The organism is Acrocarpospora macrocephala, assembly GCF_009687865.1.
In the GTDB taxonomy this organism is placed as follows: Bacteria; Actinomycetota; Actinomycetes; order Streptosporangiales; family Streptosporangiaceae; genus Acrocarpospora; species Acrocarpospora macrocephala.
Genome location: NZ_BLAE01000089.1, coordinates 1 through 41,823, shown reverse-complemented (window position 1 = coordinate 41,823; position 41,823 = coordinate 1). Strand labels below are relative to the sequence as shown.

Annotated in this window: 34 protein-coding genes and 1 pseudogene; 18 read left to right on the top strand and 17 right to left on the bottom strand. The window is 70.5% G+C overall.

Annotated elements, in window-relative coordinates; all coding sequences use genetic code 11:
• Nucleotides 1–461 (bottom strand): hypothetical protein (locus tag Amac_RS47915; protein WP_155361114.1); only part of this gene is annotated, 461 nt, incomplete at its 3' end.
• 681 nt (nucleotides 462–1,142) lie between these two features.
• Between Amac_RS47915 and Amac_RS47910 the strand changes: the two genes are divergently transcribed.
• Nucleotides 1,143–1,469, top strand: a complete 327-nt coding sequence (locus Amac_RS47910; RefSeq protein ID WP_155361113.1) for a hypothetical protein — start codon at nucleotides 1,143–1,145, stop codon at nucleotides 1,467–1,469.
• A gap of 33 nt (nucleotides 1,470–1,502) precedes the next feature.
• On the opposite strand, the gene Amac_RS47905 is transcribed toward Amac_RS47910, so the two are convergent.
• On the bottom strand, nucleotides 1,503–2,780 hold the full coding sequence (locus Amac_RS47905) for a hypothetical protein (RefSeq protein WP_155361112.1): 1,278 nt from the start codon (nucleotides 2,778–2,780) through the stop codon (nucleotides 1,503–1,505).
• A 118-nt stretch (nucleotides 2,781–2,898) separates the two neighbouring features.
• Between Amac_RS47905 and Amac_RS47900 the strand changes: the two genes are divergently transcribed.
• Nucleotides 2,899–3,429: a YbhB/YbcL family Raf kinase inhibitor-like protein gene (locus Amac_RS47900; RefSeq protein ID WP_170323026.1), complete on the top strand. Its 531-nt coding sequence runs from the start codon at nucleotides 2,899–2,901 to the stop codon at nucleotides 3,427–3,429.
• A 62-nt stretch (nucleotides 3,430–3,491) separates the two neighbouring features.
• Nucleotides 3,492–4,403, top strand: coding sequence for a glycosyltransferase (locus Amac_RS47895; RefSeq protein WP_281356415.1), 912 nt, complete (start codon nucleotides 3,492–3,494; stop codon nucleotides 4,401–4,403).
• Between the two features lie 31 nt (nucleotides 4,404–4,434).
• Here Amac_RS47895 and Amac_RS47890 read toward each other — a convergent pair whose 3' ends face one another.
• The 4 genes from Amac_RS47890 to Amac_RS47875 all read right to left on the bottom strand — a co-directional run bounded on the left by Amac_RS47890 (nucleotide 4,435) and on the right by Amac_RS47875 (nucleotide 11,369).
• Entirely contained in the window at nucleotides 4,435–7,509 is a 3,075-nt protein-coding gene (locus Amac_RS47890; RefSeq protein ID WP_155361109.1) for a non-ribosomal peptide synthetase, read from the bottom strand.
• A 25-nt stretch (nucleotides 7,510–7,534) separates the two neighbouring features.
• Entirely contained in the window at nucleotides 7,535–8,782 is a 1,248-nt protein-coding gene (locus Amac_RS47885) for a condensation domain-containing protein (protein ID WP_155361108.1), read from the bottom strand.
• Nucleotides 8,783–8,787: 5 nt separating this feature from the next.
• Nucleotides 8,788–10,269: a condensation domain-containing protein gene (locus tag Amac_RS47880; RefSeq protein WP_155361107.1), complete on the bottom strand. Its 1,482-nt coding sequence runs from the start codon at nucleotides 10,267–10,269 to the stop codon at nucleotides 8,788–8,790.
• Between the two features lie 200 nt (nucleotides 10,270–10,469).
• Entirely contained in the window at nucleotides 10,470–11,369 is a 900-nt protein-coding gene (locus tag Amac_RS47875; RefSeq protein WP_155361106.1) for a hypothetical protein, read from the bottom strand.
• Between the two features lie 618 nt (nucleotides 11,370–11,987).
• Between Amac_RS47875 and Amac_RS47870 the strand changes: the two genes are divergently transcribed.
• The 3 genes from Amac_RS47870 (at nucleotide 11,988) to Amac_RS47860 (ending at nucleotide 15,116) form a co-directional block, all read left to right on the top strand.
• A complete protein-coding gene (locus Amac_RS47870) occupies nucleotides 11,988–12,971 on the top strand; it encodes a tetratricopeptide repeat protein (RefSeq protein WP_155361105.1) in 984 nt (327 codons plus the stop codon).
• Between the two features lie 11 nt (nucleotides 12,972–12,982).
• Nucleotides 12,983–14,197: an MFS transporter gene (locus Amac_RS47865; protein WP_281356414.1), complete on the top strand. Its 1,215-nt coding sequence runs from the start codon at nucleotides 12,983–12,985 to the stop codon at nucleotides 14,195–14,197.
• Nucleotides 14,198–14,285: 88 nt separating this feature from the next.
• On the top strand, nucleotides 14,286–15,116 hold the full coding sequence (locus Amac_RS47860) for an AfsR/SARP family transcriptional regulator (protein WP_155361103.1): 831 nt from the start codon (nucleotides 14,286–14,288) through the stop codon (nucleotides 15,114–15,116).
• A gap of 2 nt (nucleotides 15,117–15,118) precedes the next feature.
• On the opposite strand, the gene Amac_RS47855 is transcribed toward Amac_RS47860, so the two are convergent.
• Complete coding sequence (locus Amac_RS47855) at nucleotides 15,119–16,039, bottom strand: hypothetical protein (RefSeq protein WP_155361102.1); 921 nt, start codon at nucleotides 16,037–16,039, stop codon at nucleotides 15,119–15,121.
• A 338-nt stretch (nucleotides 16,040–16,377) separates the two neighbouring features.
• Between Amac_RS47855 and Amac_RS47850 the strand changes: the two genes are divergently transcribed.
• Nucleotides 16,378–16,650 (top strand): hypothetical protein, encoded by a 273-nt coding sequence (locus Amac_RS47850; RefSeq protein WP_155361101.1) that lies wholly within the window; start codon nucleotides 16,378–16,380, stop codon nucleotides 16,648–16,650.
• Here the strand turns inward: Amac_RS47850 and Amac_RS47845 are convergent, their stop codons facing one another.
• From Amac_RS47845 to Amac_RS47835, 3 genes are all read right to left on the bottom strand, one after another.
• Complete coding sequence (locus Amac_RS47845) at nucleotides 16,651–20,007, bottom strand: ATP-binding protein (RefSeq protein ID WP_170323024.1); 3,357 nt, start codon at nucleotides 20,005–20,007, stop codon at nucleotides 16,651–16,653.
• 102 nt (nucleotides 20,008–20,109) lie between these two features.
• Complete coding sequence (locus tag Amac_RS47840; protein WP_155361099.1) at nucleotides 20,110–21,849, bottom strand: flavin-containing monooxygenase; 1,740 nt, start codon at nucleotides 21,847–21,849, stop codon at nucleotides 20,110–20,112.
• Nucleotides 21,850–21,870: 21 nt separating this feature from the next.
• On the bottom strand, nucleotides 21,871–23,199 hold the full coding sequence (locus Amac_RS47835; RefSeq protein ID WP_155361098.1) for a hypothetical protein: 1,329 nt from the start codon (nucleotides 23,197–23,199) through the stop codon (nucleotides 21,871–21,873).
• A gap of 793 nt (nucleotides 23,200–23,992) precedes the next feature.
• Between Amac_RS47835 and Amac_RS47830 the strand changes: the two genes are divergently transcribed.
• Nucleotides 23,993–24,196, top strand: coding sequence for a cold-shock protein (locus Amac_RS47830; protein ID WP_034275260.1), 204 nt, complete (start codon nucleotides 23,993–23,995; stop codon nucleotides 24,194–24,196).
• A gap of 198 nt (nucleotides 24,197–24,394) precedes the next feature.
• Here Amac_RS47830 and Amac_RS47825 read toward each other — a convergent pair whose 3' ends face one another.
• From Amac_RS47825 to Amac_RS47800, 6 genes are all read right to left on the bottom strand, one after another.
• Nucleotides 24,395–25,159: an HAD family hydrolase gene (locus Amac_RS47825; protein ID WP_155361097.1), complete on the bottom strand. Its 765-nt coding sequence runs from the start codon at nucleotides 25,157–25,159 to the stop codon at nucleotides 24,395–24,397.
• A gap of 3 nt (nucleotides 25,160–25,162) precedes the next feature.
• Entirely contained in the window at nucleotides 25,163–25,309 is a 147-nt protein-coding gene (locus tag Amac_RS47820; RefSeq protein WP_155361096.1) for a CBS domain-containing protein, read from the bottom strand.
• Nucleotides 25,310–25,354: 45 nt separating this feature from the next.
• Nucleotides 25,355–26,056 (bottom strand): CBS domain-containing protein, encoded by a 702-nt coding sequence (locus tag Amac_RS47815; protein ID WP_155361095.1) that lies wholly within the window; start codon nucleotides 26,054–26,056, stop codon nucleotides 25,355–25,357.
• A gap of 105 nt (nucleotides 26,057–26,161) precedes the next feature.
• The gene (locus Amac_RS47810) at nucleotides 26,162–27,190 is read right to left on the bottom strand and encodes an LLM class flavin-dependent oxidoreductase (RefSeq protein WP_218041721.1); all 1,029 of its coding nucleotides are present in this window, start codon (nucleotides 27,188–27,190) and stop codon (nucleotides 26,162–26,164) included.
• A gap of 22 nt (nucleotides 27,191–27,212) precedes the next feature.
• The gene (locus Amac_RS47805) at nucleotides 27,213–27,539 is read right to left on the bottom strand and encodes a TIGR04076 family protein (RefSeq protein ID WP_155361094.1); all 327 of its coding nucleotides are present in this window, start codon (nucleotides 27,537–27,539) and stop codon (nucleotides 27,213–27,215) included.
• Nucleotides 27,540–27,566: 27 nt separating this feature from the next.
• Nucleotides 27,567–28,103, bottom strand: a complete 537-nt coding sequence (locus Amac_RS47800) for a helix-turn-helix domain-containing protein (RefSeq protein ID WP_155361093.1) — start codon at nucleotides 28,101–28,103, stop codon at nucleotides 27,567–27,569.
• A gap of 358 nt (nucleotides 28,104–28,461) precedes the next feature.
• Between Amac_RS47800 and Amac_RS47795 the strand changes: the two genes are divergently transcribed.
• Genes Amac_RS47795 through Amac_RS47755 form a run of 8 tightly spaced genes read left to right on the top strand, consistent with a single transcriptional unit; the run spans nucleotide 28,462 to nucleotide 38,647 of the window.
• Nucleotides 28,462–30,045 carry an ABC transporter substrate-binding protein gene (locus Amac_RS47795; RefSeq protein ID WP_155361092.1) on the top strand — a complete coding sequence of 528 codons (1,584 nt, stop codon included), beginning with the start codon at nucleotides 28,462–28,464 and terminating at the stop codon, nucleotides 30,043–30,045.
• On the top strand, nucleotides 30,032–31,120 hold the full coding sequence (locus Amac_RS47790) for an ABC transporter permease (RefSeq protein ID WP_218041720.1): 1,089 nt from the start codon (nucleotides 30,032–30,034) through the stop codon (nucleotides 31,118–31,120). The genes Amac_RS47795 and Amac_RS47790 overlap by 14 nt, the downstream gene beginning before the upstream one ends.
• Entirely contained in the window at nucleotides 31,117–31,989 is an 873-nt protein-coding gene (locus Amac_RS47785; RefSeq protein ID WP_155361091.1) for an ABC transporter permease, read from the top strand. Before Amac_RS47790 ends, Amac_RS47785 begins: the two co-directional genes overlap by 4 nt.
• Before the next feature lie 2 nt (nucleotides 31,990–31,991).
• Nucleotides 31,992–32,966 (top strand): ABC transporter ATP-binding protein, encoded by a 975-nt coding sequence (locus tag Amac_RS47780; RefSeq protein WP_155361090.1) that lies wholly within the window; start codon nucleotides 31,992–31,994, stop codon nucleotides 32,964–32,966.
• A complete protein-coding gene (locus tag Amac_RS47775; protein WP_155361089.1) occupies nucleotides 32,963–33,961 on the top strand; it encodes an ABC transporter ATP-binding protein in 999 nt (332 codons plus the stop codon). Before Amac_RS47780 ends, Amac_RS47775 begins: the two co-directional genes overlap by 4 nt.
• Nucleotides 33,958–36,375: a DUF885 family protein gene (locus Amac_RS47770; protein WP_170323023.1), complete on the top strand. Its 2,418-nt coding sequence runs from the start codon at nucleotides 33,958–33,960 to the stop codon at nucleotides 36,373–36,375. The genes Amac_RS47775 and Amac_RS47770 overlap by 4 nt, the downstream gene beginning before the upstream one ends.
• A complete protein-coding gene (locus Amac_RS47760; RefSeq protein ID WP_155361088.1) occupies nucleotides 36,372–37,394 on the top strand; it encodes an LLM class flavin-dependent oxidoreductase in 1,023 nt (340 codons plus the stop codon). The genes Amac_RS47770 and Amac_RS47760 overlap by 4 nt, the downstream gene beginning before the upstream one ends.
• On the top strand, nucleotides 37,391–38,647 hold the full coding sequence (locus Amac_RS47755) for an amidohydrolase family protein (protein WP_155361087.1): 1,257 nt from the start codon (nucleotides 37,391–37,393) through the stop codon (nucleotides 38,645–38,647). Before Amac_RS47760 ends, Amac_RS47755 begins: the two co-directional genes overlap by 4 nt.
• 15 nt (nucleotides 38,648–38,662) lie before the next feature.
• On the opposite strand, the gene Amac_RS47750 is transcribed toward Amac_RS47755, so the two are convergent.
• Nucleotides 38,663–39,232, bottom strand: coding sequence for a PadR family transcriptional regulator (locus Amac_RS47750; protein ID WP_155361086.1), 570 nt, complete (start codon nucleotides 39,230–39,232; stop codon nucleotides 38,663–38,665).
• 54 nt (nucleotides 39,233–39,286) lie between these two features.
• On the opposite strand from Amac_RS47750, the pseudogene Amac_RS58245 reads away from it, so the two are divergent.
• A pseudogene (locus tag Amac_RS58245) lies at nucleotides 39,287–39,724 on the top strand (ABC transporter ATP-binding protein); the annotation flags it as partial.
• A gap of 262 nt (nucleotides 39,725–39,986) precedes the next feature.
• A partial coding sequence (locus Amac_RS47740; protein ID WP_155361085.1) for an FtsX-like permease family protein occupies nucleotides 39,987–41,823 on the top strand: 1,837 nt, incomplete at its 3' end.

Genomic DNA, 41,823 nt, shown 5'->3' with positions numbered 1-41,823 from the left:
GTCTCACCCACGCACACCCCGCAGACCTCGGGCAGGTCGGTCACCGCAATCCGGGAGGCGAGCCGCCGGAACTGGGCCACCAGCACCCCCGAACCCACCGGCTCACCAGAGCCCTCCGGCCCCGCCGAGCAGGCACCGCCGGTGCAGCGGCCAGCGTCAGAGGAACGGCCAGCATCAGCGGGGCTGTCGGTGCAGCGGTCGGCGTCAATGGAGCGGTCGGTGTCGGTGCAGCGGCCGGTGTTGGGGGAGCGGCCGTGGAGGAACTGCGGCCATGCGTTCTGCCGCGGTGTGTTCTGCTGCCCTGCCTCGCCGTCTGCGTCGCTGTAGGCGTCGTCGGCGGAACGCTGGGGCGGGACGTAGTCCGGGTCCAGCACCGTGCCCTTCAAGAACGCGGGCAGCTCGCGTCCGCGGGCGCCCCCCGCACGGGAGGGATCCCGCATGTCGAGCAGTGACCCGAGCATGGAAGGCACCCCCTTTTCGCTCCAGCGGATCCGAACAACTACCCTCACGCTATCGGGTGGCTACGACAAAACCTGGCCTTGATCCGCGACAAAACCGCAGGTCACGCACCCCGCGAAAAGATCTACCCAGCACCATTCCCCGGGTTGAGAGAGTTCTCCGATCCTGGGACAGCGGGTGAAGCGCTGCAGGTCACCGGGTGATCGCCTATGGCATGGCGTAGCCGGAAACGCAACAAGGCCCCATAGAACGGCGGTCACCACACACAACCGATCAAGGGTCTCGTTGTCCGTGTAGTCGGCCACGCCGCCGGTCCTGCCCGCCATCCACGCCATCGCCAATCACTCTGACCAGCACGAACAGGTGAGCAAAGGGCGGCGAACCCGTGGACATCACCGATCTCCGCCAGGCCTGGGCACAGATCCCCCATCCCCGATCCCCGGGACCCGCGCGGCGACCTCACCCGCTGATCGGCATCCTCGCGCTGGTCCAGGCGGCGATCGTATCCGGAGCGGTCTGCCAGGCCGCCATCCGGCACGCGATCCCAACAGCCCCGAGCCGGTCCTGGCGCAGCTCGAAGTCCGGCGCGACCGGTGGACCGGCCGCTACCCAAGCCCCGTCCCCTGATACCGTCGACCCCGACCGGCCGCTACCCAAGCCCCATCCCCCGATACGGTCGACCCGTGTGTGACACGACCGCGCAGCTCAACGCAGCACACCTCGACGCCGCCTACCCCACTCACCGCACCGCCCAGCTCACGATCCATACCACGACCCCCAACAAGCTGATCCCCTTGACCGTGGACGGCAAGACCCAACACGGCACCGCGCACCGCCACGCCCCCGCCCAGCATCAGCTCGGCACCACCTCGCCCGCCACGGCCCGACCATCGCTCAACTCGATACCGGCTGGCTCCAAAACCAATGAGATCACCGCCTTCCAGCCGCCACTGAACCAGCTCTCGGACCTGACGAACACGGTCATCGGAGCGAACATGACGCGGATCTGATGCACCCAGCAAGACAGGGAAATGATCGGTGGCTTAGGGAGTGGGGAGAGCGTCGAGCGTGTGGATCAGTTCGGCGCGTCCGCGGTCTAAGGCGCCACGGAGATCTGCTCCTGCCGGTCCCTGCCAGCGGAGGTGGACCACAGTGGTTCCGCGCCTCACCGCTATCGCGATCTGCGCCGCCGAGTCGCGGTAGGTGGCCTGCGGAGGAAGGCGCCGCTTGCGCACCCCGAGGCTTTCCGTCTCACCGGTCCAGCCACCGTGCCCGAACGGTTCGATCGTTCGTGGAATCCGGATGTACGGCCCGTCGGAGTGATCTTCCCACCAGGAGCACGGCAGGAACGTGTCCTTGTCACCGTTGTCGAGTTTGCGCACCATGCGACGGCGAACCTGCTCCGCTGCCTGCTCATCAGGCAGCACAAGCACCTCTTCCCACAAGGTGATGGAGCCGAACAGCCGCCGTTGCACCCTGGGCACGCCGCCAGCCGCGCCGGGCTCGTACGCGGCGTAAGAACAGAGCAGGTCGTACGCCTGCCGCGCCCGTTCCGCATTCTCCGTACGCAGGGCTTCGGCGTCCGGCCACACGGCGAGTCCCGGGCCGTACTCGGAGATCGGCGGGAGGGCCGCGGCCAGCGCGCTCACGGGCGCGTCCGGCGAGGGACGTTCAGGTGCGGCGCGCGCGGGATCGCCACCCACCGCTGCCAGTACGGCCCCGGCCGCGCCGACACCCTGCTCCAGCCGCGCCCGATCCAGGTCCCCATAGTCGTCGGCCAGCCACCACCAGGAAACCTCGGCGAGCAGCCCGCCGCGATGGGCGACCACCGTCGCGAAGGTGACCGGGTCGCCGTTGTCGGAACTGGTGGGTCGGGTCACCGCCAGCTCGACACCGTCCCAGCCCGCGCGCGTGAACGGCCTGGCCGCAACGGGACGGCAGATCGCCGCGGCCTGGCGTACCGTCCCCGTCAGCCTCGCCGCCTCCTCAGCTGAGGCCAGCCAGATCCGGACATTGATGGGCGTGGCGACCTGGGCCACCCGGAGTTCAGCGGTGTAGGCGGGGACGCCCTGCGGTGGCACTTGCCGGTCCGTGCCTTGCTTGGTGTAGCACTCCGGAGCGAGGGGCACATCCAGCGCACGCGCCCTGCTGTCCGCGGAGGCGGGGGATTCGGCCAGATGCCCGTACAGCCGCCCGGCGATCTGTTCCGCCGAATCCGCCGGCGCCTCGGGGGCGGGAAGCGCGGCTACCGGCGCGCTCCACTGACAGCTCATCGCGAGCAGCGCGATCGCCATCACCGGCACCCACTTCATCTGGCTCATGTCCTATTGGACGCCACGGGCATCGGAGGAGTTTCTCGTTCTAAGAGCTTTGTCGATCAGCTGGCGCCGACCTCGCCTGGCATCGCCATTTCAATATCCGGCCGCTTATCCTGTGCGCATGAAGATCGGCAAGCTTGGCGTTGTCGGCGGTGTGTTGTTTCTGGCGAACGTTCTCCCCGGGTGCTCGGCTGAGGGCGGTGCGTCTGCGGGTGCTCTGAAGGTGAGCAGTGCGGCGTTCGCCGAAGGTGCCGCGATCCCTCAGAAACACGCGTGCGCCCGGATGGAAGGTCAGGACGTTTCGCCCCCGCTGACCTGGAGTGGAATACCCGAATCGGCTAGCGAGCTGGCGATTGTGGTGAACGATTCGGACGCTCGCGGCGGGACGTACATTCACTGGATCGTGACCGGCATTCCTGTCTCCGCGACGGGCGCGAGCGAGGGCCAGGCCCCTGGTCAGGTGCTGCCGGGCACCAACAGCACGGCTGCTTATTCGGGCCCTTGTCCGGCCAGCGGCGAACATCACTACCATTTCATCGTGTACGCCCTGAAGAGCCCGATCGAGCCGAACGGCAGCGCAAAAGCGGTGCACGAGCAGATCAAGGCTGCGGCGATCACCTCAGGCGAGACTGTCGGCACCTGGAAACGCTGATTCGAGATGGATCGGTTTTCGGCTGAGGAAACGAAGGGAACGGCTCGTTGAAGTGCAGTGTTGTGATTCCGACGTACAACCGAGTGGAATTGCTTCGGCACACGCTCAACTCGCTCGTCTGGCAGAGCCTGCCGAAGGAGCAGTTCGAGGTGCTGGTCGCCGATGACGGTTCCGACGACTCCACCGCCGAGCTGGTGGAGACGTTCCGGGGGCGTCTCAACCTGCGCTATTTCTTCCAGGAGCGTGACGGTTTTCAGGTCGCGAAGGCCCGCAACCTCGGCATCTCCCATGCCGAGGGCGAGGTGTGCGTCATGCTGGACTGCGGGGTGCTCGCGCATTCTGACCTGCTGCGGGCCCATCTCGACAGCCACGAGGCCGCAGATGTCCCGCTCGCCGTCTGCGGTTACGTCTACTGCTTCCACGTGAACAACGACTTCGCCAAGCTGATGGACCAGGTCATCGACTACGACGACCCCGACATCACCATCGCGAAGCTGAAGGCCAGGAAGTTGTGGCTGGACGTGCGCGAGACCTTCTACGGCAAGTACGGCGACAACATCGCCGACCTGCCCGCGCCCTGGCTGAACTTCTGGACCTGCAACGTGTCGGCGCGCACCGAGCAGCTGCGCTCGGTCGGGATGTTCGACGAGGCGTTCCGGCGCTGGGGCGGCGAGGATCTCGACCTCGGCTACCGCCTGCACCGGGACGGCGCCCGCTTCGTGCTGAACCGGCAGGCCGCGGCCGTGCACTGCCCGCACGAGAAGGACTTCGACGACAACATCGTCCAGGTGACGGAGAACTACAAGTACATGGCGGAGAAGTACAAGACGCCGATCATCGAACTCCTGCTCTCGGTGGGGGACGCCGTCGGGAACCTCGACTTCTTCACGCTCAACGACGTGATCCGGGAGCGCGGCCTGCCGCAGTGCGCCGACTATCTGGCGGCGCAGCAGGGGGCGCACTCAGCGTCTTGACGATGAATGTTTCATCGAATTTCCGGATTTTTCAGGGGCGGTCGAGGAGCCGTTCGGCCTCTTCCTCGGACAGCTCCGACAGTTCCGACAGCAGCCGCTCCTCCAACTCGGCGGCGAGCTCGGCCACCGTGCGATGGGTGAACATCGTCAAGATCGGCAGTTCCACCCCCGCCAGCGCCCGCAGCCGGGCACTGACCCGCACGGCGAGCAGGGAGTGCCCGCCGAGCCGGAAGAAGTCGTCTACCGCGCTGACCCGCTCCAGGCCGAGCAACTCGCACCAGATGTCGGCGACCAGTTCCTCGGCGTCCCCGCTGGGGGCGACGAACCTCGTCTCGGGCGCCTGCGGGGCAGGGAGCGCCCGCCGGTCGAGTTTGCCGTTGGGCGTCAGCGGCAGCGCTTCGAGCCGGATGAACCAGGCGGGCACCAGGTAGGCGGGCAGGCGTTCGGCCAGCTCCGCGCGCACGCCGTCCGGGTCCACCTCGCCGACGAGGTAGGCGACCAGATTCTCCTCGTGTACGGCGGCGACCGCCGCCACCACGCCAGGCACGGCCTCGCAGGCCGCTTCCACTTCGCCCAGCTCGATCCGGTGGCCGCGCAGTTTGACCTGGTTGTCGGCGCGGCCGAGGAATTCCAGGCTGCCGTCGTCATGCCAGCGCACCCGATCGCCGGTCCGGTACAAACGCCCACCCGCCGATCCGAACGGATCGGGGACGAACCGCTCGGCGGTCAGGCCGGGCCGTCCCAGGTAGCCGTGTGCGACCCCCGCACCGCCGATGACCAGTTCGCCGGGTACGCCCTGGCGGACCAGTTCGAGGTGATCACCGACGACGTACACCTGGGTTCCCCGGATGGGGCCGCCGATGCGCACCTCGCCCAGGCTGGCGGGGACGGGCCAGGCGGTTGACCAGATTGTGGTCTCGGTCGGCCCGTAGACGTTGAACAGCCGTCCGGCGGCGGCTCGCAGTCGGTTCGCCAGTTCGCCGCTGAGGGCTTCGCCGCCTACCAGGGCGGTCAGTGCCGGGTCGCGGAGCCCACATTCCAGCAACACGCGCCAGCCGGACGGGGTGGCTTGGACGTGGGTGATTCCGGCCTGCTGGATCAGCCGGACCTGCTGGAAGCCGTCGGCCGCGGTGTCGGCGATCTCCACCCGGCCTCCGGTGGCCAGCGGCAGATAGAGCTCGAGGGCGGAGATGTCGAACGACAGGGAGGTCAGCCCCAGCCAGACGTCCTGGGATGTCGCGCCGACCAGGTCCGCCATCGCGGCGAGCAGGTTCCCGAGCGCGGCATGCGGCACCGCGACCCCCTTGGGGCGGCCGGTCGAACCGGAGGTGTAGAGCACGTACGCGGTGTCGTCGCCGCGCACGCGCGTCCGGCGGAATTCCTGCCCGCGCTCCGGCTCGTCCACCAGCACGGTTCGCACGGCATGGGCGGGCAGGACGGCGGCGGTCTCGCGGCTCGCGAGCACCAGGGAAGCGCCGCAGTCGGCCAGGACGAAGGCCAGCCGTGCGGCCGGGTAGTCGGGATCGAGCGGCACGTACGCGGCGCCGGTCCGCTGCACGGCCAGTAGCGCCACCAGCGCCTCCACCGACCGGGGCAGGCACACCGCCACACGGTCCCCGGGCCGTACCCCCAGCTGGGCGGCCAGCTCGTCGGCGCGGCGGTCGAGCTCGGCGTAGCTCAGCCGCACCGGCCCGCAACTCACCGCGATCGCCTCCGGCCGGAGCACGACCTGCTCGGAGAAGAGGTCGGGAAACAGCCTTCGCTCGGGCGGTGCCACCCGATTCCAGTCGTGGATCAACAGGTTGCGTTCAGCGCCGGAGGGGGCCGTGAGGTGCGACAGCCGTACCTGAGGATCATCGGCGATCCGGGACAGCAGGGATTCGAAGTCGCGGGCGAAGCGCTCGATCGTGTCCGCGTCGAACAGGTCGCGGTTGTAGACGAGCATCATCAGCCACTCGCCGCCGTGCTCGAAGATGTCGAGCTTCAGCTCGTACGGCGAGTGGGTGAAGCCGGTCTCGAGCCAGTGGGTTTGCAGCCCGGCCAGCCGGATGGCCTGGTCGCTCGCGTCGTAGGTCATCCCGAACGTCGTCTGGAACAAAGGCGGGCGGCTGAGATCGCGTTCGATGTCCAGCGCGGTGAGCAGCCTTTCGAGCGGCAGCTTCCGATGCCGGAGCGCGGTCATCAAGCGGGACCGCGTCCGATGCATCAACTCCCGGAACGTCGGGTCGCCGGACAGATCCGCCCTCAGCACCGCGACGCTGGCGAAGTAACCGATCAGCTGGTCGTCCTCCTGGCCGTCCCTTCCGGCCGTCGGAAAGCCGACGCAAAAGTCATGCTGACCGCTCCGCGCGGCGAGTAGCGCCTGGTAGGCGGCCATGAGCGCCATGAACGGCGTGCACCGCGCCGCAGCGGCAACCGCCGCGAAGCGCGCCACCAGCGGCCCGCGCAACTTGTGCCGGACGAGAGCGCTGTCGGGACTCGCGACGGCCGGCCGACGCCGGTCGGTGGACAATTGCAACGGCGGCGCGTCGGCCAGCTGATCCTTCCAGTACGCCAGCGACTCGCCGTCGGCGGTCTCCGCGCGGACGAAATCCGCCCACCGCGCCCGCAACGGCGGCAGTGGCGAGGGCTCACCTTTGCAGAACGCGGAGTACAGATCGGACAGCTCGCCCAGGAGGATGCCGATCGAACGCCCATCCGCGACGACATGATGCATGACCACCGACAGGACATGCTCCTCCGGGCCGGTCCTGATCAGCGTGACCCGGATCAGCCGATCCCTGGCCAGGTCGAACGGCCGGGCGGCCAGCCCGGCCACCAGCGCCTCCACCGACCCCTCGCAAGTCAGGGTCTCCAGCCCGAAATCTCCGGGCGGATCGATGACCTGCGAAGGACTGCCGTCCACGGCCGGAAACCTGGCACGCAGCGCTTCGTGACGCGCGACGATCTCCTGAAACGCGCAGGTCAGCGCCGAGACATCGAGCGGTCCGATGAGCCGGGCGGTGTGGGAAAGATGGTAGGTGGGGTCGGCGGGATCGACCTGCTGCAGAAACCAGAGGCGTTCCTGGTCGGCGGAGAGCGGAAGCCGGTTCACCTCGGCAGACATCGGCGGATCTCCTTTGAACGCACGCCTATCCGGCCGCCACGACGAGCGATTCCATCTCGCGAAGCAGGGTCTCCAGATCCCCGGCCCCGAGGTAGTGGGTATCGGCGGTGACCATCACCTTGAGCTGTCCCGGATTCCCGGTCACATGCACGCAGAACCGGCAGTTGAGCTCGTCCAGGCCGCTCTCCGCCTTCACCACGGTCTCACCCGGCTCGGCCCCGCCCGGGATCGGCACCCCGGTGGTCTCCGCCGCCCGCTGATCGTTGAAACAGCACAGCGGATCGGCTCCGGCGAGCCGGACGTTGAGCGCCGCCTGATCGTAGTAAGCATGCCGGTACGCGCGCAGCGCCGCGGTCCTGGCATCCGCCATCACCTGGTTGAAGTCGGCCCGGCCGGAGTCGACCACGAGCAGGCCCAGCTGAGCGAGCGAGGTGACCACCTCACTGTGCCTGGCCAGGAAACGATTGTTGACCAGCGGCGTCATGGCCGACCTCGGCCGCCCGGCCGCCCGGCCCACCAGCACGCAGGCGGCCACCAGCAGGATGGTGGACCCGTTGACGCCGTACCGCTGCGCCAGCACGCGAGAGGCTCGGTCCATGGCGGGCGAGAAGATCGCCGCCCGCTGGTAGCGCGGCCCGTCCGAGGGTTCGCGCCGCCGGTCGAGCAGCGGCCCGCCGAGCGACTGCGCCGCCCAGAACTCCATCGCGCGTTCGCTGCGGGACACGTCCTGCCCCGACTGCGCGGCGACCAGCTCGCGCAGCTGCTCCGGCTCGCCGGGCGGGGCGCCGCGCAGCAGGGTCAGGCGCAGATCCCTGGCGACCAGGTCAGCCGCGTACCCGTCCGCGGCGACGTGGCAGAAGACCAGCACCACCTCCCGCACCTGGCCGGCCGACACCACCAGGGCCACCCGCAGCGGCCAGTCCGAGCCGAACTCGAACCGCACCCCCACCAGCCGCTCCTCCTCGGCGGCCGACTCCACGATCTCGACCGGTATCGCCCCGCCGCCCGCCACCACCTGGTACGGCTCGCCGTCGGCCCCTACCCGTACCCGCGTGCGCAGCGAGTCGTGCCGGGCCACCACGACACCGAGCGCGGCCACCACCGTGGCCACGTCCGCGGCGGGTGCCCCGCGCGGAACCCGCACCACCCTGCTGAAGTTGAAGTACCGATCCCCGGACGGGCCGACCTGCCGGATCGCCTCCCAGATGGAGCGCTGGCCCCAGGCGAGCGGGCCGGTCCACTCGTCCTGGCCGGTGTCGAACGTGGCGTGCATGCGGGTCAGGCCCCCGAATGGATCGAGGCTTGGGCGACCGCCTCGGCCACGCCCTCCACGGTCGGGTTGTCGAAGAACACGTCCATGGGCAGCTCCACGCCGTACTGCTTGTCGATCCTGGCGATGATGTTGATGATCGACATCGAGTGCCCGCCCAGGTCGAACAGATCCTCGTGCGGGCCGACGTGCTTGAGGCGGAGCACGTCGCACCAGATCCGGGTCACGCCTTCGACGATCTCCGGGGGCGCGGCCGCGGCGACGGCGGCGGGCTCGGTCGGCCGTGCCTGGCTGGTATGGGCCCCCGAAGACGGCAGGACGAGCTCCGACACGGGCGTGTCCGGCGGCTGGCCGAGCACCGCCCGCAGGTCGGCCGCGATCAGCGCCGCGTCCTCGCCGGTGAGCACCCGCGGGTCGTAGCGGAGCCAGGCGTCGAGCGTGCCAGGACCTTCGACGGCCTGCAGGTGCAGCGCGCCGCGGGCGCCGCCGTTGAACATCGCCCAGTCCACGTCGGCCGTCAGGCCGGGGAAGTCGGGGTCGGGTCCGCGCCGCCGGTAACTCACCGAGACCGGCGTGAGCGAGCCGCGTGGCGACAGGCCGCCGAGCGCCCGCGCCAGCGGCACCTCACGGAAGCCGTAGACGGCGCGCAGCTCGTCGCGTACCTGGTGGGCGAGCTCGCGGAAGGTGCCGCCCGGCTCCGGCCTGGCCACCACGGGCAGCTCGTTGACCAGCAGGCCCACGGTCTCCGCGGTTTCCGGCCCGCGGGTGGACAGGTCCACCGAGATGATCGGCTCGCGGGCGCCGTACCGGTGCAGCAGCGCGTGCAGCGCGGTCAGGACGTGCTCGAACGTGGTCACGCCCAGGTCACCCGGATCGGGGAGACCGGACAGCGCCGCCACGCTCGCGCCCGGCCCGGGGCGCCGGGACGCGGTGGTCTCGCCGCCCGGCGTGAAGACCTCGAACTGGTCGCGCCAGCGGGCCTTCCAGAAGGTTTCGGCCGCGGGGAGCGCCTCCTCGACCCGCTCGCGTTCGGCCTGGATCACCTCGCCGTACGGCGGGGCGGCGGCCGCCACCGGACGTCCGGCATACAGCGCGGCGAGGTCCCGGACCAGGATGTCCTTCGACATTCCGTCGAAGACCAGGTGGTGGGCGACGAACAGCAGGCGGTGCCGGTCCGGCCCGGTCTCCGTCAGGGTGAACCGGGCGAGCGGCCCCCAGCGGACGTCGAAATCCGGCGGCTGCTCCGGACCGTGCGCCACGGTCGGCGGAATGTCCGCCCGGACGATCAGCAGCTCGCCGTCGTCCTCCTGGAACGCGGCGCCGAGGAGCTCGTGCCGGTCCAGTACGGCCGTGCACGCCGCGAGCAGCGCGGGCACGTCGAGCGGTCCCTCGAAGGTGATCGCCAGTGGCATCTGGTAGGCGGTGCCGGATCCGGCCAGCTCGTTGATCCACATGCCCCGCTGTAAAGGTGAGGCCGGGTTCCGGGGCATCCATAACCTCCATCGGACGGGGGATCGCGTACCAGAGCCTTCGAGAACGCCTGCGCGCCCGACCGTGGGAACGCTCCCACGGCAAGAGGGTAGGATCCGGAATCTCCATCGTCAAGGTCGTCTTCAGGCCGGGCGACGCTTGCCGGCGCAACGGCGGAGTCCCTCCACCGGCGCGGGTGGAGGGACTCTGGGTCAGGGGATCAGCCCGGGGGAAGATTGCCGTTCTTGGCGACCGGCAGGGCCAGCTGGCTGGCGCCGGTGAGGGTGGCCTGCTCGGCCGGGAGGCCGGCGAGGACGGGATTGATGTGCCGCAGGGTCAGCGTGACCGTGGGCAGGGCCGGGGTGACGAGGTCGAACTTCTCCAGGTCGATCCACCGGACGATGTCGAACACCTGAGCGGGGATATTGTCGCCGGCCTTCTGTACCGGGACGCACAGCTGGCGGGCGTAGAGGACCTGCGCGCCGTGCGTGGGGATTATCGGCGTCAGCACGGGGTTGAGCTGGCGCAGCGACAACTGCTGGTTCAGCGGGGTGTTTGGGGTGATGGCGTAGCACTTGAGGTCGATGTGCCGGACCAGCGCGAGCACGTCAGCGGGTGGGACCGCGTTGTTCTTGATGACCGGCACGCACAGCTGCTGCGGGGTGTTCATGGAGATCTGCGTGCGCGGCAGGGTTTGGAACAGCGGGTTGAGGTGGCTGAGCACGAGCCCCGTGGTCACCGTGGTGCCGGAGATCTTGTAGCAGGCCAGGTCGATGTACTTGATGAAGTCGATCGCGGGCGACGGCGCCATCTGGGTGTTCTTGGCGACCGGGACGCACAGCTGCTCCCGCTGGCCGAGGGTGACGGTCTCGATCGGCAGGTTGCCGAGCACCGGGTTGATGTGCCGCAGCGTGAGCGTGGTGGCGGGCGGCTGGTACGGGTTGGTCTTGAAGCATTCGAGGTCCAGGAAGGCGGTCAGATCCTTCGGCGTCGGCAGCGCGAGGGCGGAGGCGGGCGGCACGCAGAGGAATGCCACGGCGAGCACCGCGACGGCGGCGGACGAGAAGCGCCGGAGCATCGATTTTCTACGCCCGTGAATTCCGGTTACGGCTCGGTCCATTGTGCCTCCACAAATCTGGGGTGGGCCTTCTTGCCGCCGAGTGTGTGCCGCTGTGGCCGGACTTTCAATCTCGCTTTTTGTACGCAAAATTCGGACCGGCGGGCGGGGGAGTTAACATCAGGCACAAAAGCATTGTTAGCTCGCCGATAGTCGAATTTACTGAGGCCCTGTCCTCCTGATAGTGCAGGTCGTCAGAAGTGCGTACTGCGTTGGGTGGCCATGGTCTCGGTTTCTGAAACTTTCAGGTGACTGTGGGGTCATGGCGTCAGGCGCGCAGTGCGGTCAATACCGTTGGCCGTAAAAGTAGCCGGGACTGCTGGAACGGGCCTGAAACGGCGCTGAAGCGAGCTTGTCCGCGCAGCTCAGATCGCCATCGTCGGTCGGACTCCGGGCACCCGCGCATGATGGCAACCGAATGGCAACAGATTTCTCGTACCTCTGAACTGACGGGAAGGAGGAATACGTGATGAACAGCGCCAGAATCTCGACGAACCACTCTGAGGTAATCGGTTAGTCGTGGTGGCTGGCCATCATCGATGGCCAGCCACCAACGGCACCCTCCGTTTTGGGAGAGGGGTCGTCCCAGACGCTTTATGACCTCGTTCAGGGAGAGTAGATGTGACCGCCAACTTCGGTAACGATTGCCGTCTTTGCATATCCACCACGGGTGGTGCGGTAGCGCACCAGGAGGCGGCATCGGCGGCGTTCGAGCTGGGCGACGCCCTCGCTGCCGTAGGGATTCTGCGCTGCGGCATCGCAGCGATCGTCGACGGAGCCGACGGGGCGCTGGCAGCTCTTCGAGTCGACTTGGGCAACATTCTGACCGCGCTGGGGCAGTACGACGACGCCGAAAGGGAGTTACGCGCGGCCGCCGCCGACGTGGACACCCACCTCCGCGCGGCGCGCCTGCTCCATGGCATGTGCTTGAACGCGCTTGGCATGCTCTGCCGATACACCGCTCGTTTCGACGACGCGGCCGGATACTACGAGCTGGCGCAGACCGAATTACGCGGCACCGGCGACGAGGACGCCCTCGCGACGATCCTGCACAACATCGCCGGACTCGCCCATGCGCGGGAGGACGCCCGCTCGGGTATCGAAGCCGGGCAGGAGTCGGTTCGCCTCCGCACCGCCCGGCACGGCGAAAACTCCGTGCTGGTCGCCGGGGATCTGTCGAATCTTGGTGGTCTGCTGTTCGATGTCGGCCGGGTTGAGGAGGCCGCGCGATGCTTTTCCCGAGCGTGCGAGATCTTTGAGAACTCCTATGGCCCGGACCATCCCGAGGTGGCGGTGAATCTGGGAAATCTCGCCGCCGTGGCGGTGGCCGGCGACGACTTCGAGGAGGCGGAACGACTCTATGCCCGCGCCATCGCCATCAAGACGCGGGTTTGGGGTCCCGACAACCCGACGACCTTGCTAAGCATTCATAACTTCGCCCGGCTGCTGGCGCGGATGGGCCGTGTCGACGAGGCCTGGCAGCATGCCCTGGATGTCGTGGCCGGTCTCGCCGGACGGGTGGGGGAGGAGCACCGGCTTCTTCGCCGGGCGCGCGAGCTTGTCGCGGAGCTGGCGCGGATATCTGAGCGAAGGCTGCGGACGTGACTCATGTCGACATGATCCGGCGCCGCTTGCGGACGCTCACATTCCTCGAGTGGTTGCCAGGTGGACTGATGTTCCCCGTGGTGGCACCCCTGCTTCTCGAGCGAGGCGTCGACCCCGTCCAGATAGGCATGATCTTTGCGGTTCACGCGATCGTCTCGGCCGGCTTCGAACTGCCCGCGGGCCTGCTGGCCGACCTGTACGGGCGAAAGCCCGTCGCGCTCTGCGGCGCGATCACCAAGACGGTGGGTCTCGGCGTGCTCGCCCTCGGCGCCGGCCTGGGCGCCATGGTCGCGGCCGGCGCCCTCATCGGTGCGAGCCGTGCCGCCCTGTCCGGGACGGCCGAGTCATGGTTCGTCGACCAGGCGAGTCCAGCGCCGGAGGAGGTGCCCCGGGGCCTCGCCGGTGCCGAGGCGGGACTGGGCACGGGAATCGCGTCCGGCGCGCTGGCGGGTGGTCTCCTTCCGCTCGCCGGACCCCAGGCCGGCATCTCGGCGACCGCGGTTCCCATCGCGCTCGCCTGCGCGCTGGCGGCCGTTCACGGCATCGCGATCGCGGTCTTGATGACCGGCCCACCACACCGGCGTACGGCCGGAGCATCGCCTGGCAACCGTGCCGTGTTCCAGCACTTCGGCGACACCATCCGACGCCCGGCCGTCCGGGCCGTGCTGTACGCCGGCTGCGGTGCGGGGATGGTCGCCGGAGCCCTGGAGACGTTATGGCCCGTATCGGCGATCCGACTGCTCGGCGCCCAGACGGCCCCCACGTTCTACAGCGTCGTCATCGTCTGCGGCATGACACTCAGCGCGTTCGCCGCCACCTACCTGACCAAGATCGCACAGAGCTTCGGCCCGGTCCGGATCGTCCTGATCCTGATGATCGTCGCGGCGGTCGGGTGCGCCACGCTGATGCCGCTGGCCTCACCGGTCGCCCTGGCCGCCGCCTTCGTGACCTTCCACGCGGCGCTCGCCGGTTCCACACCGACCACCGGCGGCTGGCTGCACAGCATGGTCACCGATGACCACCGAGCGTCCACGGTCTCCGCGGTGGCGCTGTCCGGCGCGATCGGCGCCGGTATCGGCGCGACCGCGGTCCCCGCCATCGCCGGAACCCACGGCGAGTGGTTCGCCTGGGTGACCGTGGCGGGGGCTTTCCTCCTCGCATCCCTACCGCTGATCCTCCGGTATGGACCACGCCTGGTGACCCCTGAAATCCATTCGGGGGCCTGAATCCGGTTCGTTCCAGTGCCGTATCAGGGGTGTTTCAGCATGTCGGGAGAGAGTACCGGTCAGTCCTGCCGTACGTGAGGAAAGTGATATGGGCGGACCGACAACCCTGCAGGGAGCCGTCAACGTGCTGGGGCCGCTTGAGGTGTGGTGTGCGGGGAACGCAGTGGTGTTGCCGCCGCGCCGGCGAGGGCTGCTGGCCCTGCTGGCGCTCAGGGCCGGGGGCATGGTCACCGTGGAGCAGCTGGTGGACGGGCTGTGGGGGGAGGACGCGCCGTCTAAGGCCGTGCGTACGTTGCATGCGCACATCGCCAAGCTGAGGGCCGCGCTGGGGGGCACGCGGATGATCGAGCGGCGGGATCCGGGCTATGTGCTGGCCCCGGATCTGGTACGGGTCGATCGGGACTGGTTCGAGGAGCTGGCCAAGAGCGGCCTGCGGGAGTCCGCGGCGGGGCGGCACGCGGAGGCGGCGCGGAGCTTCGGGCGTGGCCTGGCGCTGTGGCGGGGGGAGGCGCTGGCGGGCTGCCCGGTGCACGGGTGGGCGGCTGCGGAGTCCGTCTATCTGCAGGGTCTGCGGCTGGAGGCGTATGAGGGCTTGTTCGCCGCCAAGCTGGCTTCGAGGGCGCCGGGGGCGTCGGCCGGCGAGATCGAACGGCTGGTCGCCCAGCATCCGTTGCGGGAGCGGCTCTGGGAGTTGCTGATCGTCGCGCTTCAGCTGAGCGGGCGCTCGGGGGACGCGCACAGCGCGTATCGGCGGGCCAGGCGCACGTTCATCGACGAGCTTGGCGTCGAGCCGGGGGAAAGGCTGCGGCATGTCGAGGCGGGGGTGCTCCGCGGAGTGACCGATCCGCGGGCGCTGCTTCGGCTGGAGCCGACGGCCATCCGCACCTCGGTCGTGTCAGCCCCCGGATCCAGCAGGTAACGTCACGCGTCGAGTCTTCGCCAGGCCCGGCTCAGCCACGCCTCGTACTCCGGCCCGGACGGCGTGTCCAGCACCAGGCGGAGCGGCTCGACGACGCGCCCCCAGCAGCCGCGCAGGGTGGTCAGATTGTGAGCGATCAGCAGGTCGAACCGTTCCACGGGCACCTGGACCTCGTAGCGGGAGCGGAACTGCGGCCAGGTCAGGCCGATCGTCAGCGAGGCGAGGTTGCAGAACACCCGGGTGACCTCGCCGCCGCAGTCGCGGCAGGGGCAGGTGGTGCTCAAGGTGCGCAGCAGGGGGAAACGATCCTTCAGCTCCGCCGCGACCGGCCGTCCGCAGCGCAGCAGCGGGGCGGCCAGCAGGGCGGTCTCGGTCAGGCCGAGCGTGGGGTACGCCAGGGAGGGCGCCCGGCCGGTGCGCACGGCTCGCCCGAGGTTGTCACCCAGCCAGCTCGCGGTGCTGGGAGCGTTGTCGTTGCCCATGAAACGGGCCGCCTTGACGTCGTGGAGGATGCGCAGCCAGTCGTAGTACGTGGTCGCGCTCAACGCCTCGCCGGGATCGGCGCTGAAGATGCCCTGATACATCGTGTGCGCGGTGCACCCCGGGAAGGTTCGCCAGGCGGGATCCCAGTCCGGCTGGTCCAGCACGCTCGGGGTGAGATACGAGGCAGGCTGCGAGGACCCGTGGGGAAGCGGGGACTCCTGGGCCACGTCGATCTCAAGGCGCATCTCCTTGGGCGCGCCGGACCGGATCAGCTCGTCGCGCAACTCGCCGGCGATCCGATACGCCAGCCGCTGGCTGGCGTCCCCGTCCAGCCGCAGCATGCCGATCTTGAAGACGACTGAGCCGTACCGGTCGAGGCCCGCGACCGCGGCTTCTGCCACCTCCGGAGCCGTCTCCGGCCAGAACCGATCGTGTTTCATCAGCGAGCAATCGATCAGTTGCTCCGCCAGGGGAGATCTCACCGGTTTCCGGCCCTTTCCGGAGACCGCCGAGAACCGCGTGTCCCGGCCGCGGAATTCGACTTTCCGAACGGGCTGACGCCGGCCGTTGTGTCATAAAGCAATCGCATAGTTCATGAGAACTCGCCGGGGCGCGCCGGCCACAGGTCCGCTTGGCCGGAATATTGGCCGGGAAGCGGACCGGAATAGTCCACTTAGGCGCTTTATTTCTCCGCAAGCGGTCCTGGTCGGTGCGCTGCGGAATACCGTTTGATGATTATGAAAGTCGCGAAAGCGAGATAACCATCTTGGAGGTCTGAGTGACTTCAGAAAACGTCATGCGAGGGCGGTCACGTGCCGCGCTGGCGGCGCTCGGCTTGGCCCTCGCCGCCTGCTTGGCCGTCGCGGCCGGCGGCGCCGTGGAGGCCAGGGTCGGGGCCCTGCCCCCCTGCGGTAAGGAACTCCCCATGCCAGGACACCCTGGGGAGACGTACGAGATCCCCTGCCCGTCCCTGCCGGATCCGGATCCGACTCCTCCGTACGACTTCCAGGAGCCCGGTGACTGGCCCTGGCCCGGCCCCATCAACCCCTGATCAGTTGATCGCGGGGTGAACCGCTCCTGGGGGTGCCGACAACGGAGTCGACGCACCTCCGGGAGCGGCCCCGGCCCGCCGGACGGCCGCCGCGACGGCGTCCTGGAGCGGCCTGGCCCCGCAGAGCGCGGCCAGGTCCAGCGCGGCCGCCAGGCGGGCTCGCGCGTCCGCGAGGTGGCCGGATTCGGCCAGAGCCGCGCCGAACGCGTGCAGGGACTTGGCGTGTTCCAGGTTGGCCTGGGTGCCCGCCAGCAGCCGTACGGACTCGGCGAGCATCTCCAGCCGGTGCGGCCGGGATTCGACCGAGGCGGCGAACCGCAGCGCCCGGCCCACGGCCCGCGGGGTTCCCCAGGCGCCGGCGACGGCGAGCATCTCGGTGGCGGCCGCGCGCGCCTCCTCGTCCCGCCCGAGCAGGGCGAGGCAGCGGACCAGCGGCGCCCGCCAGTCGGTGGCCAGCGGATTGTTCATGGGCTGCCACCTGCACTCGTCCCGGGTGGCCAGCACCGTCTCGAACGCCCGCCGCGTCTGACCCATGGCCAGCTGGACGGCGATCTCGCCAGGGGCGTACAAGGACGCCGTGACGTTGGCGACCTGCTTGGCCTTGACCTCCCTGAGGACCTTCGCGGCCTCCTCCACCTTCCCGTGCGCCACCAGCGCCAGCATCAGCACGTTCCCGATGAACATCCCGCCGAGACCGACGGTGGTGAACTGGCAGACCTCCCACGCCTGCCGCGCGTCGCGGAGGGCCTCGGCCAGGCGGCCGTGGGCGTACATGACTTCCGCCCGGACGCAGAGGGAAGGCGCGAGACCGCGTGAAGAACCGGCCTTCTGGTTGTGCGCGAGCGCCGCCTCCACGGACGGCAGCAGCGCGGGCGAGTCACACGGGATCAGGGCATACCAGGCGCAGGTGAGCGTCGGCTCGGCCATCGCGAGCCTGAGCAGGCGGTCGCCCGCGATGACCCGCGAGGCGCGTCGCTCCGCCGACTCCCGCCGGTTCTGGTACATGTCATGCAGGGCGAGGCCCGATTCGAGGATGAGCCCGCCGACGGATTCGTGCGGCGGCTCGGCCGCGAAACCGTCGATCAGCGCGACCAGGTCGGTGCCGTGGCGCGTGCCGTACGCCACCATCGCGATACATCCCCGCAGGGACAGCCTGGCCTCCGCGGACATGCCCTGGTCGCGGGCCAGGGAGTCCTGGCAGACGAGAGCCGCCTCCCGCGGCCTGCCGGCCAGCCACAGCGTGCTGGCCAGCCCGAAGCGGATCTGTGCCCGCGCCTCGGGGTCCGGTTCCCCGGCCAGCGCCTCCGACAGCCGCTCGATGGCCCGCTCGCTGTCCACCAGCGCCTCCGCCATGCCGAGCCGGGTCAGCATCCCGGTCCGCCGTTCGCCGAGATCCTCCTCCAGGGTCCGGCGCAGGAAGTTCACCGCGCTGCTCACCGAGCCGCTGGCCAGGCTGAGCTCGGCCGCCAGGCTCAGCACCTCGACCGGGTCGGGCCCGCCGACGCGCGGCGGGACCCTGAGCAGGTGCGTGGCCGCCTTGATCGGATCCTGCCCGCGGATCGCCACGTCCACGGCCCGCAGGTGCAGGTCGGTACGGAGTGCCGCCGGCATGGAGTCGTAGACCGAGGCGCGGATCAGGGGGTGGGCGAAGGAGAACCTGGCCGGGATGCCCGCGGCGACGATCAGCTGGTCGGCCAGCAGCGGGACCAGCGCGTCCATGGCCTCCCTGGGGGAGGTCCGCGTCACCTGGGCCAGCCAGTCGCTGCCGACCTCGTCGCCCAGCACGGCCAAGGCCCTGGCCACGTCCACGGCGGCGGGGGGCAGGTAGCGCAACTGCTGGTTGGCGAACCGGGTCACGCCCGGCGAATCCTCGGGCACGGCCGTGCGCACATCGCCCCCCGAGGCGGTGAGCTGCGCGGCGAGTTCCCGCATCAGGAAGGGGTTGCCGCTGGTCATGGCGTGGCACTGGCCGACCAGTTGGCGGTCGGGCTCGATGTCGATCACCCTGGCGAGCAGTTCGGCGCAGCCGTCCGGGCTGAGGGGCCGCAGCGCCCGGGTGACCGCGTGCGGCAGGCCGGCGATGGCCGAGACCAGGCGGCCGATCCGGTCCTGGCCGGGCCGCAGGGCGAGCACGAGCACCACCGGCAACGCGTCGAGGCGGGCGGCGAGGAAGGTCAGGAACTGCACGGCGGGCGTGTCCGCCCAGTGCAGGTCGTCCACCACGATGACCAGCGGGTTCCGCGCCGCCAGGTCGGCGGTCAGGAGATACAGCGCGGTGAGGATCCGGAACTCGTCGCCCGGCTGCTGCGCGTCGGCGGAGATGAGGTGGTCCGCTTCGGCGTAGCGGTGGAAGAGCTGCCTGACACAGCCCCAGGCGTAGTCGGTCTCCAGGTCGGTGCCCCGTGCCGTGGCCGTCGTCATTCCCAGCGCGGCCGCCCGCTTCCCCGCGTGGTTGACCAGGCTGGTCTTGCCGATCCCCGCGGGCCCTTCGAAGATCAGAATTTGCCCGGTACGGGTGGCCACCGCCCGGTCGAGCGCCTGGTCGATGAGGCTGGTCTCGGCCGCCCGTTCGATCAAGGGCGCGCCACCGTCCGCGAGCCGTCCGGTCCGGGCGGGCACGGGCGCGTGATCGAGCCCGGGATCCTGGCGCAGGATCGCCGCGACCAGGTCACGTTGCGGGCCGCTGGGGTCGAGTCCGAGTTCCTCGCGCAGCCGGTCGCGCAGCACGTGGAAGACGGCCAGGGCCTCGGCCTGCCTGCCGCTGCGGTACAAGGCGATCATGAGCTGCCCGTGCAGGTCCTCGTCGAACGGGTGCCGCTCGGTCAGGTCCCTGAGTTCGGGCACCAGCATGGTGTGCTGGCCGAGCATCAGCCGGCACTCCACCGCCGCCTGCTCCGCGGCCCGCCGCATCTGCTCCAGCCGGTCCGCCTCCCGGGCGAACCACGACAGCGTGGCCACGTCGGCCAGCGGCTGCCGGCCGCGCCAGAGGCCCGCCGCGCCCGTCAGCGCCGCCAGCCGGTCCGCCGGATCGGCGATGTCCCTGGCCCGCTGGATCAGGTCCTCCGCCCGGCGCAGATCCGTCTCCCTGACCGTGAGCACGTATCCGGGGGCCTGCGCGAGGATCGCCTCCGGCGCCCCGAGGGCGCGCCGCAGATAGGACACGTGGCTCTGCAACGAGTTCACCGCGGTGGCCGGAGGTTCGCCGTCCCACACGGCGTCGATCAGCTGATCGACGCTGACCACCTCCCCGGGCCGCAACGCCAGCCGGGCCAGCACGGCCTTGCGCCGCAGACCCGGCAACGGCTTGGCCGCGCCGGCCACCGTCACATCCACCGGGCCGAGCAGTCGAATGAGCACCGACATGATGAGAACCGCCTGCCCCACTTGCTGTTTCCTCGTCGCTCTACGCGAGTCGCCTCCTCAATTCCGCGTTCCATTCCGTTCCACCACGTTCCGGCCTTATGACCGGTCGGCGATCCCGAGGGACCTGGCCGCGATCTGCAGCGCCAGGACGCGCGAGTAGAAACGCGCCATCTGGATGTTGCCGACCATGAACCACAGGCCGTCGACCCCACTGGGCCGCCAGACCGCCGCGAGCTCTCCGTCGGCGTCGAGGCGGTGGACCGCCGTCACCTCGTCGGCCAGGTCGCCGATGATGGAACGGGAGGCTTCGAGCAACTCCTCGTAGCCCGTCGCGGCGACGACGACATCCGCGGGCAGTTCCGTCCCGTCGTCGAAGATGACCGACCGCTCCCCGAGCCGGGCGATCCCGACCCCTTGCCTGACCGCGATCTTGCCGTCCGCGATGAGCCGCAGCGCGCCCACGTCGATGTAGTAGCCGTTCGTGCCGGCGAGGTACTTCTCCATCGGCCCGCGACCGGACGGCCCGTAGTCGGACCGGTAGGCGGTCGCGGCGAGCGCGTCGATGATCGGGGCGTCCCGCTCCTGCCAGGTCTTCATGTTCTGCTCCTGAAGCTCCAGCAGCAGATTCCACGGGAACGCGGTCAGCAGATCGGCGTCGTCGACCGCCGGGCCGCTCTCGTCGTACAGCCCGGCCATCCCGGTCATGAACGTGTCGCTGGTGACCACGACGGTCGACGACCGCTGCACCAGCGTCACCGTCGCGCCGTGCTCGCAGAGGTCGTGCGCGATGTCGTGGGCACTCGTCCCGGCGCCGACCACGACCGCGTTCCGCCCGGCCCACTCCCGCCCGCCGGTGAACGCGTCCGAGTGGACGAGCACGCCCGAGTAGGCGTCCCGCCCCGGGAAGGCCGGCAGCCGGGGCTTCCCGTTGAGGCCGACGGCCAGGACCACATGGCGGGGACGGAGCGTACGGACCTCGGCGCCTGGCCGGGTGAGCCGGACCTCCCACCGGCCGGTGGCGCGACGGGTCACCGTGGTGTCGGTCACCCCCGTCCAGACGTTGAGATCGAGTGCGCGGGCGTACATCTCCAGCCAGTCGCCGAATTTCTCCTTGGGCATGAACACCGGCCACGTCGCGGGATAGTCCAGGTACGGCAGCCGGTTCACCCACACCGGATCGTGCAGGGTCAGGCTCGGGTAGCGCTTGCGCCAGTTGTCGCCGATGCGGTCGTGCCGTTCGACGACGAGCGCGGTGACGCCGAACGCCTTGAAGCGGGCGGCCAGCGACAACCCGGCCTGCCCCGCGCCGATGATGACGACCTCCGGATCGGCGTCGTCGAAGGAGGATTCCGCGCTGCGCCGCGTCCACGGGACCCGCTGGGGGACTTCACCGTGCTCGATGCCCATCGGCCGGTCTCGGCCTGCCGACTCGGTCACGCCCGGCAGGCCGTGGATTTGCGTGACGAGAGTCCAGGCCCGCCACCCGTCGCCGGACCGGACGAGGCGCACGTGGCCGCGGATCACGCGATCCGGCGTCTCGCCGGTGAAGAACGCGCTGACCAGCGGGCTACCGGCGAAGTCCGCGGTGCCCATCGGGGCGGAGTCGTCCACCCGGAGATTGCTCAGCGCCACGCCACCGAGCCGCTGTGCGGATTCGTCGATGGCGTCGGAGCCGTGCGACGAGCGCAGGTCCCACGTCACCCCGGCGAGGTCCCGCCACCAGCCGATCGGCAGGAACAGGCCGGACACCGCTTGATCGGCGGGATGGGCCAGCGCCGTGGCGAATCGTCCGAGCCAGCCCTCGACAACGGAGCTCGGGTTTTGGCTGTCACTCATATGTGCCCCTTGAGTTGTTGATCAGAAGGCGGGTATCTCGATGAGGGCGTCCCGTTGCCCCAAGGTGCCCGGGACGGGTCCGGCCAGCGTGAGCCAGATCTTGGACCCGTCCGGTGCGGTCGCTATGCCGTTGAGGTGGCCGAGCCCGCAACCGAGGTGGTTGATGTTGACCCAGCGGATCGCGGCCAGCGATCCGTTCTGCCGGATCCGGGCGACGGTGCAGTTGCCGCGGTTGGCGACGTAGATGTCGCTTCCCGGGCTCATCGTGGTGTTGCTCGACAGGAGCGGGTGCGCCGTCTCGGGCCGCGCCGGCGCCAGGTCGACCGGCTGGTTCAGGAACGCCGACCGGATGACCCGGCTGGTGGTGGGGGTGAAGACCGCGGCGCTGCCCGTACTGGTCTGGAGATCGAGCACCTTGATCGAGTCGTCGAACGGCTGGCTGATGTAGAGGCTGAAGTTCGGTTCGTAGCTCAACAGAGCGCCGAGGCGCGGAGTCGTCTTCCTGTCGAGCAGCCAGCGCCGCCCCTGCAACGGGTGGACGGTGCCGGCCGGCCAGAGACCGTCCAGGCCCTTGGCGACGTGTTGCTGGACCACGCTGCCGTCCGCGAGCACCACGGCGAACACGGCCTTGCCCGTTCCGTCCGGCGACGGGCCCAGGAAGGTCGCGCTGACCGCTCCCGTGGCCATGGTGCCGGGGGTGACCTGCGGCTGGCGGTTGGTGAGCCCGCCAAGGAAGACTCCGCCGATGGCGGGATTCGGCGCGTTGTTGAGCGGCCTGCCGTCGGGGTCCAGCACCGAAGACGAACCGGGGCCGCTCAGCCCGTACGGGGCGTTGGACGGCCAGGGCCGGCCGAAGGCGTTGTTGATCGACATGCCGAGCGGATTGGACGCGCCGGGCTCGTCGGCCGTCGCGGCGCCGGGGCTGTAGACCTTGTTGACCCAGTTCGGGCTCTGCGCGCTGAACATCTGCACGGCGCCGTTCAAGGCGGAGGCCTGATCTCCGGCAGCCGCGAACCCCGCGGGCACCCGGAGGTTGGCGCCCAGACGATCGATCGTGAGGAAGGAGCCTTCGGCCTGATCCGCCCTGGCCTTCTCGGCGCCGAAATTCGAGGTGCTCCCGACGAAGATCCGGGTCGGATCGAGGACCCGGCCCGGCTGGGTGTACGCCGCGAACACGGGGTTGGCGCTGATCGGGCTGGCCGGCAGGAAGGTCCCGACGGGAGCGACCGCGCCCGCTCCCGGAATTCCCGTCGCGATCACCCGTGCCGTGGCCACGAGGTCGGCTCTGGCAGCCTGGGCGGAACCTTCCACGCCGAGCGACGCGAACGCCACGGCCAAAGTCACAGCCACCGTGGCACGGCGACCAGAATTACCGTTCCTCGGGAATTTCTTCGTTGAACTCACGGGTTTCCTCCGGCTACAAAGAAAGAACTTGGCGCGTCAACTGCCAGGACCCTAATGTTTGCCCCTGATGCAGCCCTGATCTGGAACTGAAATTCGATCGACGGGATGTTGATCTCAGTTTCCGTTCGCCACAACCCGCGCGGATTCATGGCTCATCATCGGTTGCCAAGCACTGATCTCGTGTTTCGATTTCCGTTTCGGGGGCCATTGACCGCTCCGATCGCCAAAGGAAATAGATGGGTTACCGAGTTGGCCACGGCGGCATCCGCACAAGACGGTCTTGACGGATGCCGGCATTCCTGGCGTGCCGCAGTTCGAGCGACTGGGCGGCATGGACGGTGTTCTTCACCGCGCTCGCCAAGATCGGGCCGAGTGACTTCCGGTACACCGCCTACCGTCTCGCCGACAGCGTCACCTTCGTGCATGTCGGGAATCACGCGGGGAGCGACAACCCGAGTGCGCCGAGTTCCAGCGCGACCTGGCCCAGCGCTGCGTCGCACAGCCGACGCCGCCCCGGCGGCCGTCGCCGCACCGCCGTTACGAGCGCTGCGCGCTCCGTGATACTGTCGATTTCAGTTGCGGTTGTGGTTCCCAAAGACTTCAAGTGCCCCCACCAGCATTCTGCGCTGTTGGTGGCACTTTTTTGCTGCCGGTGCTTTCCGGACGGGGTAATCAACGCGGCGACGCGAGGCTTGCACAGTGCGAGCCTTCCCGGGCACAGCCCCGAAGGAGATGCAATATGGCTACTGGCACCGTGAAGTGGTTCAACGCGGAAAAGGGTTTCGGCTTCATCGAGCAGGACGGCGGCGGCGCTGACGTCTTCGCCCACTACTCGAACATCGCCGCCCAGGGCTTCCGCGAGCTCCAGGAAGGCCAGAAGGTGAGCTTCGACGTCACGCAAGGCCAGAAGGGGCCGCAGGCGGAGAACATCGTCCCCGCCTGACGCTGAAGCACGACGTAGCTGGGGCCCGCGCCTTCGGGTGCGGGCCCCAGCGCATGCCGGCACCCGCCTGACTGAAGCGGCCTACCGGTCGCAGCCCAAGCCGGAGATCGCCAAGGGCCCCGTTGCCCAGCGCGCACAGGGCCTCGCGAAGACCTTCCGCGGCTGGGTCGAAACCGTCGAAGACGAGCTTCCAGGGGTTCATCTGGCGTCAGCCGGAACGCGACCGCTGATCGCGAGCTCGGCTAGGTCGGTGACCACGATGTCCGCTCCGCGCTCGGCGAGCGCGCCGCCCTGCCCGGTGCGGTCGACGGCGATGACCAATCCGAATCCGCCCCGTCGTCCCGCCTCGACGCCGGGCAGCGCGTCCTCGATGATCGCGGTCTTGCCCGGAGGGGCACCGAGACGTGCCGCCGCCTCCAGGAAGAGCGCAGGATCGGGCTTGCCGGGCAGCTTGCGCCGAGCCATGTCATTACCGTCGACCAGCACGTCGAACAGGTGCACCACACCCGCCGCCAGCACCATCTGCCGGCAATGCCGGCTGGCCGATACCACCGCGGTACGGCACCCGCGATGCCGCAGGTCGTGAAGGAGCAGCACGGTCGACGGGAACGCGGACACGCCGTCCCGCTCCACCTGCCCGAGGAAGAACTGATCCTTGGCCATCCCCAGGCCGTGAACCGTCGGCGCGCCCGGCGGGTCCGACGGTTCTCCCTCCGGCAGCGTGATTCCCCGGGAGGCGAGAAAGGTCCGTACTCCATCCAGCCGCGGCCGGCCGTCGACGAAGGACAGATAGTCCTCGCGGATATCAAACGGCGCCCAGCGATCATCCGACTCCGAGCGGCCTCTCATGAAGGTGTCGAACACGTGTTTCCACGCGGCGGCGTGCACCCTCGCGGTGTCGGTGACGACCCCATCGGTGTCGAAGATGACCGTGTTGATCCTGGTCAAGTCAATAGTGGGCACGAGTCAGCACGCCTCCCCGTCGTCATCCAGAACCGGTAGGGCGCTCACCGCGTGCGTGACCAGCGTTCCGGCGATGTCCTTGAAACAGGTGTTCTCCCCAACGGAGATCACCGGCCAGGTCAGCACGTCCTTGACGGTGACATGACGCATCTCTGCCTCCAGACGCGCCCGCGGACGGGGTCGCGACCTCGCTGGTCAGCGGCCCTTCCAGGCAGGGACGTCGTTCACTCTCCAGGTGATGTGGTCGATCACGTCGACCACGCCGTTGACCCGTTCGGTCATGCGGACCGCGAGCTGGGCGTCGCTGCGTCGTTCCATCGTTCCGGTCAGTGTCACCACGCCCTGCTCCGCGGCGGCCTGCACGTCGGAGGTCGCCGCCCACAGGGAATGACCAAGGATGTCCTCGCGCACTTCCCCGGCGATGTCGGCGTCGGAGCGCAGGAACACCTTCAGCAGGTCACCGCGGCTGACGATGCCGATCAGGCGGCCTTTCTCGTCGACCACGAACAGTCTCTTGACGCCGTGCCCGGCCATGAGCCGCATCGCCGCCGCCACCGAGGCGTGCGGCCGGACCGTGACCGCTGGGGCGGTCATCAGTCCGGCCGCGATGTCGCCGTGGACCCTTTCGCCGACCCTGGCGCCCCCCTTGCTCAGGCGCCGCCGCAGCCGGGCGCGCAGCGGCCGCTGGTAGCCCTCGCCGTAGTACTGCTCCTTGAACTCCTCCCTGACCAGCAGGTCCGCCTCGGACACCACACCGAGGACATGGCCTTCGCCGTCGACCACAGGAACAGCGCTCACGCCGTGAGCGATCAGAACCTCGGCCACATCCTTGAACGGGGTGCTGCCCTGTACCGACACCACCTCCGTGGTCATGACGTCCTGAACCTTGACGCGCATCACAATCTCCTTCGGCGGTGCCGCCTACCGTGAAATCTGTGATTCTTTAGGTAGTTCCTACCCGTTTATCCGTCTCTCTTGCGGTCTTGGCTGCGGGATTGCTGATCAGCCGCACGGATCGACGCGAGCCGGCTCCCGGCGCAGCAGCGGCAGCACCGCCGACCCGAGCAGTTCCACCCCGCGCCGGTCGCTGAGACCGTGCGGGGTGCCGAACTCGACCCGGCGCACCCCGGCGTCGATGAGCGCCTGCGCCTGCGCGGCGACCTGATCCGGCGTCCCGGAGAAGGCGAACAGGTCGAGCAGGTCGTCGGGAACCAGCCGGCCGGCCGCTCCGTGGTGGCCCGCGTCGACCAGCCCCTTCACCCGGGCGAGCAGGTCCGCGGGGATCTCGACGGTCGGATCAAGACCGGCCACGACCGCGAGGTACATGGCGACCTCGGCGCGGGCCCGGTTCCGCGCCGCCGCGCCGTCGGTGTCGACGACGGTGACCGCGCCGAGCACGATGCCGACCTCCGCAGCGGCCCGGCCGACGGCCTCCGCGCCAGGCCGCACCCGGTCCCGGATCACCGCCACCATGGCCGGGTTGGCGCTGCCGCCCACCTTGATCTCGTCGGCGATCCGCCCGGCCAGGGCCGCCCCCTTGGCGCCCCAGGCACCCAGCAGCAGCGGTGGGTCGGGCCGGTGCACGGCGTACCGCAGCGCGGTGCCCGGCGCCAGCCGGAACACCTTCCCCGGATATCCTCCGGAGTCGCCGCGGAGCAGCCGGTAGACGACCTGCGCCGCCTCCTCCAGGGTGGTCAGCGGCAGCCGCTGGTCGATGCCGACCGCGTCCAGCCAGGTCCCCCTGGCCAGTCCCAGGTACGCACGGCCACGCGAGGCGAGATCGAGCGCGGCGACCTGCCCGGCGATCTCGTACGGCGCCATGGAGTAGGGGTTGAGGCAGGCCGTCCCCAGGCGGACACGCTCGGTGACGCCGGCCATCTCCAGCAGGGGAAAGATCGGTGGCTGGTACATCAGGTCGCCGAACACGGTCAGCACGTCGAAGCCGTGCTCCTCGGCGCTGCGCGCCAGCCGCGCGTAGTCGCCGGGTCGCTTGTCGCCCTGCAGCCCGAGCCCGATCTCCACGGCGGTCACGGCAGACCTCTCCTCGCGCGCGTCAGGTCAGGTCGGCGGAGTTCAGCCGACGTCGGCAGGTGCGTTCCACCCGCATGATCAGCCGCTCCTCGGGGTCGGGGCAGGCGAAGTGGGAGTCCTGCGCCAGCCAGTCTCCCGAGGCCAGGTCACGCTGCTTGGCGGCCAGGAACGGCAGCACGGCGGCCAGCGCGTAGACGCAGAAGTGGCGCCCCTCGGGGAGGCGCAGGTGGGCGCTCTCGGTCAGCTCGAAGTAGTCGCCCGTTTCCATGCCGCAGACCGACCGGCCCTCGATGCGGTCGACGCTGACCCGCAGATCGTAGAGTTCCATGTCGCCGTGGTTGTCCTCCATGCCGGTTCCTTCTGTCGCGACCGGCGCTCAGGGCGTCGGCGGGTTGATGGCGAGGACGATCTCCGCGGGCGCGTCGGAGCTGTTCAGGTAGCGGTGCGGCCGGGTGGAGTCGAGCGTGATGCTCTCGCCCGCGACGACGGTGTAGGTAGTGCGCTCGAATTCGACGGTCAGCGTTCCGCCGACCACGTAGACGCACTCCATCGACGGGTGGCTCCACAGCTCCTCGCTGGAGACCTCACCGGGGGCGAGGACCGCGTGCAGCACCTCGAGCTGCCCGTTGCCGGGGGTGAGCCGTTCGTAGCGGATCTGCCCGTTGGGCGCGCCGAGGGTCGTCCGCTCACCGGGCCGGCTGAGCCACACCGAAGGAGCGGCGGGGTCCTCGAACAGCGAGGCGATGGACTCGCCGAAGACGCCGGCCAGCCGGCGGAGGGTCGCCAGGCTGGGCTCGGTGACGCCGCGCTCGATCTGGCTGAGCAGCGTCGGAGACACCCCTGCCTGCTGGGCCAGGACACGCAAACTCATCCCCCGCGCGGTGCGCAGCTCGTGCAAGCGGTCTCCGATCACCCACGTCGTCCTTCCTACCATCGCTCTGTCACGTGCAGGTTAACTACACGCGTGCCATGCACCGTAAGGGGGGCCGTGTTTCCCGTCAACCAGTGCCGTGAGCAGGTCAATCGTGCTCCGGACGCGATCAGGGGTATTGACGCGGTCCCGCCGGACGGCCTAACGTGCCCGCTCAACGTGCAGTAAGGCTGCACGTCCGGGTTGTGGTCACGTCGCCGCCACCACAGGAGAGTCATGACATCACTCCATCCGCCCGAGCGGCCTCCCGCCGGGCCCCTGCGCTATTCCGAACGTCCGCGCCCGACGGTCCTGGCGACCGCTCCGCGATCCCGTCCGTAGTCCGGCCTTGGAGACCCCCATGAAGATCCGGTCTGCCGGTGTGCTCGCCGCCGTCCTGACGCTGACCAGCCTGCTCGCCGCGTGCGGCGGCGGTGGCTCGACCCCGTCCGCGACCAGCTCCCAGGGCGAGAAGACCCTCGTCATCGACACCGCGTTCCAGCTCAAGACCGCCGATCCCGCCCGCATGTTCGAGCCGACCGGGCTGCTCATCGACGAGTCGATCTACGACACGCTGCTCACCTTCAAGGGCGGCGACGTGACCAAGCCGGTCCCGGCGCTCGCGGAGTCCTACACCGCGGCCCCCGACGGCAAGACCTTCACGTTCAAGCTCCGCACCGACGCGAAGTTCTCCGACGGCTCGCCCGTCACCTCGGCCGACGTCGTCTTCTCGCTCAACCGGGTGAAGAACGTGAAGGGCAACCCGTCGTTCCTCATGGACGGCCTCACGGTCGCCGCCCCGGACCCGGCCACCGTGGTCGTCACCAGTGCGAAGCCGAACACGGCCGTTCCCTTCATCCTGCCCAACCCCGCGCTGGGCATCCTCAACTCCACCGTGGCCAAGAAGAACGGGGCCAGCGACGCTGTCGGGGCCGACAAGGCCGACACGGCGGAGAGCTTCCTCAACTCCCAGTCCGCCGGCAGCGGGCCGTACATCCTCAACAGCTACAGCACCACCTCCCAGGTCGTGCTGACCGTGAACGAGAAGTACTGGGGCGCCAAGCCGGCCTACGCCAAGGTCGTCGTCCGCAACGTGCAGGCCAATGTGCAGCGGCTCAACGTCCTGAAGGGCGAGTCGCAGATCGCGGTCGACCTCTCGCCCGAACAGGCGAAGGGCCTCGACCAGCTGCAGACGGTCAACGGCGCCTCGCCGAACGTGTTCTTCGTGTTCACCAACAACAACCCGGAGATCTCGAAGACCTCGTCGAACCCCAAGTTCCAGGAGGCCGTCCGCTATGGGATCGACTACCAGAGCCTCGTCGATCTCGCCGGTGAGGGGGCCGTGCAGGCGCCCGGCGTCGTCCCTTCGGTCTTCCTGGGCGCCCTGCCGGGCAGCGACGCCGTCGTCCGCGACGTCGCCAGGGCCAAGGCCGCGCTGGCCGCGTCCGGCCTGCAGAACCCGACCGTGAAGCTGAGCTACCCGAGCGACGTCCAGGTCAACGGGCTCAACTTCGGCGACCTCGCGGCCCGCGTGCAGGCCAACCTGAAGGAGGTCGGCATCACGGTGGAGCTGGCGCCCGCGTCGGTGCAGACCGCACTGGAGACCTACCGCGGCGGCACGGAGGAGATGGGCCTGTGGCAGTGGGGCCCGGACTTCCCCGACCCCAGCAACTACCTCAACTTCCTGCCGGGCCAGCTGGTCGGCCTGCGCGCCGGGTGGGCCGAGGGCGCCGCCCCCGCGCTGGAGGAACTCGGCGCCAAGGCCGCGACGACCGTCGACGACGGCCAGCGGGCCGGTCTGTACGAGCAGATCCAGCACTCGATGAACGAGGCGGGACCGATCATGCCGCTGATCCAGCCGGCCCAGATCCTGGTCGCCTCCAAGTCGGTGCGGAACCTGCAGTCCAACGCCCTCTGGCTGGTCAACGTCCGTGAACTCGGCTGAGCCTGCCAGCGGTTCCACCGGGGCGGGCCGGCGTCGTCCGGCCCGCCCCGGCGGGCTGCCGCTGGCGCGGTTCCTCGCCCGCCGCCTGGTGGCCGCGGCGCTGCTGTGCGTCGGGATCACGCTGGTCGCGTTCGTGCTGACCCAGCTGGTCCCCGGCGATCCCGCCGCCGCGAATCTCGGGCAGCGGGCCATCGGCGACCCGGCGGCGGTGGCCGCGTTCCGGGCCAAGTACGGCCTGGACAAGCCGGTCCCGGTGCAGTACCTGACCTACCTCGGCAATGTGCTCCAGGGCAACTTCGGGATGTCCCAGCAGAGCCACCGGCCGGTGGCGCAGGACCTCGCCGAATACGTGCCGGCCACGATCGAACTCGCGCTCTTCGCGATCGTGCTGTCGCTGCTGGTGGGTGTCGCCCTCGGCGTCGTCGCCGCCGTCAACCGGGACCGCTGGCCCGACCAGGTGCTCCGCGTGGTGAGCCTGGGCGGGGTGTCGATGCCGACCTTCTGGGTCGCGCTCGTCGCGTTCTACCTGCTGTTCTTCAAGTTCGGCCTGCTGCCGGGGGGCGGTCGCCTGGACCCGGGGATGAACCCGCCGCCGTACGCCACCGGCTTCTACACGATCGACGCGGCGCTCGCCGGTGAGTGGGACGTGCTGTCGTCGGCGGCCGGGCATCTGGTGCTGCCGTCCCTCGTGCTCGCCGTCTACACGGTGGGGATGCTGATGCGCTTCACCCGCGCGTCCGTGCTGGAGATCCTCGGCAACGACTACGTCCGCGCGGCCAGGGCCAAGGGACTGCCCGAGCGGGTGGTCATCCTGCGGCACGTGCTGCGCCCCGCGATGGTCGCGATCATCACGGTGGCCGGCGTCGCCTTCGGCAGCCTGCTGTCCGGCGCGGTGCTGGTGGAGAACATCTTCTCCTGGCCGGGTCTCGGGCAGTACGCCTACCGCAGCGCCGTCAACCTGGACCTGCCCGGCATCATGGGCGTCAGCATCGTCGTCGCCGCCGTCTACATCCTCATCAACCTGCTCGTGGACCTCCTGTACGGAGTCATCGACCCGAGGATCAGGCTGACGTGACCGCAAGCGATTCGCCCGCCGCCCGCTCCCGCCGCGACCCGGCCGCTCGGTCGCCGTGGCGGCAGCCGCTCGCCCTGGTGGGCGCCGCGTTCATCGTGCTCTGGGTGCTGGTGGCGCTGCTGGCACCGCTGCTCGCCCCGCAGGGGCCGCTCGACCAGCTCTCGCCGAAGCTGCTCGAACCGTCCGCGCAGCACCTGTTCGGCACCGACGAGCTCGGCCGCGACGTGCTGAGCCGCGTGATCTACGGCTCCCAGGTGTCGTTGCCGCTGGCCTTCCTGCTGGTGGCGTTCGCCGCGGTGATCGGCTCCGTCGTCGGCGGCATCGCGGGCTTCTTCGGCGGCTGGGTGGACGGCGCGCTGATGCGGCTGGCCGATCTGGTGTTCGCCTTCCCCGGCATCATCCTGGCGATGGCCGTGGCCGCCGCGCTCGGTCCCCAGCTCCGCAACGCCGTCCTGGCGGTCGTCGTGGTGTCCTGGCCCTCGTACGCGCGGCTGGTGCGCGGCCTGGTGCTGTCGGCCAGGAACTCCGAGTACGTGGTGGCCAGTCGGCTGCTCGGTTCGTCGGCCGTCCGTACGATGCTGGTGGATCTGCGGCCCAACATCGCCGGTCCGGTCCTGGTGATGGCCGCGCTCGACGTCGGGAACGCCGTGCTGCTGCTGTCCGGCCTGTCCTTCCTGGGACTCGGCGCGCAGCCGCCCGCCGCCGAGTGGGGCGCCATGGTGGCGGCCGGAGCGGCCAACTTCGATCGCTGGTGGGTCGGCCTCTTCCCCGGGCTGTGCATCCTGACCGTGGTGCTCGCCTTCAACTTCGTCGGAGACACGCTGCGGGACGCGCTCGATCCGCGCACCGCGCGTGCCATCAGGGGGTGATCATGGGAGCGCTGCTGGAGGTCGAGGACCTCACCGTATGGCTCGCCACCCGTCGCGGCCCGCGCATGGCCGTGGACGGCCTCTCGTTTCAGGTGGGCAGCGGGGAGATCTTCGGCATCGCGGGGGAGAGCGGCAGCGGCAAGACGATGACCGCGATGGCGCTGCTCGGCCTGCTTCCGCACGCCGCCAGGACCAGCGGCAAGGCGGTGTTCGAGGGCCGCGACCTGCTTTCGATGTCGGCCCGGCAGCTGCGCGCCGTGCGCGGGCGCCGGATCGCGATGGTGTCCCAGGATCCCTCGACCAGCCTGCACCCGATGCTCAGCATTGAGACGCAGCTGACCGAGCACATGCGCCACCATCTCGGGCTGGGCCGGTCGGAGGCCCGCGGGCGGGCGGTCGAGCTGCTCGCCACGGTGCGGATCCCCGATCCCGAGCAGGCGCTGGGCGCGCACGCCGCCCAGTTCTCCGGCGGCATGCGGCAGCGCATCGCCATCGCCGTGGCGCTGGCCTGCGAGCCGCGCCTGCTGCTGGCCGACGAGCCCACGACCGCGCTGGACGTCACCGTCCAGGCGGGCATCCTGCGGCTGCTGCACCGGTTGCGGGCCGAGCGGGAGCTGGCCGTCGTCGTGATCACCCACGATCTGGGCGTGCTGTCCGCCGTGGCCGACCGCATCTGCGTGATGTACGGCGGGCGGACCGCGGAGGTCGGCCCCCGGGAGAACGTCCTGACCCGGCCCCGGCATCCGTACACCCGGGGGCTGCTCGACGCGCTGCCGCATCCGGAGGGCGGGGCGGCGGCGCTCCGGCCGATTCCGGGCAGTCCGCCCTCCCTCGGCGAGGTGCCCGAGGGCTGCCCGTTCCACCCCCGCTGCGGGTACGCCGTCCCGGACTGCCGGACCGAACGCCCGGCGCCGGTTCTCGTCGAACCCGGGCACGCGTCGGCCTGCCCGCCCGACCCGCTGGGAGGTATCGCATGAGCGCCCTGCTGGAGGCGAGCGGAGTCTCCGTGGACTACCACCGGCGTGGCGCCCCCGCGTTGCGTGCCGTGGACGGGGCGGACCTGAGCCTGGCGCGCGGCGAGATTCTCGGGCTGGTCGGCGAGTCCGGCTGCGGCAAGTCCACGCTGGGCCGCGCGGTGGTGGGGCTGCTGCCCGCCGCCGGGCGGATCCGCTTCGACGGCCACCCGATCGTCCCGCTGGGCCGTCGCCGCCGGGCGCCCGGCATGCGCGGACTGCAGATGGTCTTCCAGGATCCGTACGCCTCGCTCAACCCTCGCCGGTGGGTCGGCGACCAGGTCGGCGACGGGTACCTCCTCGGCGGAGCCTCCCGGCGGGAGGCCCTGCGCCGGGCCGGGGAGCTGCTCGAACGCGTCGGGCTGCCGGCGGACGCCGCCCGGCGTTACCCGCACGAGTTCAGCGGCGGCCAGCGCCAGCGCATCGCCATCGCCCGGACGCTCGCCGCCGAGCCGAGCTGCATCGTCGCCGACGAGCCGATCAGCGCCCTCGACGCGTCGGCGCAGGCGTCCGTCGCCAACCTGCTGGTGGACCTGGTCCGCGAACTCGACATGGGCATGGTGTTCATCTCGCATGACCTGTCGGTGGTCCGGCAGATCGCGGATCGCACGGCGGTCATGTACCTGGGCCGCGTCGTCGAGGCCGGGCCCACCCAGGAGCTCTGGTCCTCGCCCGCCCATCCTTACACGCGGGCGCTCATCTCGGCGGTGCCCCGGGCCGATGGGGCGGGTGTGCTGCCGGTCGAGCTGCCGGGCGACGTCCCCGACCCGGCTCGGCCCCCCAGCGGCTGCCGGTTCCACCCGCGCTGCCCGCTGGCGCGGCCGGAGTGCTCCCGGGACGACCCGCCGCTCGTCGTCCTGAGGGACGGCCGGTCGGCCGCGTGCGTTCTGCAGAACGCCGGTGAGCCGGCGCGCCCGCTGGCGGATTCGACCACGCATATAGGGAAGGACGCGACATGACCGATGCCAGGTCAGCTCTCACCGATTTGACCGAGCGGTTCTGGGCCTGGCGGCTGGCCACCACCCCGCGCACGCGCGACGACATCCCGCGCGTGACCCGGCCGGCCGGGTGGCACCCGGCGTGGAACGCCGCCGCCGTGAACGACGGCCTGCGCTTCCTGGCCGACATCGAGCGTCAGCTGGACGCCATCGCACCGTCGCGGGACGCCGCGGTCGAGGTCCCGCGGCGGCTGCTCGGCTCGGCCACCGCCCGGGTGCGCTGGGAGCTGGAGATCGTCGCGAGCTGGCGGCGCGACCCCTGGTTCTACCTCGACCAGACGATCGGCCACGTCTTCGACGCGCTGCTCCCGCCGGGCCCCTTCGACGCGGCCCGCAGCGCGGACCTCGTCGAACGGCTGCGCTGGATCCCCGCCACCCTGGACACCGCCAGGGACAACCTGGCGGACACCGCGACCCGGGAGTTCGCCGAGCTCGCGCTGCGGGACAGCGCGGCGGCGCCCGAGCAGCTCCAGACGTCGATCGACCGGCTCGCGCCGCAGCTCGACAGGGAATGGGCCACCGCCGCGGTGACGGCCGCCGCCGACGCCGCGCGGGCGCTCGCCGACTGGCGGTCCTGGCTGACCGAGCGGCTGGCCACGTTCGCCCCGCACCGGCCGGTCGGTCGGGAGGCCTTCGGCTTCTTCCTCCACCGGGTCGCCCTGCTGCCCTGGTCCACCGCCGAGATCCTCGCCCTGGCCGCCCAGGAGCGGGACCGCGCCGAGGCGTTCGAGCTGTTCGAAGGAGTCAGGTCCGGGCCGCCCGAGTGGCCGCCCCCGCCCGCGACGGCGCAGGACCAGAGCGCGGCGGAGCGGGCGGCCGAACTGGAGGTGCGCGCGTTCTACGAGGAGCGCGGGCTGCTCTCGCAGCCGGAGACGCTCCGGCACTACCGGAACCTGCCGCTGCCGGACCACCTGGAGCCGCTGCGCTGGCTGGGGGTCACCGACGACCTCACCGACGAGCACCGGCTCGACCAGGACGGGATCAGCTACGTGCCCGCGCCGGGGCCCGGCCTGCCGTACTTCTACCGGGCCAACGCCGCCGACCCCAGGGCCGGGATCATCCACGAGGGCGTGCACTACCAGCAGCTGGCGCGCACCTGGCGGCACCCGGATCCGGCGCACCGGCAGTTCTACGACTCCGTGCCCAACGAGGGGATCGCCTTCTACAACGAGGAGATGATGCTGCAGGCCGGCCTCTTCGAGCACGCGCCGCTGACCCGCGCCATCGTCTACAACTTCATGCGGCTGCGGGCGATCCGGGTCGAGGTGGACGTTCGGCTCGCGCTCGGCGAGATCGACATCGATGGCGCCGCGCGGATGCTGCACGAACTCGTGCCCGTCGACCTGGAGACCGCCAGGGAGGAGGCCGCCTTCTTCGCGGCGACACCGGGACAGGGCCTGTCGTACCAGGTCGGCAAGGTGCAGGTGCTGCGACTGCTGGCGGACGCGGCGCGGCGGGCTCGGGACGGCTTCGATCTGCGGGCCTTCCACGACGCGTTGTGGTCCGACGGCAACGTGCCGCTGGCCGTACAGCGACTGCAGTTGCTCGGCGACGCGGGCGACCTGCTGCGGGCCGACACCCTCGCGGGGGCCGGCGTCGACATGCGCCGCTTCGCCGAGGATCTCCTGGACGCCATCACCTCCGGGGATGTGGCGCGTGTCGACCGGCTCTACGCCGCCGACATACGCGTGTGGCACAACTATGACGGCGTGGGACGGGACAAGGCGGAGAGTCTCGATGCCGTACGCCGCATCGGTGCGCACTATGACGGCTTCCACGCCACCGGCGTCCGTATCGATCCGGTGCCGGGCGGCTACGTGCAGCGGTGCGTCTTTCGCGGCCGTGACCGGAGCACGGGTGCGGAGTTGGCGGTCGACGCGATGATGCACGTCGAGGTCAGGGACGGCCGGGTCGTGCGGATCGAGGAATACACCGACACCGCGCAGGGCACCGTTCCAGAGCCCGCGACTGGACCGGACGCGATCGGGGCCGGTCCGCGGTTCCGGGACGGCACTGGCTGGGAGGAGCAGGCCGGCTATTCTCGTGCGGCACGGCAGGGCGGCAGCATCGCGGTGAGCGGGACGACGGCCCACGGGCCTGACGGTTCGGCCCTGTACCCGGGAGACACCTACGCGCAGGCCCTCGAATGCCTGCGCCGGGCCGTGGCGGCGGTCGAGGAGCTGGGCGGTGCCCGCACATCGGTGCTGCGCACCCGGATGCTGCTGGCGCCAGGTGCGGACTGGCGGGAGGCGTCACGCGCCCACGCCGAGGTGCTCGGCGACGTGGCGCCGGCGAACAGCACCTACGTGGTCGGCTCGCTGATCGGAGCTGATTTCCTCGTCGAGGTAGAGGTCGATGCGGAGGTCAGCAGATGACGTACTCCCTGCGGGTCAACAACGATCTCGACGTCGCGACCCTTGTGGACTTGGCTCAGCAGGCCGAGCGGTACGGCTTCGACCAGTTGTGGGTGTCCAACGACCTGTTCCTGCGGTCGGCCCCGGTGCTGCTCGGGGTGCTCGCGGCGAAGACGGAGCGGATCAAGCTCGGCGTCGGGATCATGAACCCGTACTCCGTCCACGTGGCCGAGATCGCCATGATGGCGGCGACCATGCAGGAGGCGACCGGCGGCCGGTTCCTGCTCGGCGTCGCGGCTGGATCTGCGGAGTTCCTCGCCTGGGCGGGGATCGACCGGCCGCGCCCGCTGGCCAGGACGGCGGAGACGGTCACGGCGGCCCGGGTCCTGCTGGGCGCGGACATGGGCGTGGACGAGGTCCGGGGCCCGCTGCCCGACTGGTTCGGGCCGCTGTCGAAGCTGCGCGTTCCGCCGGTGCGGCCAGTGCCCGTGTACGTCGGCGCCATGAGCCCGATGATGCTGGAGATGGCGGGACGGCTGGCCGACGGCGTGCTGCCGCTCCTCTACCCCCCGGAGCACTTCCCGAACGCCAGGGCGCAGGTGCTGCGGGGAGCCGAGGGCGCCGGGCGATCGCCGGACGAGCTCGACATCCCGGCCTGTTTCTGGGTGTCGGTGGGCGACGACGTGGCGGCGGCCCGGCTCGCCATGGCCGCTAAGATCGCCTACTACGGGCCGTCCTTCGCGCCGTATCTGCTGACCAGGGCCGGGCTCGCGGTCGAGGACTTCGCGCCGGTGACGGCCGTGCTGGAGCGCGAGGGCCTCGAGGCCGCCGCCAGGCTGGTCGACGACCGGATGCTGGCGCTGGGCATCACGGGAAGCGTGGCCGAGGTGGTCGAGCGGTGCCGGTCGCTGCGGGCGTCGGGCGCGACCCACCTCTCGTTCGGGCCGCCGCTCGGCCCGGACCTGCGCCAGGCGGTGGACATGCTCGGCACGGAGGTGCTGCCGGCCCTCGCCGCCGGCGTGGCCGGTGGTACGGGATGAACGCGGAACGGTCCGCGATCGTGCTGACCGGTTGCACGGTGGTGGACGGCCGGGTCCTGGAGGGGGTCGCGCCGCTGGTGGACGCGGCGGTGTGGGTGCGCGGGGAGCGCATCGAAGCGGTCGGGCCCGCCCCCGAGGTGCTCGCGGCGGCCGGGGCGGCCGGTGACTTCCGGCAGGTCGATCTGGCCGGCGCGTATCTGACGCCAGGGCTGGTGAACATGCACACCCACCTGTCCCTGTCCCTGCCGGGCCAGGGCGGCGACGCGGTCAAGGGGCTGGGTGCGTACGAACTCGCCCACTACATGGCCGACGGCGCCCGGCGGACCCTCCTCTGCGGGGTGACCACCGTCCGCTGCGTCGCCGAGAAGGACCACGCCGACTTCGCGCTGCGCCGCGCGATCACCTCCGGGTGGGTGACCGGCCCTCGGATCTTCACCGCCGGCCAGGCGCTGGTCTGCACCGGCGGCCACGGGCACGAGGGCACGGACACGCTGGAGTGCGACGGCGCCGACGGGTTCCGGCGCGGGGTGCGCAGGCAGGTCAAGGCCGGAGCCGACCTGATCAAGGTGATGATCTCTGGCGGCATCGCCGGCGAGCACGAGTCCATCCACACCCGGCAGCTGTTCCCCGACGAACTGGCCGCCGTGATCGAGACCGCGCACGCCTGGGGCCGCAAGGTCACCGCGCATGCCGGGCCCGCGCCGGTCATCGCCGAGGCGGTCGAGCGGGGACTGGACTGCGTCGAGCACGGCTACCAGCTCACCCCGGAGGTGACGGCCCTGATGGCGGAGCGGGGCACCGCCCTGGTGCCGACCCTGCTGGTCACCCGCTGCGAGGAGTTCTTCGACCAGCTGGGCGTGCCGGAGTGGATGCGGCGGCGCTCGCTCGACGCGGGCCCTCGCCATCTGGAAAGCTACGCGATGGCCCTCGCCGCCGGTGTGGAGGTGCTGCTCGGCAGCGACATGCCCCCGTTCTGGCAGTTCGAGGGCACCAACGCCTCGGTGCGGGAGCTGGAGCACATGTCCGAGTCGGGCCTCGGCCCGGCCCGCGCCCTGTACGCCGGCACGCTCGGCCCCGTGCGCTGGCTCGGCGCGGAGGCCGACCTCGGCACCGTCGAACCCGGCAAGTGCGCCGACCTCATCGCCATGGACGGCGATCCCCTCACGGCGACCTCGGCCTTCCGGAGCGTGCGCTGGGTGATGTCGGGCGGCCGGATCGTCCGCGACGACCGGACCGGGTGGAACGCGTCGTGACGGGACAGGAAGAGCTCAGCCCACCGACCGCTGCTCGCCGACGGAGAGCCCGGATCGACCCGCTCGCTCCGCCAGCTCGGCGAGTCGTGTCTCGGCTGCGGTCACGACCTCCAGGTCGGCCTTGGTGTGCGCGATCGCCGCGTCGATCAGGACGGCGACCAGCGGGTCGGTCTGCTCCCGGCGCTGCCGGGTGAGCGCGGCCAGGTCGGACAGGTAGGCGGTGCGCTGCCGGTCGACGAACGCCGCCAGCGCCTGGGGGCCGAGTTGGGTGACGCCCAGCAGTTTGAGGAACAACTCGTCGCGGAAGCCGCCGGCGCGCACCACCGGGCTGGCCGCCCAGTCGCGCAACTCGGCGAGGCCGGTGCCGGTCAGGCGGTAGATCGTCTTGTCGGGACGGTCGTTCTGGGAGACGTGGTCCCTCGTCACGTGGCCGTCGCGAACCAGCCGGTCGAGGATCTGGTACAGGTGCCCGATGTTCAGCCCGCCCCACTGGGGGCCGATGGCCGCCTCGAAGCGGCCCTTCAACTCGTACCCGTGGCTGGGGCCGCTCGACAGCAGGGCCAGTACGGCGTGGCTCAACGGCATGCGGTCATCCTAGGGGCTTCCACGGGTTGCCTACATTGTGACAATGTATGGCCCATGAGTGTGGAGATCAGACTCGTGGCGGTCACCCGGGCGTACGCGTCGGGGCTCGCCCTCGACGGGGTCGGCCTGGACATCGCGGCGGGCAGCACCGTGGCGCTCACCGGCCCTTCCGGGGCGGGCAAATCGACGCTGCTGCACCTCATCGGCGCCATGGACTTCCCGGACGGGGGCGAGGTCCACGTGGGCGGGCAGCGCGTCGACACGCTGCGGCGGCGCGGGCTGGAGCGGCACCGGCGCACGGTCGGGTTCGTCTTCCAGCGCTTCCACCTGCTGCCTGCCCTCAGCGTGCTCGACAACGTGCTCGCGCCGGTGCTGCCGTACCGGGTGGGCTTCGACCGCAAGGCCCGGGCCCGTGACCTCGTCGCGGCCGTCGGGCTCTCCGGCCGGGAGAAGTCCCTGCCCGGCGAGCTCTCGGGCGGCCAGCAGCAGCGGGTGGCGATCGCTCGCGCGCTCGTCGCCGAGCCGGCGCTGCTGCTGGCCGACGAACCGACCGGCAACCTCGACACCGCCACCGGCGAGGAGATCGTCGACCTGCTGCTGCGGCTGCGCGAGGAACGGCAGCGCCTCCGCGCTGGAACGCGGGCAGAACCTGGTCCGCGCCAACTACCTGTCGGGCATCTTCGGCGGCATCTCCTTCGCGCAGTACGACGCGATCAAGAAGCTCGACGGCATCGAGGTCGCCGCCCCCATCGGCATGATCGGCTACATCACCGGCCGCGGCTACGAGTCGTTCGACATCGGCGCCGAACTGCGCGGCGAGCGCACCATGTTCCGCCTCCAGTTCACCCACGTCCTGGACCGCGGCCTGACCCGCATCTCCTACGGCGCGCCCGACTACGCCTACTTCACCCGCCGCCCCCTGGAGGTCGGGACGGGCCAGGGCGTTCAGACGCAGTACGTGTCGGAGAAGCTGGCCGGAGGGCGCACCGTCTCCCTGGGCAAGCCGTTCTACCAGCCGCCCGACCCGGACCCCTCGCCGTACTACTTCGACCGGAAGAACCGCTTGATCGGCTGGTGGTCGGAGAAGTACGCCTTCGACGGCGAGCAGCCCACCCCGCCGCAGCTGTCGATCGCCCAGGACTTCCCGTTCGTGCTGGCCGCCGTCGACCCGGACGCCGAGGCGCGGCTGGCCGGGCTCGACGACGCGATGACCGGCGGGCGCTACCTGAAGCAGCGGGAGTCGTCCGAGTCGCAGACGGCGTCGATGCCGGGACTCAAGGAGATCAAGCTCATCGCCTCCGACCGCTCCTACACCGACCAGCGCGAGGAGGCCGTCATCAGCCGGCTGCCCGCCGCGGCGGCCGAGCGCGCGACGACCGAGCCGTCCGCCCGCTCGTTCCGCGCCTACCTGGACGGGCAACGGGGCCAGGAGGTGCTGCGCCGGACGTTCGACTCGCGGGAGTCCTACCGCCTCCTGCTCGACCAGTGGGAGAACCTGTCGCCCGACATGTGGCTTCCGTTCACCCGCTACTGGGTGCCAGGACCGACCGGCTACCGCGTGGACGGCCCGCGCCGGGTGGCCGCGCTGCCGGTGACCAACGACCCGGGCGTGTGGAAGGACCCGGCGTACGACATGTTCGGCGGGCTCGGCGCGGCCACGATGGCCCCGCTCGGCTCGGCCGACACGCAGTTCCGCACCCTGACGCCGCGTTACATCGAGGGCGGCATCGACACGCTCGCCTCCCGCGTCGTCGGCCGATTCGACCCGGCGAAGCTGCCCGGCCTCAACGAGCTGACCCGGGTGCCGATGGAGACCTACAACCCGCCGGAGGCGGCGCCCGGGGACGCGCGCTCCCGGGAGCTGCTGGGGAACCGTCCGCTGCTGCCGGGCGACAACGTCGCCGGATACCTGCAGGCGCCGCCGCTGCTGCTGACGAACTTCGACGGGCTGCGCCTGATCACCGAGGCCACCAAGGGCGCGCCCGCGGCGCAGGCGCCGCTGAGCGTGGTCCGCGTCCGTGTCGCCGGCGTCACCGGGCCCGACGCGGTCTCGCGGGAGCGGATCAGCCAGGTCGCCCGCGACATCGTCGCCGCCACCGGGCTCGACGTGGACATCACCATCGGCTCCTCGCCGACCCCGGTCACCGTCGACCTGCCCGCCGGCCGGTACGGCCGGCCCGCGCTGACGCTCAGCGAGGGGTGGGTGAGCAAGGGCGTGGCGTACCAGATCCTGGAGGCGGCCGACCGCAAGTCCGTCGCGCTGTTCGTGCTGATCCTCGCGGTGTGCGCGCTGTTCGTGCTGAACGCCGCGGCGGCGGCCGTACGGGCGCGGCGGACCGAGCTGGGGGTGCTCGCCTGCCTGGGGTGGGCGCGGCGGCGCATCTTCGGGGTCGTGCTGCTGGAACTCGGCCTGATCGGGCTGCTCGCGGGCGGGCTGGCGGCGCTGCTGGCGCTGCCGCTGAGCGCCTGGTCGGGCCTCCCGGAACCGGGGGCGCGCACGTTCCTGGCGATCCCGGCGGCCCTCGCGCTGGCGCTGCTGGCCGGGGTGCCGCCCGCGCTGCGCGCCGCGCGGGTGCCCCCGGTCGAGGCGG

Excerpts from the sequence above, each read along its gene's own strand:
- Amac_RS47905 (WP_155361112.1), bottom strand. The coding sequence starts at position 2,780 with ATGAGCCAGATGAAGTGGGTGCCGGTGATGGCGATCGCGCTGCTCGCG.
- Amac_RS47900 (WP_170323026.1), top strand. The coding sequence starts at position 2,899 with ATGAAGATCGGCAAGCTTGGCGTTGTCGGCGGTGTGTTGTTTCTGGCG.
- Amac_RS47890 (WP_155361109.1), bottom strand. The coding sequence starts at position 7,509 with ATGTCTGCCGAGGTGAACCGGCTTCCGCTCTCCGCCGACCAGGAACGC.
- Amac_RS47885 (WP_155361108.1), bottom strand. The coding sequence starts at position 8,782 with ATGCACGCCACGTTCGACACCGGCCAGGACGAGTGGACCGGCCCGCTC.
- Amac_RS47880 (WP_155361107.1), bottom strand. The coding sequence starts at position 10,269 with ATGCCCCGGAACCCGGCCTCACCTTTACAGCGGGGCATGTGGATCAAC.
- Amac_RS47875 (WP_155361106.1), bottom strand. The coding sequence starts at position 11,369 with ATGGACCGAGCCGTAACCGGAATTCACGGGCGTAGAAAATCGATGCTC.
- Amac_RS47865 (WP_281356414.1), top strand. The coding sequence starts at position 12,983 with ATGATCCGGCGCCGCTTGCGGACGCTCACATTCCTCGAGTGGTTGCCA.
- Amac_RS47860 (WP_155361103.1), top strand. The coding sequence starts at position 14,286 with ATGGGCGGACCGACAACCCTGCAGGGAGCCGTCAACGTGCTGGGGCCG.
- Amac_RS47855 (WP_155361102.1), bottom strand. The coding sequence starts at position 16,039 with ATGAAACACGATCGGTTCTGGCCGGAGACGGCTCCGGAGGTGGCAGAA.
- Amac_RS47840 (WP_155361099.1), bottom strand. The coding sequence starts at position 21,849 with ATGAGTGACAGCCAAAACCCGAGCTCCGTTGTCGAGGGCTGGCTCGGA.
- Amac_RS47830 (WP_034275260.1), top strand. The coding sequence starts at position 23,993 with ATGGCTACTGGCACCGTGAAGTGGTTCAACGCGGAAAAGGGTTTCGGC.
- Amac_RS47820 (WP_155361096.1), bottom strand. The coding sequence starts at position 25,309 with ATGCGTCATGTCACCGTCAAGGACGTGCTGACCTGGCCGGTGATCTCC.
- Amac_RS47815 (WP_155361095.1), bottom strand. The coding sequence starts at position 26,056 with ATGCGCGTCAAGGTTCAGGACGTCATGACCACGGAGGTGGTGTCGGTA.
- Amac_RS47805 (WP_155361094.1), bottom strand. The coding sequence starts at position 27,539 with ATGGAGGACAACCACGGCGACATGGAACTCTACGATCTGCGGGTCAGC.
- Amac_RS47795 (WP_155361092.1), top strand. The coding sequence starts at position 28,462 with ATGAAGATCCGGTCTGCCGGTGTGCTCGCCGCCGTCCTGACGCTGACC.
- Amac_RS47780 (WP_155361090.1), top strand. The coding sequence starts at position 31,992 with ATGGGAGCGCTGCTGGAGGTCGAGGACCTCACCGTATGGCTCGCCACC.
- Amac_RS47775 (WP_155361089.1), top strand. The coding sequence starts at position 32,963 with ATGAGCGCCCTGCTGGAGGCGAGCGGAGTCTCCGTGGACTACCACCGG.
- Amac_RS47770 (WP_170323023.1), top strand. The coding sequence starts at position 33,958 with ATGACCGATGCCAGGTCAGCTCTCACCGATTTGACCGAGCGGTTCTGG.
- Amac_RS47760 (WP_155361088.1), top strand. The coding sequence starts at position 36,372 with ATGACGTACTCCCTGCGGGTCAACAACGATCTCGACGTCGCGACCCTT.
- Amac_RS47755 (WP_155361087.1), top strand. The coding sequence starts at position 37,391 with ATGAACGCGGAACGGTCCGCGATCGTGCTGACCGGTTGCACGGTGGTG.
- Amac_RS47750 (WP_155361086.1), bottom strand. The coding sequence starts at position 39,232 with ATGCCGTTGAGCCACGCCGTACTGGCCCTGCTGTCGAGCGGCCCCAGC.